Below are 51,654 nucleotides of genomic sequence, written 5' to 3'. Positions count from 1 at the left end.
AAAGCCGCATGCAGTTCGGCGTCGATCCGGACGTCGAGCAGGTCGCCGCAGTACGACATGGCGGCCGGACGCGGCCGGTCGACCGGCAGGTGCAGCTGATCGGGCAGCCCGGCCAGCGCCTCGGTCCAGTGGGCGACCTGGCGCGCGAACACACTGTCCGTGTCGTGCTCGTCGCCGAGGATCTCGTGCTGCCACAGGGTGTAGTCGCCGTACGTCACCGGCAGCGCAGGCCATTCGGGCGCCCCACCGTCCCGCCGGGCGGCGTAGGCCGCGGCAAGGTCGCGGGCCAGCGGGCCCATGGACCAGCCGTCACCCGCGATGTGGTGCATCACCACCAGCAGGACGTGTTCCTTCGGTGCGACCGCGAACAGCTCGGCCCGCAGCGGCAGTTCCGACGTCAGGTCGAATGCCCGCACCGCCGCCTCGCGCAGCAGGGCCGGAACCTCCGCCTCGGCGACCGCGCGCACGGCCAGCGGGACGGCGGCCTCGGCGGCGTCCAGCACCCGCTGGTGCGGAACGCCGGCAGTGTGCGGGAAGACCGTGCGCAGGGTCTCGTGCCGGGCCACCACGTCGGCGAACGCAGCGTTCAGCGCGGCCCGGTCGAGATCGCCGGACAGCCGCAGGGCGAGCGGCATGTGATAGGTGGCGCTCGGCGCCCCGAACTGCTGGAGGAACCAGAGCCGGCGCTGCGCGAACGACAGCGGCATGGGCTCGCGGCGAGCCTGGGGAACCAGGGCCTGCCGCGCGGTGCCGGCGTCGGGCAGCCCGGCCGCGAGCCCGGCGGGCGTCGGCGTCCGGAACAGACTGCGCAGCTCCAGCTCGACACCGAGGGTCGCCCGGACCCGCGAGACCAGCCGGGTGGCGAGCAGGGAGTGCCCGCCCAGGTCGAAGAAGTCGTCGTCGACCCCGACCCGCGACGCGCCCAGCACCTCGGCGAACAACTCGCACAAGATCTGCTCCTGCGGCGTGCGCGGCGCGCGGCTGCTCCCAACCGTCCCCGGTTCGGGCGCAGGCAGCGCTGCACGGTCCAGCTTCCCGTTCACCGTCAGCGGCAGCACATCCAGCAACACGAACGCCGACGGCACCAGGTAGTCCGGCACGCGGTCGCGCAGATACGTCGCCAGCGCCGCAGCCGTCGCCCCGGTCTCGGCCGTGGGCACCACGTACGCGACGATCCGGGTCTCGCCCGGCCGGTCCGCCCGGGTGAGCACCGCAACCTGGGAGACACCTGGGTGCGCGGCCAGCTCGGCCTCGATCTCACCCGGCTCGACCCGGAACCCGCGGACCTTCACCTGGTGGTCCACCCGGCCCGCGAACTCCAGCTCGCCGTCGGTGCGCCAGCGGACCAGGTCACCGGTGCGGTACATCAGCGCGCCGGCCGGACCGTACGGGTTGGCGACGAATCGCGTGGCGGTGAGTCCGGGCCGGTTCAGGTAGCCGCGGGCGAGTCCTGCCCCGGCGAGATACAGCTCGCCCGTCACACCGGGGGCGACCGGACGCAAGGCCGAATCCAGCACGTACACCCGGCAGTTGGCGATCGGTCGGCCGATCGGCACCGGCAGCGGGCAGTCGGCGGGGTCGGCCGGCAGCGAGTAGGCGGTGATCACGTGGGTTTCGGCGGGGCCGTAGTGGTTGTGCAGCGCCCGGCCAGGCCACCGGGTCTGGAAGCGGCGTACGGCACCGCCCAGCCGCATCGCCTCGCCGGCCTGCGCGATCAGCCGCAGGTTCGGCAGTACCAGCCCGGCCTCCTCGGCAGCTTCCGCCAGCGCCTCGACCACCAGATTGGGCGCGAACAGCTCCTCTACCCTGTGCCGGTCCAGCCAGTGGGCGAACAACTCGGCACTGCGGCGCTGCTCCTCGGTCGGCACCACGAGGGTCTTGCCGTACAGCAGCGCGGAGAGCGTCTCCTGCACCGAGACGTCGAAGCTGATCGCGGTGAACTGCGCGGTACGCGTGCCAGGTTCACCACCGATGGCCCCGTGGTGCCACGCCAGCAGGTTCAGCAGCCCGGCGGCGGGCATCACCACGGCCTTGGGCCTGCCGGTGGAGCCCGAGGTGTAGATGACGTAGGCCGGGTGCCGCGGGTCCACGGCGACGGCCGGATCGTGCCCCGGCTGCTCCTCGGCCGGTGTGACGGCCGCGAGGTCGTCGAGCACCACAGCCGGTCGCGCGTCCTCCAGCATGTACGCGATGCGGGCGGCCGGGTAGTCCGGATCGATCGGCAGGTACGCCGCGCCCGTCTTGAGGACCGCGAGGACGGCGACCACCAGCTCGGGGGAGCGCGGCAGTCGCAGGGCGACGACCTGCTCCGGTCCCGCCCCGCGCGCGATCAGCGAGTGCGCCAGACGGTTGGCTCTGCGGTTCAGTTCGTGGTAAGTCAGCGCGGTGTCCTCGAACACCACCGCCGGGGCCTGCGGGGTCGCCCGGACCCAGGCCTCGAACAGGGACGGCAGGCCGGCGACGGGAGTCGGGCACGCGGTGTCGTTTCGCACGACCAGCAGCTCGTACCGTTCCTCGGCGGCAAGGACATCGATCCGGCTCAGCGGCCGGTCCGGCTCGGCGACCACCGACGCCAGCAGACGCAGCCACCGGGCGACCAGCGCCTCCACCGTGGCGTGGTCGAACAGGTCGGTGCTGTACTCGACCCGACCGATGATGCCCTCGGCCGACCCGCCGGTGCCGCCGCGCTCCAGCAGGTGGATGGCGAGGTCGAACATCGCCGTGGGCGTCCGCACCAGTACGGTCTCGGCGCTCAGGCCGGGCAGGGCGAACTCGGTGCGGGGCACGTTCTGCAGCGCCAGCATGACCTGGAACAGGGGCTGGCGGGCGAGCGACCGGGCCGGGTTGAGGGCCTCGACGAGGTGCTCGAACGGCAGGTCCTGGTGCGCGTAGGCGGCCAGCGCGTTCTCCCGGACCCGGCCCAGCAGCTCGGCGAAGGTCGGGTCGCCCGAGGTGTCGGTCCGCAGAACCAGGGTGTTGACGAAGAACCCGACGAGGTCGTCCAGGGCCTGGTCGGTCCGGCCGGCGATCAGGCTGCCGACCGGGATGTCCGTTCCCGCGCCGAGCTTGTCCAGCAGCGCCGCCAGCGCGGCCTGCAACACCATGTAGGCGCTGGCCCCGTGCTCCCGGCCCAGGCGGACCAGCCCGGCGTGCAGCTCGGCGTCCAGCTCGAACGCGAGGTGGCCACCGCAATAGGAGGGAGCTGAGGGGCGGTGGCGGTCGGCGGGAAGCCGGATCTGCTCCGGCAGATCGGCCAACTGCCGCGTCCAGTAGGCCGCCTGGCGGGCAAACAGGCTTTCCTGGTCGGCCGCGTCACCGAGCAGTTGTTGCTGCCACAGGGTGTAGTCGGCGTACTGGACGGGCAGCGGCGCCCACTGCGGTTCCTCGCCCCGGCAGCGCGCCGCGTAAGCGGTCGCCAGGTCGGTCGACAAGGGGCCCAGCGACCAGCCATCACCGGCGATGTGATGCACCACCACCAGCAGCACATGTTCCTCCGGTGCCGCCGCGAACAGCTCGGCGCGCAGCGGTGGTTCGGTGGCGAGGTCGAATCCGCGCGCCGCGGCTGCCGCCAGCAGCTCCGGCAGGTCCGTCTCGCCGACCGGGGTGACCCGCAGCTTCGGCCGCACCGCCCCGGGGCCCAGCACCTGCTGGAACGGCACGCCGTCCGCCGCCGGGAAGATCGTGCGCAGGCTCTCGTGCCGGTCGACGACGTCGGCGAGCGCCTTCTCCAGAGCCGCCCGGTCCAGCGGTCCGGTGAGCCGCCATGCCAGCGGCATGTTGTAGATCGGTCCGGCGCCCTCCAGCTGGTGCAGGAACCAGAGCCGCCGCTGCGCGGACGACAGCGGTACCCGCTCGGGCCGCTCCGCCCGGTCCAGGGCGGGCCTGGCTCGGTCGGCGCCACCCAGAACGGCGGCCAGCCCGGCCACCGTCGGGGTTCGGAACAGGGTGTGCAGCGCCAGCTCGACGCCCAGGGCCGCCCGGACCCGGGCCACCAGTCGGGTGGCCAGCAAGGAGTGTCCCCCCAGGTCGAAGAAGTTGTCGTCGACGCCGACCTGCGCCAGGCCCAGGACCTCGGCGAACAGCTCGGCCAGCACCTGCTCCTGCGGAGTGTGCGGCGCCCTGTCGACCCGCGATCCGGTGAACTCCGGCTCGGGGAGGGCACGCCGGTCGAGCTTGCCGTTGGCGGTCAACGGCAGGGCGTCGAGGGCGACGAATGCGGCAGGCAGCATGTAGTCCGGCAGCCACTCGCGGAGGTGAGTGCGCAGTTCCCCCGGCCGAAGCTCAGCGCCGGTGGCGGGCACCAGGTAGGCGACCAGGCGGGTGTCCTCCGCCTGGTCCTTCCGGGCGATCACCGCAACCTGGCCGACCTGCGGGTGTTCAGCCAGCGCTGTCTCGATCTCGCCGAGTTCGATCCGGAAGCCGCGCACCTTCACCTGGTCGTCGGCGCGGCCGAGGTACTCCAACTGGCCGTCAGCGCGTCGGCGCACCAGGTCGCCGGTGCGGTACATGCGTTCACCTGCCGTGCCGAACGGGCAGGCAACGAACCGCCCCGCGGAGAGCCCGGGCCGGTTCAGGTAGCCGCGCGCGAGCCCCGGGCCGGCCACGTACAGCTCCCCGGTCACCTCCGGTGGCACCAGGCCCAGCCGCTGGTCCAGCACATACGCCCGGAACCCGGCGACGGCACGGCCGATCGGCGGCACGCCCGACCCCGGCGACAGCGGCTCGCTCATCGTCGCGATGACCGTCGTCTCGGTCGGACCGTACGCGTTGACCATCTGCCGCCCTGGCGCCCATCGCACGACCAGCTCCGGCGGGCACGCCTCACCTGCAACCGCCAACGTCGGCACTGCCACCGCGTCCGGCGACAGCGCCGCCAGCACGGACGGCGGCACCGTCGCATGGGTGAGAGCAAGGCTCGGGTCGGTCAGCGCGGAGACCGGCTCGGTCGCGGGTGCCGGCACAAGGGCGGCACCGGTGAGCAGGGCGCCGCACAGGTCCCACAGCGAGACGTCGAAGCTGGGCGACGAGAACTGGAGCACCCGGCTGGCCGCGTCGATGCCGAGCCGTTCGACCTGCTCGGCCACCATTCCCCGCAGGCCCGCGTGGCTCACCACCACGCCCTTGGGCCGTCCGGTCGAGCCGGACGTATAGATCACGTACGCCGAGTGCCGGGCGTCCACCACCACGGCAGGATCGGTATCAGGCCACTCGGACACGTCGGCCACCGTCGCCGGGTCGTCGACCACCACGGTCGGCCGTGCATCCTCCAGCATGAACGCGATCCGCGACTCCGGATACGCCGGATCCACCGGCAGATAGGCGGCTCCCGTCTTCAGGACGCCCAAGACGGCCACCACGAACTCCACCGACCGCGGCAATGCCACCGCCACGATCTGCTCCGCACCCACACCCCGCGCGATCAGCGCATGCGCGAACCGGTTCGCCCACGCATTCAGCTGACTGTACGTCAACTCCGTGCCAGTGGAGGCCAGAGCAACGCCCTCGGGCGTCGCCGCCACCTGCGCCGCGAACATCTCCGGCAGGCTCGCGGCGACCGCCTCGCCCTCCACGGCGGGCAGCAGCTCGCAGCGCTCCTCGACGGACAGCAGATCGACGCGGCTGAGCCGCTGCTGCGGGGCGGCGACGGCCGCCCTCAGCAGCCGCTTCCAGCGCGCGACCATCGTATCGACGGTGGTCGGATCGTACAGATCGCTCGCGAACTGGACGAACGCGTCGATCCCGTCCGGGGAGCCGTCTCCGGCGTGTCGCTCGGACAGCGAGAAGACCAGGTCGAACTTGGACGTGGTCGTGGTCAGCTCCACCTCGTCGACGCGCAGCCCGGGCGGGGCGAAGTCGGCCCGGGGCGCGTTCTGCAGCACCAGCATGACCTGGAACAGCGGGTGATGCGCCAGCGACCGCACCGGATTGAGGGCCTCTACGAGGTACTCGAACGGCAGGTCCTGGTTGGCGTACCCGGCCAGCGCGGTGTCCCGCACCCGGCCCAGCAGCTCGGCGAACGTCGGATCGCCCGAGGTGTCCGTACGGAACACCAGGGTGTCGACGAAGTAGCCGACCAGCTCGTCGAGTGCCTGGTCGGTCCGGCCGGCGACCGGGCTGCCGACCGGGATGTCGTCGCCCGCGCCGAGCTTGCTCAGCAGCGCCGCCAGCCCGGCTTGAAGCACCATGAACAAACTGGTCCCGTGCACACGGGCGAGCTCGCGCAGGCCACGGTGCAGTTCCGCGTCCAGCCCGGCGTGCACGAGGCCGCCCCGGTGCGAGGCGACCGCCGGGCGGGGCCGGTCGCCGGGCAGCCGGAGCTGCTCCGGCAGGTCGGCCAACTGCCTGGTCCAGTAGGCCGTCTGGCGGGCGAACAGGCTTTCCCGGTCGGCTGCGTCGCCGAGCAGCTCGTGCTGCCACAGGGTGTAGTCGGCGTACTGGACCGGCAGCTCCGCCCACTGTGGCTCCTCGCCGCGGCAGCGCGCCGCGTAGGCGGCGGTCAGGTCCTGTGCGAACGGGCCCAGCGACCAGCCGTCACCCGCGATGTGGTGGAGCACCACCTGGAGCACGTGCTCGTCCGGCGCGAGCTCGAACAGACCGACGCGCAGCGGCAGATCGACCGCCAGGTCGAACGGTCGGGCGTTCGCGGTCGCCAGCACGTCCGGCAGCCCGGCCTCGGTGGTCCGGCTCACATCCAGCCGCGGGCAGCCCGCCGCGACGTCCAGCACCTGCTGGTACGGCACGCCGTCCACCGCCGGGAAGACGGTGCGCAGGCTCTCGTGCCGGGCCGCCACGTCCGCCAGGGCGGCTGTCAGGGCCCGCCGGTCCAGATTCCCGGACAGCCGCCATGCCAGGGAGATGTGGTAGTTCGCGTCGGCACCCTCCAGCTGGTGCAGGAACCAGAGCCGCCGCTGCGCGAACGACAGCGGGATCCGTTCGGGACGCGGGTGGGGCACCAGGGCCGGCTGCGCCTGGCGGGCACCCGCCAGCGCGGAGGCCACGCCGGCCGGGGTCGGGGTCTCGAACAGGGTGCGCAGCTCCAACTCCACTCCCAGGGTCGCGCGGACCCGGGCGGTCAGGCGGGTCGCCAGCAGCGAGTGCCCACCCAGATCGAAGAAGCTGTCCTCGACACCGGCCTCGGCCACCCCGAGGACCTCGGCGAACAGCTCGCACAGGATCTGCTCCTGCGGCGTACGCGGCGCGCGGCCGGTGTTCGTCGGAGCGAGGTCGGGCGCGGGCAGCGCACGTCGGTCCAGCTTGCCATTGGCGGTCAGCGGCAGGCTTTCCAGGGTGACGAACGCGGCCGGCACCATGTACTCCGGCAGCCGCTCCCACAGGTGCTCGCGCAGTTCGGCCGAGCGCGGGGCGGCACCCGGGGCGGCCACCAGGTACGCGACCAGCCGGGTGTCGTCGGCCCGGTCCTGCCGCGCCAGGACGGTGGCCTGGGTGACTCCGGAGTGCGCGGCGAGCGCCGCCTCGATCTCGCCGAGTTCGATCCGGAAGCCGCGGACCTTCACCTGGTCGTCGGCCCGGCCCACGAACCGCAGGCTGCCGTCCGCACACCGGCGCACGACGTCGCCGCTGCGGTACATGCGCCCACCGGCCGGCCCGAACGGGTCGGCCACGAAGCGCCCGGCGGTCAGACCGGGCCGGTTCAGGTATCCCCGGGCCAGCCCGGCGCCCGCGACGTACAGCTCGCCGGGCACGCCCGGGGGCACCGGCCGCAGGTGGGCGTCCAACACGTACGTACGCAGGTCCGGAATGGCCGCGCCGACCTGGCCGGTGACGCCGGACCGGTCGAGCGCGGCGTAGGTCACGTGCACGGTGGTCTCGGTGATGCCGTACATGTTGACCAGCAGCGGCGCGTCGTCCGGGTGTCGCTCGTACCAGCTCGTCAGCCGGGTGTGCTCCAGCGCCTCGCCACCGAACACCACGGTGCGCAGGGCGAGCGAACGGCCGGTCTCCGGTGCCTCCTCGTCCGCTTGCATCAGCTGGTAGAAGGCGGACGGCGTCTGGTTGAGCACCGTCACCCGCTCACGTGCGAGGAGCTCCAGGAACCGGTGGGGCGAGCGGCTGGTCTCGTGGTCCACGACCACCAGACGGCCGCCGTACAGCAGCGGGCCCCACAGCTCCCACACCGAGAAGTCGAAGGCGTAGGAGTGGAAGAGGGTCCAGACGTCCTTGGCGGAGAAGTCGAACAGCTCCTGGGTGGTGCCGAACAGCCGCACCACGTTCCGGTGCGGGACCACGACGCCCTTGGGGTTGCCGGTGGACCCGGAGGTGTAGATGACGTAGGCGGGGTGGCCTGGATCGAGCGGGATCTCCGGGTCGGTGTCCGGCAGTCCGTCCAGGTCGGCGGCGTCCAGCAGGAGCCGTTCCACCGGTTCTGCGCCCGGCAGTTCACCGATCCCACCCGTCGTCACGAGCAACGACGGCCGGGCGTCCTGAAGCAGGTAGGCGATCCGGGCGGCCGGGTACTGCGGGTCCACCGGAACGTAGGCGGCTCCCGCCTTGAGGACCGCAAGGACCGCCACTACCAGCTCGGCCGAGCGCGGCAGGGCCAGCGCCACCAGCTGCTCCGGTCCCACGCCCCGGGCGATCAAGGCGTGTGCAAGCCGGTTGGCTCGGGCGTTCAACTCGCCATATGTCAGGGTGACTTCGCCGCTCACCACTGCGACCGCCGCCGGGTTCGCCCGTACCTGCTGCTCGAAGAGCGTGGTGATGCCGCTCTCCGGCAACTCTCCGCTCGGGTCGACGACGGCCGGCAGCAGCGCGCGGAGCTCGTCGGCGGACAGCACGTCCACTTGGCCGATCGGCCGACCGGGGGCGGCCACCACGGCGCGGAGCAGCCGCAGCCACCGATCGACGATCCCCTCCACGGTGGCTGCGTCGAACAGGTCGGTGCTGTACTCCACCAGGCCCGACAGCCCGTCCTCGTCGGGCTTTTCGGCCAGCATGAAGGTCAGGTCGCACTTGGCCGTCCCGGTGTGCACCAGGTCTGCTTCCACCCGCAGCCGCGGCAGGTCGAATGTGCCGAGCGGAGCGTTCTGCAACGCGAGCATGGTCTGGAACAGGGGGTGGTGTGCCAGCGACCGGGTCGGGTTCAAGGCCTCTACGAGGTGCTCGAACGGCACGTCCTGGTGCGCGTACGCGGCCAGCGCGTCGGCGCGCACCCGGCCCAGCAGTTCGGTGAACGACGGGTCGCCTGAGAGGTCGGTACGCAGCACCAGAGTGTTGACGAAGAAGCCGACCAGGTCGTCCACGGCCTCGTCGGTGCGTCCGGCGATCGGCGTGCCGATCGGGACGTCGGTGCCCGCGCCGAGCTTGCCCAGCAGGGCGGCCAGCCCGGCCTGGAGCACCATGAAGAGGCTGGCCCCGCCGTCACGGGCGAGCGCGCGCAGGCCCTGGTGCAGTTCGGCGTCGATCCGCACCAGCAGATGGGCGCCCCGGTGGGACATCGCCGTCGGCCTGGGCCGGTCGAAAGGCAGCTCGACCTGCTCGGGCATGTCCGCCAATTGCTTCCGCCAGTAGACCAGTTGACTGCTCACCAGGCTGTCCGGGTCAGCGCCTTCCCCGAGCAGCTCCCGCTGCCAGAGGGCGTAGTCGGCGTACTGGACCGGCAGCGGAGACCACTCCGGCTTCGCCCCCTCGGACCGGGCTGCGTAGGCGGTCGCCAGGTCCCGTGAGAGTGGTCCCATCGACCAGCCGTCACCCGCGATGTGATGCACCACCAGCAGCAGCACGTGCTCGTCGGTTCCCAGTTGGAACAGTTCGGCGTGCAGCGGCGGCCCCTCGGAGAGCTCGAAGCCGTGCCGGGCCGCCGCCACCAGCCGATCCGGCAGGTCGCCCTCGCCGACCTCGGTCACCCTCAGTCGCGGCCGTGCCGCCTCGAGGTCCATCACGCACTGGCACGGCACCCCGTCGACCACGGGGAAGGCGGTGCGCAGGCTCTCGTGCCGCTCGACCACGTCCGCCAGAGCGGCTTCCAGGGCCCGCTGGTCCAGGTCACCGGACAGCCGCAGCGCCAGCGGGATGTTGTATGTGGCGCTCGGGCCCTCCATGCGGTGCAGGAACCACAACCGGCGTTGCGCGAAGGACAGCGGGATCGCCTCGGGCCGCTCGCGCCGCCCCGGCGCCGGCCGCGCCCGGCCCGCGCCGTCCACCGCCGCCGCCAGTTCCGCCACCGTCGGTGCGTCGAACAGGTCACTCAACCTCAGCTCCACGCCCAGCACCGACCGCGCCCTGGCGACCAGCCGGGTGGCCAGCAGCGAATGCCCGCCGAGGTCGAAGAAGCTGTCGTCCGGCCCGGCCACGGCCACCCCGAGCACCTCGGCGAACAGCCCGGCCAGTAGATGTTCGGTCGCGGTGCGTGGTGCGCGGCCCGGGGCGGCCGAGGCTTGCTCGGGGGCCGGAAGGGCCCGTCGGTCGAGCTTCCGGTTCGGCGTCAGCGGCAGTGCGTCCAGCATCATGAACGCGGTGGGCACCATGTACTCCGGCAGCTGCTCGCGCAGGTGCTCGCGCAGCGCGGGCACGGCCACCGTGGTGCCGGGTGCCGGAACGAAGTAGGCGACCAGCCGGGTGTCCTCTTCGGCACGCACCACAACGGCAGCCTGGGCGACCTGCGGGTGCTCGACAAGCACGGCCTCGATCTCGCCGAGTTCGATCCGGAATCCCCGGACCTTGACCTGGTCGTCGGTACGGCCGAGGAACTCCAGGTTCCCGTCCGAGCCCCACCGCACCAGGTCGCCGGTGCGGTACATCCGCGAGCCGGCCGGCCCGAACGGGTCGGCCACGAAACGCTCGGCGGTCAGACCCGGCCGGTTCAGGTAGCCCCGTGCCAGGCCTGCGCCGGCGATGTACAGCTCACCCGCCTCGCCCGTGGGCATCGGCCGCAGCGCGCCGTCCAGCACATGGAGCCGGGTGTTGCCGACCGGCCGGCCGATCACCGGGCGCCGGCTCGACTCCAGCAGCGCGACGACCGAGTTCACCGTGCACTCGGACGGCCCGTAGAGGTTCACGCAGGACACCCCGTCGGCCGCGCGCAGCCGCTCCCACAGCTGATCCGGGACGGCCTCCCCGCCTGCTGCGACCATCACGGGACGCTGCGGATCGTCCAACATCCCCTGTGCGACCAGAACTTGGAGGTACGACGGGGTGGCCTCGACGAAGTCGAGGCGGCAGCGCCCGACGTAGTCGACGAAGGCGTCCGGGTCGGTCCAGGTCGCCTGATCCAGGACGTGCAGCTCGTGGCCCGCGAACAGGCTGAGCAACTGGTTCCAGGACGCGTCGAACGAAACCGATGTGGTGAGGGCCACGCGGAGCCGGCGCCGTTCCACGAGCAGGGGTGGGTACAGTGCCCGCTGCTGGTCGGCGAACAGGTTGAGCAGGCCGCCGTACGTCGGCACCACGCCCTTGGGCCGCCCGGTGGAACCGGAGGTGTAGATGATGTAGGCCGGATGCTCCGGTTCCACGGCCACCTCAGGATCCGCTGCCGGGCAACCCGCCACCATGGCCGCGGTCTCCGGGGCGTCGACCACCAGCCGCTCCGCGGAACCGGCCTCGGGCAACCGGTCGCGGGTGCGGGAGTCGGTCACCACCAGGACCGGCCGAGCGTCGTCGAGCATGTACCCGATCCGGGCGGCGGGGTACTCCGGATCGACCGGAACACAGGCGGCTCCGGCCTTGAGCACCGCAAGGATGGCCACCACCAGTTCCGCCGAGCGCGGCAGCGCCACCGCGACCAGCCGCTCCGGCCCAGCCCCGCAGGCGATCAGGGCATGCGCCAGCCGGTTCGCCCGCGCGTCCAGCTCCGCATACGTAAGCGACGCGTCCGGCCCCACCACCGCGACCGCCTCCGGCGTCGCCCGCACCTGCGCCCGGAACACCTCCGGCAGACTCTCGGCGCGGACCTGGACCGCCGGACCGGTACCCAGCGCCAGCAGCTCACGCTCCTCGCCCGCGGCGAGCAGGCCGATCCGGCCGACCGGCTCCTGCGGGTCGCAGTGCGCGACGGTGTCGAGCAGCGCGATCAGACGCTGTTGGTGGACGGTGAGTTCGTCATCGCCCCAGCTCTGGGGCGCGCCCTTGAGTTCGACCTGGAGTTCGTTGTCTCCCCGTCGGCCCGTGATCCAGAGGGCCAGCCCGGTGGTCGGTTCCGGGAGCAGGTAGCGCAGCGTGGCGGGGTGCCCGGCGAAGCTCGGCGCGGAGTCGAAGACCAAGATGTTGACGACGAGTGGGAACGCCGCCCCGGGGGCGCCGGGAACGCCGAGGTCCCGGAACAGGTCCTCGCTGCGGTAGCGCTGGTGCGCGAGGGCCGCGTCGGCCTCCCGTGCCACCTCGGCAACGAGGTCGTGCCACCGCGTGTCCGGCCGCATCGGCAGGCGCAGGGGCACCACGTTCGCCATCGTGCCGGGCGCGGACAGCAGGGCGCGTTCGGCCCCCTCGCGCCCGGTGACGGGAAGGCCGATCAGAACGTCCCGGTCCCCGGTGAGCCGGTGCGCGTAGAGAGCCGCCGCCGCGATCAGCGGGCGGGACCAGTGAACCTCGGTCTGCGCTCCCCCCGCTCGCAGCGCGTCCACGCGGAGCACCGCCGGTTCCACCGCGGAACGCAGGCCGCTCCCGCTACGCGAAGCCCGTCCGGTGAGCCGAGTGGGTTCTGGCAGGCCGGCGAGCCGCTCCGTCCAGTACGACCGATCGGAGGCGCACTGCTCCGAGGCATGGTAGTCGGCCTCACTGCGGAGCAGGTCGTCCAGCGAACGGAGCGGCGACGGCGGAACCGGGCCGCCCGAGGCCAGCGCCGTGTACATCCGCGTGACCCGCCGCCGGACGAGGGAGAGGCCGAACCCGTCCATCACCAGGTGGTGGTGGTTCTGGTACAGGAGGTGGTGCACCGGCGAGAGGCTGATCAGTGCGAAGCTGAAGAGCGGATCGCGGGTGAGATCCAGCGGACGCATCCGGTCCCGGGCCATCCATGCCAGGGCCGCCGCCCGGGGTTCGCGCTCCGAGCTCAGGTCGAGCCGGGTCGGTTCCCAGTCCCATGCCGCACGGACGACCTGGCGTGGCTCCTGCCCGTCGTGGACGAAGGTCACGTGCAGCGCATCGATCTCGTCGACGACCCGACGCAGCGCGGTCTCGACGAGCTCGGCGTCAACCGGGCCGTGGACCTCCAAGTATTCGCCGATGCGGTAGGCGTCGGGCGCTGTCCGCGCGCGCTGCTCGGCGAGCCAGATCTCACGCTGGGCCGCCGTCAGGGGAAAGGAGTCGCCATCGCGACGGGACATGGGGGTACCTCCAGGAGTGTGGGCAGGCGTGTGCGCAGGGCGCGCCGAGACGCGCCGACCGCGGTGACGTCACGCGGTCGGCGGTCGGATGGCGCGGCAGTTGCGGTCAGGCGGCGAGTTCGCCGGCCTGGAGCTGCCAGAGGGATGCGTAGAGTCCGTGCTGGGCGAGGAGTTCGTCGTGGGTGCCCTGCTCGGCCACGACTCCGCCCTTGTCCATGACGTAGATCCGGTTGGCGTGGCGGACCGTGGAGAGCCGATGGGCGATGATCACCATGGTCCGGTCGGCCGCGAAGACGCGGAGCGTGCGCTGGATGGCGGCCTCGGTCTCGTTGTCGACGGCTGAAGTGGCTTCGTCGAGGACAACGACCGGCGCGTCCTTGAGGATCGCGCGCGCCAGCGCGATCCGCTGCCGCTGCCCGCCCGAGAGGGCGGCTCCGCGTTCGCCGATCACCGTGTCGTAGCCGTCCGGCAGCGTCGCGATGAAGGTGTGTGACTCGGCCATCATGGCCGCCTCGACCACGGCCTCGTCGGAGGCGCCGAAGCTGCCGTAGCGGATGTTGTCGGCGATGGTGCCGTCGAAGAGGAAGGGGTCCTGGGCGACGAACCCGATCGCGTGGCGCAGATCGTGCCGCGGCAAGTCGCGCACGTCCCGCCCGTCGAGCAGCACGCTGCCGAACTCCGCGTCCTGGAATCGCATCAGCAGCTTGGCGATCGTCGTCTTGCCCGAGCCGGTGGCCCCGACAAGGGCGGTGACCTGCCCGGCGGGGATGGTCAGCGAGAGGTCCTCCAGCGCCGGCGGCCGACCGGGGTAGGCGAAGGTCACGTTGTCGAGGACGATCTCTCCGTGCACCTTCTCGACGTCGAGCGGTTCGCCGGTGCCGTCGGTCTCGGCGGGCAGGGCCCGCAGCCGCTGGACCCGGTCGTAGGCGGTGATCGTGCGCTGGTACTGGTCGACGATGCCACCGAGCCGGTTCATCCGCAGCAGCACCATCTGGGGCAGCCCGATCAGTGGACTGAACACCTCGAACGACAGGCTGCCGTTGAGCACCGACCGGCCGCCGATCAGCAGGGTGCCGGCCATCGAGCTGGTCGTGCAGACCCGGACGATCTCGGCGTGGCGGATCGTGCTCCGGTCGGTCTGCTGGTTGCTCTCCTGAGCCTCCCCGCTCAGCCGGTCGATGCGCTCGGCCTCGTAGTCCTCGGTGCAGAAGCTCTTGACGGTGGCGCCGGCCTCCAGCGTGTTCACCAACTGGCTGTGCAGCCTGGCGCGGTGCTCGCCGGAGACGGCGTAGTCGGCCGCGACTTTGTCCTGGTAGCGGACCGACAGCCAGGCGATGACCGGGATGGGCAGGAACGCGATCCAGGCGATCTGCGGTGCCAGCAGCAGGAACAGCGGCACCAGGAGGACCAGGCTGGTGGCCAGTTGCAGCAGGTCGTTGGCCGAGGTGGCGAAGAAGGTGCCCAGCTGGCGGACGTCGTCCGTGAGCGCGCCGGCGATCCGGGTGGTCCGTTCGCCCTCCAGGTGCCGCAGTTCGAGGTGCTGCACATGGGCGTACGTCCGGTTGCGCCAGTCGTGCTCGATGTCCTGGCCGAGCTGGCGCCACTGGAGGTTCGAGGAGTACGAGAGGGCTGCCACGGCGGCACAGGCTGCTGCCACCAGCCCTGCCAAACCCCATAGTTGCGCGGACGCGGTCGTCAGGCCGAAGCGGACGAGCGGCGCGGCCTCGCCCTTGATGAGGACCAGAGCGGTCCAGCCGAGGAAGGTACCGAGCGCCATCTCCGAGACCTGACAGGCGACCGACAGTGCGGAGGCGCGGTAGAGATGCCGGCGGTGCGGCTCGACAATCTCCAGCAGGGGGTGTCGTTCAGCTCCTGTTCCGGGCAGGTCCCGGGTCACGTCGACCGTTCTGCGCCAGGCCGTCCGGACAACGGCCGCGGTCGCCGCCGCCACTCCGCCCAGCGCCACCAGCTGTTTGCTGAGCGCCGACCCGCGGATCAGGGCGATGCCGGCCGCCACCCCACCCCGACGGCGAGCACGGGGCGCACAACGCCGCGATCCGCGCGCGGGGCGGGCTCGGCGGCGGGCCGTGCTGGGGCCGGACGCCCCGCTCCGGCCGAGCCCTCCACGACCAGGGTGACGGCTCTGCGGACGAGCCGGCCAACGTCCGCGGCTTTCACCCGCGCGTCGTGCCGGACCAGGACCCCGCCGGTGATTGGACTGGCCTGCGCCTCGGTGATGCCGGGAAGGCGTCGCAGGGTCGCGGCGAGGACTTCTGCCGCCTGAGGCCGTCCGAGAACCGGCTTGACGTCCCAGCGCTGACGGCCCGGAATGACCGAACGCGGCCGCACGTCCAAATCCACGGAGCGATATCCGGCTGCGGCACCCAGCAGAGATGGCATGTGTACGATCACCTGTTTGTGAAGGTCGCAAAAATCGTCACCAGCACGACGGATCAATGCGAAAGAGCGGAATATCTGGGGAAATCGATGCGGCCGACAGATCCTCGGCGGACCGTCACTCGGGCATATTTCTCCGAGCCCGGGTGGCGGCCGGGCCGCCGGACAAACCGTCAGCGGGGCTTGCCGGCGCCGACGCTCGCGCGGATCTTCGGAGCCCTCGCCTCGCCCTCAGCCTTGGCGGCGGCCTCGTCCTTCGCACCCTCCGGGGCGCTGCTCTCGGATGCCTGCTGACCGTCCCCCGAACGGGCTTCGACGTCACCGGCCGCGATCTGCGCCGCCACCATCTCGGCGGCCACCTCGGCCGCAAGGTCGTGGATGTTCTCTCCGGCCTCAAGGGTCGCCTTCTTCACCTCAACGGCGAGACCGACGGATGCCTTGACGACGCCGCGCATCAGCGGCTTGAGGAGACGCCTGGCCAGTGGAGCGGCGATGAGGCCGAACAGGAAGGGCGGTACTACGGGCGGCATGATGCTCCATCTTCGCTACGCATACGTATGACAGGGACCTCGGGCACTGCGCACCCGAAACAGTGCACAGATGCGCGGGCGGAAGCACCCATTTCCAGAATTCGCTTTCCCTGCTGGATCGAATTCCTCGTCGATGGGGTCCAGTACCCGCTCTTCCGCCACCGTAGTGGAGCCATGTGCATCGAGGCCAAATCGTTTCGACCGGTTTCACTCATGTGAGTGCTCTTGATCTTCCCGAGCAACATTGATTGTTGTGCGCACACTCACCGAACGTTCTATTGGACCGATTTTCCTACGTACCGATCACTGCCGAGTTCGCATTCACCCGCCGCCGCAGGGCGGGAAACGGCAGCCCGCCCCCAAGTACGGCTTCGTGGAGCCAGACATGGCGCTTCCCGGGGAGTAGATGCAGGCCGCGGACGCGCGCATGAGTCCGTTGTCCCGTCAGATGCCGAAGAGCCCCGCCGGAGCAATCCGGCAGGGCTTCGTCGTCTTGCGCGCTCTCACGCAGGTCTCACCAACTGTGCGGACTCCCCCGGACCGGGAGGCCTTGAACTGGCATGACGCGCTTGCCCTGGATCGACTGGACGTCCCTGAGCGGTCGTTACGACCTGTGCCAGGTGGGACCTCGAAGCTCAAGGACAGTGGTCACCATCCCGTGCGGCCTGTCTCGCTATCCGTGACCGGATACAGATGCCGTCGGAAGCATGGGCCCCTCCAGGGCGGCATGGGTGTCCATGCCGACGGGCTGGGCGTCAGCGTTCCCCACGCCGGTACAGAAGTCCGGCCTGGGCGTAACAACGCACCACAAGCCCTCACGCTGCGGCCCGCCAACTCGGTACATTCTTCAGGCGTGCCACGACATGGTCGCGTCCGGCTTCGACCGCTTTATGGCGCCGGGCGGCAGCCAACCAGGAGTGGCGTTCATCGAAGTCGACCACCAAGCAGCGCAGGGGCGAAGGTCCATTCAAGCAAGGACCCGGCCCGGGGAACAGCATCGATCGTGATCCGGACCATTCTCTCGCATTGGCTCTCAGCGGGTGACGGTGGCGAGCGCTTTGGCGTACTGCTCGTCGGTCACCGGTTCCAGCCAGGTGGTGCCGTCGCCGTCGGCATCGCCGACGACCATGGCGATGTGCGTCATGAGGGTGGTGTCGGTGCCGCCGTGCCAGTGCTCCTCACCGGGCGGGCACTTGACGGTCTGGCCGGCGCTGACGCGTACGACGTCACCGTCACGGGTACCGACGAGGCCGACACCGTCGGTGATGTAGAGGGTCTGGCCGTTGGCATGAGAGTGCCAGTTGGTGCGGGCACCGGGGGTGAAGCGGACCAAGGCGGTCGCCAACCGGGCCGGCTCAGCGGGGGTCTCGATCATGTTGAGGTACACATCGCCGATGAAGCGCTCGGCGGGGGCCTTGGCGGTCGGGGTCTGCGTGACGATTTCCACGGAAGGTGTTCCTTGCTGTGCGGCTACGGGGCAGTGGTGTGCGGGTGCCAGGCGTCGCGCTCTTCGGTGAGCTTCTTGAGATGGTTCATCGCAGTCATGGCGTTGGGCCAGCCGGCGTAGAAGGCCAGGTGGGTGATGGCCTCGGAGAGCTCTTCGACGCTCAGGCCGTTCTCCAGCGCCACGCCCAGGCCCGCCCGACAAGCTCACTCCCACCCGAGCCCGCCACGATTTCCGGCACCTCCGCCCGAAGGCGGCCTGTCCTGCCAGAGCACCGAAATTCTCCCGCCCCGGCCCAGGACGGCCATCCGGTCGCAAGAACACCTGGCCCACACCGCGCTACGACGTGCACGCCGTCGGCCAACCGGGCCCCGCACAACGACGGACGAAGAAGTCAACAACCCCGCGTCCGCGCCGCACAGGTTGAAGATCAAGTTAGCCGCAACCTGTTGCAAGGCGCAGGTGAATCACCGTATTGTCTCGCAGGCGATGATGATCGCGACGGGGATTCCGCCAGCGGGCACCGCGAGGTCCTCGGGCTGATGGTCGGCGACAGCGAGTCGAAGCCGTTTTGCACCGAGTTCCAGCGCCGTCTGCGGGCCCGCGGCCTGGACCGCGTCCAGCTGGTGATCTGCGACTCGCACAGCGGCCTGGTGGCCGCGACGATCCGCACGATCTTCGCCCAGGCCGTCCGCAATCAGCTGAACGTGGTGGTCGACATGCTCGCACGGCAGTTTTCCCCTCGGTCAAGGCCATGCTGCTGGAGGCAGCCGGAGACATCACAGCGTTCGCGTACTTCCCTCCCGCGCACTGGAAGAAGATCTGGTCGACGAATCCACTGGAGCGCCTGAACCGGGAGATCAGACGACGGACCAACGTCGTCCAGGTCTTCCCCAACCCCGCCGCCTCTGGACCGACTCGCCGCCGTCCTGATCGAAACAGCTGCCGTGACTACACCGCCCAGCGGGACGTGACCGTTGAGTCGGCAGGTCAAGCCCGTACCCGGGCTCAGCGCCGGCAGGACAGGGTACGTCGTGTCGAGAGCTGTTCCGGACGGGCGTGCTGGTCACTTCGCACACCGAACAAGGAGAGATCTTGCCCACCCATCCGCTCACGTCAGACGGCAGTGAACTCAGCTCGCTTCAGCATGATTTGCCATTCGACCCCACCTACGGCTACGACCTGCCGCGCCTCCTTGCGATGGGGGCTCCGCCAGGCCCGGACGGCTTCGCCGACTTCTGGCAGGAGCGCTACGCGAGCGCGCTACACGTCGACCCGGCGCCTCGGATCGAGGGACCTTGGGCCACGGTGGATGGCGTGCGGGTCGCCGATGTCTCGTACACATCCGCCGACGGCGTCCGTATCGGGGGGTGGCTGACCGTCCCTGCCGATGGCCGCGTTACGCAGGGCTGTGTGGCGACACACGGATACGGAGGCCGGGCGGCCCCGGCCCCCTGGCAACCCCCGCCCGGGACTGCGACCATCTGGCCCTGCCTGCGCGGGCTCGGAACGCGGAGCCTGCTGCCCGGCGTTCCCTCGGACTCGGCGGGGCACGTTCTGCACGGCATCGGCGCCCGGGAGTCGTACCTCATCGGCGGGTGCGTGGCGGATGTCTGGTGTGCGGCCACCGCACTGCTGCGGCTGGTGCCGGAGGCTGCCGGGCGGCTGACGTACCTGGGCACGAGTTTCGGCGGCGGCATCGGGGCGTTGGCGCTCCCCTGGGACGACCGTTTCCATGCCGCCGGCCTTACGGTGCCGACCTTCGGAAACCATCCGCTCCGGGTGACACTGCCGTGCACGGGCAGCGGAGAGTCGGTGCGTACGCGGCTCGCCGAGGATCCCTCGGTGCTGGACGTCCTGGCGTACTTCGACGCCGCGACAGCGGCCCGGCACCTTCACATCCCAGTGCATGTGGGTGCCGCCCTGTTCGATCCGGCGGTACCCCCACCGGGGCAGTTCGCGGTGCACAACGCACTGGCCGGGCCGCGCGAACTCTTCGTTCTGCGGGCGGGGCACTTCGACCACCCGGACGAGCGGGCCGAAACGGCGGCCCTGGAAGAGGTCCAGCGACGCTTTCTGTCGGGGGCGGACTGAGTGGTGGCATCGCGCCCTACCGCTTCACCGCCTCCCGCGCGGACGCGGTACGTCTCCGGCCGTCCGGTCGCCCGTGTCGCGAAGGACCTGGGCATCCACAAGGAGGCCCCGCGCGGCTGGGTTCACCAGGCCGAGGCGCTCAACGGTTCCTTCAAGGCTACGAAACTCGGGGCAGCTCAGACTGCCCGGTGAATACCGGCAGTCCGCGACGTCACCCGCGTCCGGCCCGAGTGACATCGCGGAACTGCCACTGTCGCTGATTTCAGGTACGGGCGTCGATCATGCGCGATATGCTGATGCAGATTGTGCAAGCGATTTGCAAAACGAGGAGGGTCATGGCTACGCGGGCGACTGATGTCGGGACGAACCAGAGCGTCGAACGAGCGGTCTCGGTGCTGCGCGCACTCGACTCCGGTCGGGCCGAACTCCGTGTCTCCGATGTCGCCGAGCTCACCGGACTGGGCTCGTCGACCACCTCTCGCCTGCTGTCCACCCTGGAACGCCTCGACATGGTCGAACGCGATCCGGTCAGCAACCTCTACCGGCTCAGCCTCGGCCTCCTCCCCCTCGCCGCCACCGCCACCAACCGCCACCCCGTGCACCGGGCCGCCCGCATGGTGCTCCAGGACCTCGCCACCCGCACCGGGCTCGGGGCCAACGTGGCCGTACGCCGCGGTACCGAGCTGATGTTCCTGTGCAATTTCGAGGGCCCGCGCGCCCCCAAGTCCTATACGCAGGCCGGACACACCGCCCCGCTGCATGCCACGAGCATCGGCAAGTGTCTGCTCACCGGACTCGCCCCCAAAGAGCGTCGCAAACTGCTGGCAGAGCCACTCGACGCGCACACCGAGTACACGACCACCAGTCACGACCTCCTCGACACCGAGATCGACACCGTCCGGCGTACCGGTTACGCCGTCGAAGCCGAGGAGCGCGCCCTGGGCCGCGCGTCCCTGGCCGCGCCGGTCCGTGACGCTTCGGGGGACGTCGTCGCCGCCATCTCCCTGTGGGGCCCGACCTCGCTGCTCGGGGACCGCTCCGATACCGAGGGGCAGCGCCTCGCCCTCGTACGCGAGGTCATCGAGGCCGCCGACGCCATCAGTCAGGCACTTGGCGCGCTCTGACGTACATGGCGAAGGGGTCCGATGAAGGCTGATCAGCCTCCACCGGACCCCTTCGTCATGTGGCTATGCGCCGTACGCCTTGAAGGCGATCACGTGCGCGTGCCGTGCCCCGTGCGTCGCGTCGACCACGAGCCGTAGTGCGTCGGTGCGTACGGGGCTGCCGTCCGCGGCCTTCAGTTCGTGTACACGGTGGCGGCGTCGGTTGTCCGTCACCGTCAGGAGTGTGTGCCAGGTACCGGCAGCGTCGCGGCTCTGGATGCGATAGTCGCGTACGAGTTCCGGCATGACCTCGTACGGGGTGCGGTGACGGTGCAGGTTGTTGAGGTATTCGTCGACGTCGTCGTCGAACACCAGGCGCGTTTCGGCGAGTTCTTGCTCGTTGGGCCAGTCGAGACGGAGCCACTCAGCGGCGTCCTCCGGTGCGGAGGACCACATGTGCGGGCCGCCGTAGGGACGTTGGTATCCGCCTACGGCCCGTTCGGGGCGGAATGCCGTGGTGTCGGGGGCCGCCCGAAAGGCGAAGGTCTGGCGGCGCAGGCCGCGGGCCTGCCATTCCAGGACCAGTTGTCCGTCTTCTTCCGGGATGTCGTGGTCGACGGCCGCGTCTCCCTCGGCCTTCCTGCGCAGGGCGAGGACACCGTCGGTGCGTTCGGGGAGGAGGACCAGGGCCGTGTCCGCGCAGGATCGGACGATGAGGATCGCGTTCTGAGGGGTGTCGGGGTGGTGGTCGAGGCGGGCCGTGACCCAGTGGGGGCCGTCGGACGGGACGGTGACAGTGGTCGTGAGGAGGTGGCCGGCGGGGACCGCGTTTTCGGGGTGGCCCGTGCTCCACAGTTCCACGGTGAGTTCGCGGGACTGGCCGTTCGGGGCGCCGTGGACGAGGAGGTCCACCGTGTCGAGTGCGGGGTCGACCGGAAGCAGGAGGGCCAGGTCGCGGGTGAGGGGGTACGGGGTGCCGGGCGCGGTCGGTGTGGGTTCGGCAGCCAGACGGGTCAGGCGGGAGGAGGCGGTGACGCGGGCAGTGCGCGCCAGGTTGTCGGGGTCGTCGTCGGCGAGGCCGATCACGGAGGCGTCCTGGCGCAGCAGGGTGTGGCGTACCAGTTCCGGTCGTTTGGTGGCGAGTTCGCGCGGCGTGAGGCCCTCGGCGACGCACAGGGCCGCGGCGGTGCCCGCGGCCTCGCCGAGTGTCGCGCACGTGGCCATGACGCGGGTGGCCCCGAAGGCGATGTGGGTGGCGGAGATGTTGCGCCCGGCGAAGTGCAGGTTCGTGACGTTCGCCGAGTACAGGGAGCGCAGCGGGATGTGGAAGATGCCGTCCGCGTATCGCTGGCGGGCGCCGGGCTCGTCGGCGTACATGCCCTGTACGGGGTGGAGGTCGACGGACCAGCCGCCGAAGGCGATCCGGTCGGCGAACTGGCGCTGCTGAAGGATGTCCTGCTGAGTGAGGACGTAGTCGCCGAGGAAGCGGCGGTACTCGCGCTTGCCGGGGAGACTGCCGACCCATTCCAGGGTGAGGTTCGCCGCGTCGGGGAACCGGCCGGAGTTCTTGATGTGGTCCCAGACGCCCATGATCACGGCCTGGAGCTCGTCGCGGATGCGCTCGTTGTCGTGGACGGTGTCGAGTTCGCCGCCCCACTCGATCCACCAGTAGTCGCAGCCGTTGTCCCCGGTGCGCAGGATGCGGTTGCGCAGGATGGGCGTGGTCGACAGGTCCTTGGCGTAGGCGGGCGGTACGAACTTCGCCGGCCGGCCTGTGTCCCTGGTGTGGAAGAGGATCGTCGAGCCGAGCAGCGCCTGGTCCGCCTCGGCCGGCGCCCAGGGCTCGTCGAACTCGGTCTGTGCCTCGCGGCCTATGCGGTAGCGGGCGCCGGCGAGGTGGCCGAGCAGGCCGTCACCGGTGCAGTCGAGGAACTGGCGCGCGTGGAAGGTGATGCGGCGCTCCGAGCCCATCATCCAGCCGGTGCAGGAGTGCACCTCGCGGCTGTCGTCGGGGCCGCTCGCGTCGACCTCGCGTACGTCGGTGTTGAGGTAGAGGTCGATGTTCGGTTCGGCACGGACGGCGTCGAGGACAACCTGGTCCCAGTAGTAGGGGTTGCCCTCGGGGTTGCGGTACTGGTTCTCGGTGTACAGCTCGCCCATGATTCCGGTCTCGCGGGCCCAGCGGTGCACGCCGTGTGCGGTGGCGCCGCAGACCCAGACGCGGATCTCGCTGCTGGCGTTGCCGCCCAGGACGGGCCGGTTGTTGACCAGGGCGACGCGTCGGCCGAGCCGGGCCGCGGCGATGGCCGCGCAGGTCCCCGCCAATCCGCCGCCGATCACGGCGATGTCGTAATGGACCTCTTCTTCCCGCACGGTGCGGCCTCCTTGGTGTGAAGCTCGGATACTCCCCGGCAGCGGAGCGACCTTGAACGTACATCACATCCATATTGTGCAACCACTGTTCAGTCCGTGGGATTCATTGTAAGTTCCGGATACGGCCACCGACCTGGCTGTCGCAAGCCGAAGTTCAAGTTCAGAGCAGGTGGGGCGAGTTCGCCGGTCCTGCACAGAACCGGCGATTCGCCGACCAAAAGGGTTGACGCCATCGCACGATATGGAGAACGATCCCGCATGCTGCAACTTGCATTCAATGGAGCATGGATGGCGTTCACACAGGGCCCCGGCGCTCCCGCCCCGTTTGAGAGGACACACCCATGAGTACGGCCGCACCTCCCCAGAAGGCGCCCCCGCCCCGTCAGCGGACCGGCGGACGGCTCTCCAACGGTGCGTTCGCCCTGCTGCTGACCGCACCGGGACTCGCCCTGTTCGCGGCGATCATCTTCTACCCGCTGCTGTCGGCGCTGTTCACCGGCTTCTTCAAGCAGGATCTGCGGCTGCCGGGCCGGGAGTTCGTCGGCCTGGACAACTTCACATACTGGCTGGACGGCGACTTCCTCACGATCCTCGAGCAGACGCTGATCTTCACCGTCGGCGCGACGCTCGTCCCCTTCGCGCTCGGCTTCGCGCTCGCGCTCGCGCTGAACACCGGCCTCAAGGGCAGCGGCGTCCTGCGCGGCCTGTTCCTGTTCCCCTGGGTGATCCCGGGCGTGGTGGTCTCCTTCCTCTGGATGTGGATCTTCAACGCAAACTACGGGGTTCTCAACGGCGTCCTCATGAAGACCGGAATCATCGACGAGTCCGTCGCCTGGCTCGGCCGGCCCGGCACCGCGATGCTCGCCGTCATCGTCACCAAGACCTGGGCCAGCTTCCCCTGGATGATGGTGATGCTCCTGGCCGGTCTGCAGACCGTGCCCAGGGAGCTGCACGAGGCGGCCTCGATGGACGGGGCGGGCTCGATCCGGCGCTTCTTCGCCGTCACCTGGCCGCAGGTCCGCGGTGTCGCCTCGATCGTGCTCCTGCTGGAGTTCATCTGGAACTTCCAGCACTTCGACACCATCTACGTCCTCACCGGCGGCGGACCGGCCGGCACCACCGAGACGTTCGCGACCGCCGTGTACCAGACCGCCTTCAAGGGCTTCGACATCGGCCGGGCCACCGCGCTGGGCGGACTGTGGATGCTGCTCCTGCTCCTCCTCGTCGCCGTCTACCTCAGGATCACCGAGCGGAAGGGCGACGCCTGATGACCTCCACCACCTCCACCGCGCTGTCCGCCGTCGACCGGCCGCGGCCGTCCGCCACGCGAGCCGGGCGCGGCGCTCGGCGCCGTATACGCAAGGACCTGCTGCGCTCGCGGATCGCCGCCTGGAGTGCGGTCGTCGTCATCGGCGCCTTCGGTCTGCTGCCGGTCTACTGGCTGCTCGCCACCGCGCTGAGCACCCCCGAGTCGACCTTCCAGTTCCCGCCGAAGCTGATACCCACCGATCTCACCCTCAGCAACTTCACGGCCCTCGCCGAGAACGACCAGCTGATCAAGTACATGATCAACTCGCTCATCGTGGCCTCGATCACCGCCGTGCTGAGCGTGGTCGTCGCCACGTACATGGGCTACTCGTTCTCCAAGTTCCGCTACCGCGGGCGCCGGTCGCTGATGCACCTGGTGCTGGCCTCCCAGATGTTCCCCCAGGCGCTCCTGCTGGTGACGCTGTACACCGTCTTCTCCAGCTTCGGCATGCTCAACACGTACACCGCCCTGGTGCTCTCCTTCACCACGTTCACCATGCCGCTGTGCGTCTGGATGCTGAAGGGCATCTTCGACACCATCCCGGACGCCCTGCTGGAGGCGGCGTCCATCGACGGCGCGTCCCGGTGGCGGACGCTGCACTCCATCGTGGCGCCGCTGGCCGCGCCGGGGATGATCGCCGCCGGGCTCTTCGCCTTCGTACGCGGCTGGAACGACTTCATCTTCGCGCTGACCCTGGCCGACAAGGAGAAGCAGACCCTGCCTCCCGGCCTCGTCTCCACCTACATCGGCGAATTCCAGACCGCATGGCCCCAGTTGATGGCGGCCTCGCTCATCGTGTCCATCCCTGTGGTCGTCGCTTTCATGTTCCTGCAGCGCTACCTCGTCGGCGGCATGACCGCCGGTTCGGTCAAGAGCTGAACCCGCGGGATCAGCCCGCGCCCTCACGTACCTACCCTCCCCCTTACTCCCCCATGGAGAGATCATGACCACCTCTGGCATCAGTCGGCGCGGCGCGCTGCGCATGTTCGGCATCGCCGCGCTCGGTGTGGCCGGCGCCGGTGTGCTCGGCGCCTGTGCACCGTCCGGCGCCGGCAGCACCTCCAACGGCGGCGACCCGAAGTCCAAGAACTTCGACTTCACCTCCTGGTCGCTCAACGAGGAGGCCGCCAAGCCCTCGATCGAGAAGATCATCGCGGCATGGGAGAAGGCCGAGAAGTCCACGATCCGCGCGGTCTCGTACCCGTACAACGAGTACCTGAGCCAGCTCACCCTCAAGCTGGGCGGCGGGGAGACGACGGGTGCGGTGCACCTCGACATCGCCTGGCTCGCCGCGATGGCGCAGATGGGCAAGCTGGCCGACCTCGGATCGGTGGCCGGCAAGGGCGGCTACACCGACGTGGCGCTGAACAGCGGCAAGTACGACGGCAAACAGTACGGGCTGCCGTGGAACACCGGATCGATCGGTGTGATCGCCAACTCCCAGCTCCTGGAGAAGGCCGGGATCAAGAAGCACCCCACCACCGTTGAGGAGTTCGAGGCCGCACTACGGGAGCTGAAGGGGCTCGGCGGCGGTGTCGTGCCGTATGCCGCTGCCACCAAGGTCGCGCAGCTCAAGGATATCTTCCCGTGGATGCAGACCTTCGGCTGCAAGCTGCTCGACGGTGGGAAGGTCACGATAGGCGACGACGCCTCGATCGACGCGGTCACCTGGTACAAGAAGCTGCACGACGAGAAGCTGATCGCCGCCGACGTGGACCGCTTCGACGCGCGCGCCCTGTTCGGGCAGGGCAAGGCCGCCTTCTACGACGACGCGATCATCGGCAAGGGCGTGACCTCCGCCCAGTCCAAGGACAAGACGCTGGCCGACGCCATGCAGCCGATGGAGCGTCCGGTGCTCAAGGCCGGGGACACGCCGCAGGCGCTGCTGTGGGGCGGCGTGATCGCGATCGTGAAGGGCAAGGGGCAGGACGCGGCGACCGAGTTCGCGCTGCACACCACCACCGACCAGGCCACCACCTCCGAGTACTTCGCCGCGCGCGCACTGCCGCCGTCCACCACCGCGGGTCTGGCCGCCCCGGAGGTCGCCAAGGACACCTTCACCACGGAGTGGACCGAGAAGATCACCAAGACGGCTACCGGCAGCCCGTTCTGGCAGTTCGCGCAGAATGCCCAGATCGAGGAGGCCGTCGCCAAGCAGGTGCAGGCCGTTCTCGTCGGCAAGTCGAAGCCGAAGGACGCGATGAAGCAGGCCGGCGAGGAGGCCGCCGCGCTCATCAAGCGCTGAGGCCCACCGCCGTAGTCCGGGCCCTGCGAACGTCGCACGAACCTCGCCGGGCCCTGCTCCGTACCCCGCACGACGACCGCGCCGGCCGGCCCTCGGGCCGCTGCCGTCCGCGTCACCTCCACGCCCGCGCACGCACCCGCGAAGGAGCTCATCTTGCGACGTCCCACGGTACGCACGTACACCGCCTCGGCCACGGCCCTGGCCGCCCTGCTCCTGCCCGTCCCGGCCGCCCGGGCCGACACCGTGCCGAGCAAGGCAGCCGCGGCGGCGGTGATCGAGAAGGTCCCGTACGCGATGGACTCGTCGAATCAGGCCGCTTGGTGGACGCCGGTCGCCACGTACAAGGGCCGCGGCCAGTACACGTACTTCGCCTTCAACGAGCCGGGCTCGACGGCTGCCACGCACCGGCCCGCCATCGCCCGGCGCGACCCGGACGGGGTCTGGAGCCTGCTGCCGCTACTCGACCGGAGCGGGGCGCAGGCGGAGTTCCCTGACGACAACGGCCACAACCAGCCGTCCGTCGCGCGGGACGGCAACGGACGTCTGCATGTGTTCGCCTCCATGCACGCCGACGCCTGGCGCTACTTCCGTACCGAGGCCCCCGGCGGGGACGTCACCGACCATGCGGCCGAACTGCCCGACCAGGGCCAGGGCATCACCTATCCGATCGTCGCCACGGCGCCCAACGGCGATCTGTACCTGGCCGCCCGTGTCGGCGCCGGCGCCGATCAGCGCCCCGGCAAGCTCTACCGCTGGGACAACGCAGCGGCGCGCTGGAGCGTGGTTGCCACGTTCGCCGGCGCGCTGAACCGCTCCGTGTACCCCGACGACCTGACGGTCGACAGCGAGGGGCGTGTGCACCTGCTGTACGAGTGGGCCAAGGCGCCGGCGACCGGGTTCCGCCACCAGCTCTCCTACCTGCGCTTCGACCCGGCGACTGGCGACTTCGCCGACAGTACGGGTGCGGCGCTCACCGTCCCGGTGACGCCCGACACCTCCGACGTGATCCAGCAGCTGACCACCGGCGAGGAGTGGAGCATCGACAACGCGTACGCCGGTCCTGCGGTGCAGAGCGCCAAGCTCACCCTCGACGGCTCCACCCCGAAGGTCGCCTACCGCTACCGCTCGGCCGACAGCGGCGGCAACTTCCGCGTGTACTACGCCTATCCGAGCGGCAACGACTGGGTCAGCAAGATTGTGTACGCCGGCGGACAGACCGCAGCCGCCCTCGGCATCACCTGGGACGAGACGGACACCAAGCGGATCTACTACGTGACCACCTCGGGCACCGACCGGGTCTTTGCCGCGACGCAGTCGGCGGACGGGGCCTGGACCGCGCAGTCCGCCGCGCCGGGCGTGAGCGCGGACCGGCTCGCGGTGCGGCGGGACTCGGACGGTCACGATGTGCTCTATCTTCCGGACACTGTGCACAACTCCCTCTATTACGGCTTCCATTGAGGCCGGTGCGCCGCCCGCGCCATCTGTACGGGGACGAAGCCGTCCCCGTACAGAACCCGCAAGCGGTCAGGTCGCGGGCTTGCTCGCCAGGTACTCGTCCAGCCCTTCGCCGGTGAGCGGGTAGTAGTCGGAGAGCAGGCCACCCTCGTCGAGGCGGCGGCGTGCGAACGCCTCACGGTCCTGGTGCAGGAGCGAGTCCTCGGCCAGCGGGACCGCGCGGTCCTGCGGTACGACCACGGCGCCGTCCTCGTCGGCCACGATCAGGTCCCCCGGCGTGACCAGTGTGCCGCCGACACCCACCGGCACATTGAACGCGGAGGGGAAGAGCTCCGTCTGCGAGGCGTAGTGCGGGGTGACTCCGGTACACCAGATCGGCACGCCGAGGGCCCGGATCCGGGCCGCGTCCCGCACCCGCCCGTCCACGACGATCCCGGCGCCACCGCGCAGCTTGAAGTAGCGCACCAACATGTCGCCAAGACATCCGGTGAAGTGGCTCGCCTGCGCCGAGATCACCAGCACGTCGCCGGGTGTGATCGACTCCAGCACCCCCCACAGCGGGGTCTTGCGCTCGATGTCCTCCTGTGCGGCGCCGTTGAAGACGTCCTCGCGCTGCGGCAGGAACTGCAGGGTCACCGCACCTCCGGTGATCTTGATGTCCGGTTCCCGGTGCAGCGGCACAGGCCCGTCGATGAAGGTCCGGGTGATGCCCATCTGGTGCAGCTTCGCGCAGGCGGTCGCCGCGCTCACGTCCTCAAGTGCCTCCACCATCCGCCGTGTCGGCCGCCGGAAGGACGAGGTGTGGACCGGCGACCGCATCGACTCGTAGGTCAGGGTCTCCCCCGCCGTCGACGTTCCTTGATCCCTGCTCGGGTTCATTCACGTGCCTCTCCGCGCGCTCCCCGCACGCAACGCCAGTGACATCATCGCCTATCGATGGTAGATAACCTCCTATCGATTAGTGCTGTCAATCCGTCAGGAGTCTTCCGTGCCCACTGCATCCGGCGGGTGGTTCGAGACCGCGCGCTTCGGACTGTTCGTCCACTTCGGCCTGTACAGCCTTGCCGCACGGCACGAATGGGTACGCAGCCGGGAGGCCATGTCCCAGGCGGCATACGACCGTTACCTGGAGCGGTTCGACCCCGACCTCTTCGATGCGCGGGAACTCGCCCGGGCGGCAAGGGGAGCAGGGATGCGCTATGCCGTGCTCACCGCCAAGCACCACGACGGATTCTGCCTCTTCGACTCGTCGCTGACCGATTACACCTCGGTGCGCGCGGCCGGCCGGGACCTGGTGGCCGAGTTCGCGGAGGCGATGCGCGCCGAGGGCCTGCGGGTCGGCCTCTACTACTCACTCCTCGACTGGCACCACCCCGGCTTCCCGGTCGACGAGCACCATCCGCTGCGCGGCTCGGAGGGCAGGCGGGAGGCGGAGGACTTGGCGCGCTACCGGTCGTACATGCAGGGCCAGATACGTGAGTTGCTCACCGGCTACGGACAGGTCGACCTGCTCTTCTTCGACTTCACGTATCCAGGTATGGGGCCGGAGCAGTGGGGGGCGATAGAGCTCATCGAAACGGTCCGTGAGCTGCGGCCAGACATCCTCGTGAACGACCGGCTGGGCGTACCCGGTGACTATGTGACGCCCGAGCAGTACCAGCCCGACCGGCCGCTGGAGCGCGACGGCGTGCCGGTGCTGTGGGAGGCGTGCCATACGCTCAACGGGTCCTGGGGCTACGACCGCGACAACCACGACTACAAGGACCCGTCCCAGTTGGTCCGCATGCTGATCCAGTCCGTTTCCTGCGGCGGAAATCTGATCCTCAACGTCGGCCCCACCGGAAGGGGTTCACTCGATCAGCGGGCGCGCGACACCCTGCGGGCCATCGGAGAGTGGAGCGCCCTGCACGCCCGCGCCGTACACGGTGCGGGACCTTCTCCCTTCCGGCCGCCGGCGAGCGTCCTGTACACGCAGCGCGGCCGCCGCCTGTATCTGCACCTGCTCGCCTGGCCGTTCAATCACCTTCATCTTCCTGGCCTGGCCGGGCGGGTGCGCTATGCCCAACTGCTGCACGACGGCTCGGAGATCGCCTTCCACGAGGTCGACGGCGCCCGCCACGAACACAACAACCTGGCACCGCCGAGCCAGCCGCCGGGCACCCTGACCCTGACCCTGCCCACCTCGCGGCCCGACGTACTGCTGCCGGTGGTCGAACTCTTTCTGGACAACGAGGAGTTGCATCCATGACAGGGCCGCTGAGTGAACGCCTGGCCCCCGTGAGGGAATCGCCTACTGGCGGGTAGGGGCCTGCCACGTCCTGGCGATCCTGGACCTCCTCGCGCAGACCGGCGGCGACGCGCTCGACGCGCGTGACCAGCCGCTGGGGTGCCCGGCTCGGGCAGCGGGAGAACGGGAGCAAGCGGTTTCGGCAGCACCCTTGAACATGCGGGATGCCGCCCATAGCATCAGTAATCGATAGGCGATTAATGTGAGCGCCTACCGGGACCCGACCGCACCGTTCGGACGCGGCACCCCTTCCCCTTCTTGCCGAACTCGAACGAACGCCTGCACTTGCACGTCAGCTATCGATTATTCACGACTATGCAATGGAGCGTGTCCGATGAGAACCATGTGGCACCGAGCCTCCGCACTCGCCGTGGCTCCGCTCGTGATGGCATCCGCCGTCGCCTGCGGGGGAAGCGGGTCCGACGGGGCCGCGGAGGGCACGACTCTCCGCATCATCGTCAACATCTCGCCGAACCTGACGGAGCAGTACTGGAAAGGCCTCTTCGCGAATTACGAGAAGAGCCATCCCGGCGTGAAGGTGAAGCTGGAGCTGACGGGGACGATCTCGGCCAATGCCAAGCTCACTCAGGACCTCGCCGCCGGCGACCCGCCCGACATCGCCCAGCAGATCATCCCGGCCCCCGACACGACCAAGCTCTTCGCCGACCTGTCCGACCAGGCCTGGACGAAGGACACACCGCTGGTCGACCAGTACGCCGTCGGCGGCAAGACGTACATGGTCGGCGTGGGCGAGCAGATCCAGTCGCTGGTCTTCTACAACAAGGCGGCCTTCGCGAAGGCCGGCGTGGACGCGTCGAAGATCCAGACGCTGGATCAGTTCACCTCCGCCATGGGCAGTCTGAAGTCCGCGGGCTACAAGCCGCTGCAGACCGCGGGCCAGTGGGTGACGGGCGGACAGTTCTCGATGATGGCCGACGCCGGTGTGCTCACCGAGAACCCCCAGTGGATCAAGCAGCGCAACGACGGCAAGGTCTCCTTCGCCGACAGCGGCTATGTGCCGTACCTGAAGCGCTACGGGCAGTGGATCGACAAGGGGTACCTCGAGAAGAGCGCGCTGGGGCTGACGTACGCCGACGGGCAGACGGCCTTCCTCAACGGCAAGTCGGCGATGTACATGATGGGTTCCTTCTTCGTGCCCGCGGCGGACGCGGCGAAGAAGAGCGACGAGATCGGTGTCTTCACGATACCGACCGACGGCGCCTACCCGTCCGGCCAGTTCGGCAACATCTCGAACCCCTACGCCGTGGTCAACCAGTCGCACCACAAGGCCGAGGCGATCGAGTTCGTGAAGTGGCTGGTCACCGACGAGGAAGCGATCAAGAGCCAGCTCGCCGCTGACGGCAATCTGCGCACGGGCTTCAGCTACCCGATGTCCAGCCTCGGCACCGCGGTGCAGAAGATCCTCGACAAGGCGCCGTCGGTGCTCGTGAAGTCCGGTGAGAACCAGCCGATCGCCGGGTTCAGCGACGAGCTCAACAAGCAGATCCAGTCCCTGTACACGGGCACCTCCGCGAAGGATGCCGCGGGCGGATTGGACAAGTGGTGGAACTCGCAGAACTGACGCAGCCGGGGCGGCGCTCCGTCGCCGCCCCGGCGGTCCCCGGCTCCGGCCGCAGGCGGGCCCGCTTCCGTGAGGCGGTCGTCACGTTCGGCATGATGGGCCCGGCCGTGCTCCTGTACACGGTGCTGACGATCGTGCCCGTGGGCGTGGCGATCTACCTCAGCTTCACGGACTGGGACGGCTTCTCCACCGCGAAGCTCATCGGGTGGGAGAACTACAAGCACCTCTTCGACGACCCGAGTTCGACGGACGCCTGGTACGTGACCGCGCTGATCACCTTGGTCGGCACCGCCCTGATGGTCGGCGCGGGCCTGGTGTACGCACTGGTCCTCAAGGGCCGCTCGCGTACGAACTCGTTCTTCCGCGCAGTCGCCTACTTCCCGCACGTGATCAGCGCGTTGATCCTCGGCTATCTGTGGGCGGCGATCCTCGGCACGAACGGGGCGGTCAACAACACCCTCGCCAAGTTCGGCATGGAGCCGATCGGCTTTCTCTTCGACGAAAAGTTCGCGCTGTACACGCTGATCGGTGTCATCGTGTGGGCCGGATTCGGCTTCAACGTCGTCCTGTTCGTGGCCGCCCTGCAGACCGTCCCGGCCGAGCTCCTGGAGGCCGCGGCGATCGACGGCGCCAGCAGGCGGCAGATCAATCTGCGCATCGTGATCCCGATGATCGCGCCCGTGGTCACCGTGGCGACCGTACTGAACCTGGTCGGCCTGCTGAGGGCGTACGACATCGTGGTCAGCCTCACCGGCGGCGGTCCGGCCGGCTCGACGCAGACCTTCACCTATCTCATTCTCGCCCGGTCCTTCGAGGGCACCAGGGTCGGCTTCGCAACGGCCCAGGCGGTCTTCCTGATGGTCGTCTCCGCCGTGCTCGCCCTCGTCGTGACCGCGCTGCGCAACCGCCAAGACCAAGCTGCGACCGGTTAGGAGCCGATGGTGGTCGTCACTGAACCAACGGTCCACGACAGACCGCGGATCGCACCGGTTCCCGCCCCGGAGGTCTCTCTGATGGAACAGCGGGAGTCCCGCTCGCCCCTGCGCTGGGTGCTCCTCGGCCCGCTGTTCGTCGTCATGATCGTGCCGGTGTACCTGCTCGTCGTGAACGCTTTCAAGTCACAGCAGGACATCCTCGACAGCCCGTTCTCGATCCCCCTGAGCGGTCTGACCTTCGAGCACATGTCCGCCGCCATCAGCAATCCGCAGTACAACGTCATCGGCGGCTACGGCTTCACGCTGTTCCTCGTCGTCACCGTGGACGTGCTGTGCATCGCGCTGGCGGGACCGGCGGCGTACGCGATCGCGCGCAGCCTCAAGAAGCGGACGCAGCTGGTGCTGCTGTACTTCCTGGCCGGCACGTTCATCCCCGGCGCAGCCGTGATCATCCCGGTGATCTACGTACTGCGCGAGGTCGGCCTCGCCAACACCGTGACCGGTCTGGTCGCGCACGACGTGGCCTCGACGCTGCCGGTCAGCATCTTCCTGTTCGTGGGCTTCATCCGCACGATCCCGGTGGACATCGACCATGCGGCGACGATCGACGGCGCGGGCCGCTACCGGACGTTCTGGACCATCATCTTCCCGCTGATGCGTCCGGCGGTCGTCACCGTCCTGATCCTCAACTCCATCGGGATCTGGAACGACTTCATCTCGCCCCAGATCCTGCTCAGCCCGTCGTCCGGTCACTACACGGTGACGACGGCGATCTACGCAGGCATCAGCCAGTACTCCACCGATCTGACGAAGGTGTTCCCCAACCTTCTGCTCGCCGTCGCGCCCGTGATCGTCTTCTTCATCTACATGCAGCGCCACATCATCAGCGGTCTGACGGTGGGCGCGGTGAAGGGATGAGCGAGCGGATCGTTCCCCTCCAGAGAAGAAAGGACCATCCAGTGTCGAGGAGATGGTGGCCACGCCCCGGTAAGGGGTCGTGGTCCGCAGCCGCCCTGCTCGCTTCGCTGTCCGTGGTGGCGGCCGCCGTTCCGGCCACCGCGCACCCGCACAAGCCCCGGGCGGGCGCGGTCTATTACGTCGCTCCGTCGGGCCGCGACTCCAACAAAGGCACCACCACGGGTCAGGCATTCCAGCACATCCAGCGGTGTGCCGACGTCATGGAGCCCGGAGACACCTGTCTGATCCAGTCCGGTACGTACGCCGAGACCGTCGCGCCGGCCCGGTCGGGCACCGCCTGGCTGCCGATCACCTACCGGGCGGCGCCAGGGGCGAAGGTGACGCTGAGCGGGACCGCGCCGGTGCGCGGCTTCTCACCCGTCACCGGCGCGGACGTCATGGAGATCGCCAAGAGTGATCCGTACGCCCAGAACTCGGCGTTCAGCGACGCCGTGGCGGCAGGACACGTCTACAGCACCTCCGTCGACCTGGGCTCCGACGTGACGACCGTGCAGGTCTTCACCGACAAGAAGGCAGGCGTCGAGGCGCAATGGCCCTACCCGGGACTCGACCTGCTCGAGCCCACGCTGCAGTACGCGGGTGCGGGGAGCGCGGAGGCGACGATCGCGGACGAGGCCCTGACTCGGCCCGCCGGGTACTGGGACGGCGCGCGGGCCCTGACCGGCTACTGGTACGTCTCGGCGACCGGCATGGTGAAGAGCTCCGCCGTCGGCTCGGTGACGCTCGACGTGGCGCCCCCGTGCGTGCACAAGATCGTACCGAAGGAGACGCGGTACGCCCTCGCCGGAAAGATCGGTGAACTCTCCCGCCCCGGCGAGTGGTTCTACGACCCGGCCGCCAAGCGTCTGTACCTCTACAGCGAGGACAGCCCCGCCGCGCACACCATCGAGGCGAAGACCCGGGCGCTGGCCTTCGACCTGACGGCCGCGAGCCACACCACGGTGACGGGCGTCGGACTGTTCGCCGCCACCATCAAGACGGGCCCGACCAGCACGGGCGTGACGCTGGACGGGATCAACGGTACGTATCTGTCGCACTACACCGACATCACGCGCGGCGCGACGGACTGCGGCAGCACGGTGACGCGCGGCGTGGGTGACACGGGCATCGTCCTCGACGGAACGTACAACAAAATCGTGAACAGTAATCTGTCGCTGAGCGCGGGCAACGGCATCGCGCTGCGCGGACAGAACAACACCGCCACGGACAACGTGATCCACGATGTCGACTACATGGGGACGTACGCGGCGGGCGTCGCCGTACAGGGCAACAGTCAGACGGTCACGCACAACACGATCAGCCGGGTCGGCCGAAGCGGCATCAACCTCCAGTGGAACACCGTGGAGGGCCTCACTCCGGGCAAGGACCTGATCGCGTACAACGACATCTCGGGGTACGCCCGCCTCAGCCTCGACGTCGCCGCGATCTATACCTGCTGCAGCGCCTTCATGATGGGGACGTCCATCGATCACAATGTGCTGCACGATCCGGAGCCGGCCACGACGCTCACCACGTTCGGGATCTCGGGTGTCTACGCCGACAACGGGCAGAGCGACCTGGTGATCGCGAACAACGTGGGCTGGGGCAACCGGGAGGGCACGGTGATGCTCAACGGTCTGGGCACCGGCTCGCACAACAACGGTGTGTACAACAACACCGGCGGAATGACGCTGTTCTACGTCAAGGAGCCGGGACAGTCGACCGGCACGAAGATCTACAACAACATCGGCACCATTCGCGGTCTGACCGGTGCCACCGACGGCGGGCTCGTGCTCTCGAACAATCTGCCCGCCGAAACCGATCCGCTCTTCGTCGACGCGGCCCGGCACGACTACCGGCTGACCGCCGACTCTCCTGCGCGCAACCAGGCGATCGCGCTGCCGGGCATCAATGACGGCTCGACGGATGCGACGCCGAGCCTCGGCGCCCACCAGTACGGAGCACCGAAGTGGGCAGCGGGCGCACGCCGTTAGCCACGACCTCTTCCCCGCAAGAAGGCCCGAGCCGGATGCCCGGCTCGGGCCTGTGGCTCTGCGGTGGTGCTCACTTCTTGGCTGCGGCCTTGCGCGGCTTCCTCTTCACCTCGCGCGCGTCCGGGACCGGTCCGCGGCCGGCCGCGTGGTCGGCGAACGCCGCGGCCGCCAGCTCGGCGTCCCCGGACCGCAACAGTCCGACGAGCCGGCCGTGCTCCTCGGCCATGGCGCTCCAGTCCCCCGCGAAGAGGGGGTCGGAGATGGCCCGCAGGGTCCGCAGGCTCGGCTCGATGACCTCCCACATCCGGGCCAGGAACGGATTGCCCGCGATCTGGCTGACCACAGTGTGGAACTCGATGTCGGCGTCGCGGAACAGGCTCACATCATGCGCGGCGACGGCGTCCCGCATCCGCTCGACCAGCGCGTCGAGCTCGCGGAGGTGGTCGTCGGTGAGGTGTTCGGTGGCGAGCTGCGCGGCGAGTCGCTCCAGCGGTTCGCGTACCTGTCGGGCGTACTCGGCGTCCTGCGCGGAGATCTCGACGACGAAGTGGCCGCGGCGCGGGACGTGCATGAGCAGGCCCTCACGGGCCAGACGCTTGACCGCCTCCCGCACCGGGGCCTGGCTCACCCCCAGGCGTCGGGCGATCTCCGACTCGACCACGCGCTCGTTCGGTGCGAGATCGCCGTCGACGACGGCCTGGCGGAGCAGCTCGTAGACCTGGTCGGAGATCAGGGTCTTGCGGAACCGGTCCTTGTTGGTGGCCAGCGTGGAGACGAATCCAGCCGACGCATTCGATGCCATGAATTCCCAATCCTGCGATGGGCGAGCCAGTTATGTCATGGTACGCGCTCATCGTCTATCGATGGAATCTCGGTGGGGGCGCAGGAGGAAAGGATCCCGAAAGGTATCAGGCCACGCTGTTCAGCTGCTTGGCCAGCCATTCCGATTTCACGACCTCGTGCGTGGGGCCGCCGCCTTCGTGATCACTGAACGGATAGGTTCGTATGCGCTTGTCGGCCTGGTCCACCTCGCCTTCGGCGCCGTAGTGGTTGAACGCCGCGTACCCCATCGAGGGCGGACGGATGCGGTCCATGAGTCCGACCGAGAACAGGGTCGCGTCGCGGTTGGAGCGAAGTCCCCCTGTTCACTGAGGGTTTCGCGCCAGAACGCGTCGAAGTCGTCGGGCTCGTCCAGAGCCGGGCGATATCGCTCCAGCTCTTCCAGGGGCAGGTCGAACAACGCCATGTCGCATCTCCGCGGAGGCCGGTTGGGTCCGGGTAGTTTTCATCGCCTATCGATCACCGAAGGAATCGAATCAGGGTGCTTCGACGACTGTCAACCACGCAGTCCGTACACCCGGACGGCGTTGGTGTGCAGGGCCCGCTCGCGCTCGTCGTCCGAGAGCCGGTCGAGACCGCGGCAGGACAGCTCCAGGGAGTCGGCGCGGCTGCCGCGGGGCAGGCAGATCGGCCAGTCGGAGCCGATGAGGCATCGGTCGGGGCCGAGCGTGCCCACCACGTGCCTGACCAACTCCGCGGTCCGTTCGGGCGGTGCGCCGTGCTGCTGGGTGAGCAGGCCGGAGATCTTGACGACCACGTTCGGCACCGAGGCGGCCCGCTCCAGGTCCCGGTACCACTCCCCCGGGTTCGTACGGAGGTTCGGCGGGTTGCCGAGATGGTCGACGACCACGGTGAGCCCAGGGTGCCGGGTGGCCGCCTCGGCCGCTGCCCCCAGCGCCCCGGAGCCCAGATTGAGCTCCAACACCAGTCCGGCCGCAGCGAGTTCGGGCACCAGCACGTGGGCGTCTTCCGGGGTGTCCGCCCAGCTCGCACCGCCCAGGCGCATGCCGTTCGGGCGGCTGTCGCCCAGATCGCGCAGCAGGGCGCGGAAGCGCCGGGGGCCGCCGTCGCCGTGGACGTGCAGGTTTCCCACGTACCCCGCGACGAGGTCGGGGCGGCTCATCCGCCATGCGCGCAGGGCAAGCGTCTCGCCGGCGTCGCCGCGGGACGCCTCGACCAGGATCGCCCCGGTCACGGCCGCATCCGGCCTCGAGGCACCCAGGTCGTCGATGCGAAACGCCCTGTGATGGACGCTTCCCGGGCGGATCCATGGGAATCCCGACGCCGGGTCCCACAGGTGCACATGGCAGTCGATCACGGTCGGGATCCTCCTGAGGTGCCGTTCCCGAGTATTGACAGGCTGGCTCGCGCCGGTGAGTCTAACCATCGGCTATCGATGGGCGATTGCGAGGGGCGGATGTTCTTGATGTCCAGGGACCAACGGACCAGCGGCTCGAACATGGGTGAAGGGGTGGGTCGATGACGGCCGTCACCGTGCCCGGTCCCCGGCTCCGGGCGACCCGCAGCATCGCCGATATGCCCCGCTGGGCCACGCTCCAGCGGGAGTTGCTCGCCTACCAGGACAAAGCCTGGCGGCTCTTCGCTGACCGCTACACCGAGGGCGACGGCCGCCTCGTCTTCCGGGACACGCTCGGCGTGGGCCCGGACGGCCGCGACGGCGTGGACGACTTCTACGAGCCGTTCTTCAACTGGCCCACGCTGTACGTCCTCGGTGGCAGCGCGGATCTCCTGGCGGCCGCACGGCGGCACTGGAGCGGCGTGACCGCGCAGCTCACCGAGATGGGCATGCTCCAGGACGGGTTGGAGCGCGGCTACGACTGGTTCCACCAGGGCGAGGGCCTGCTGCTCTTCTACGGCCTGTGCCTGGCCGACCCCGGCGACCCCCAACTGCGCGCACTGGCCCGCCGTTTCGCCGACTTCTATCTGCCCGGCGGACCGAACTACGACCCCGAACACCGGGTCGTGCGCGCACCGCACAACGGATCGGCGGGGCCGCGCCCGGGATTCAGCGACGAAGAGCCGTACTTCCCGTGGAGCCTCGCCCTGCACCCGTACGGGCTGCCACTCGACGCTATGGATGACGTCACGTCCTTCGACCAGCTCGCGGCCGACCCCGAGCGCGCCCGCTCCTACGGCCGTGCGATGTGGGACCGGATGGGCCGTGGTGACACGATCGTCAATCTGGCCGCGACGGGACTGGCCACGAATGCCTTTCTCCTCAGCGGCGAGCAGCGCTACGCGGACTGGGTGGCCGAGTACGTCGGCGCTTGGCGCGAACGGCTCGACGGACACGACGTCGTCCCCGACAATGCGGGCCTGAGCGGTACAGTCGGCGAATACCTGGGCGGCCGGTGGTACGGCGCACATTACGGCTGGTCCTGGCCGCACGGCCTCTCCCCCGTAGGCAGCGCCACCCTCGTCGGAGCCTCGAACGCGGCCCTGCTGACCGGCGACGCGGCCTACCTCGACCTGGCCCGCAACCCTCTCGATGCCGTACTGCGCCAGGGCGAGCAGCGCGGCGCCGACGGCCGGGGCACCCTGGGCGAGCGCTGGGATCCGCATCTGCGCGCGATGGACGCCGACCGGACGCTGATGGTCCCGCAGCGGCACAACGACTCCGGCTGGTTCGACTTCACCGTGATGCCGGGCCAACAGCCGCTGTCCCTATGGCACTTCAGCCGCGAGGCCCAGGATCAGGAGCGAATCGAGCGACTGCGGGCGGGCGCGAACTGGGACTGGACGACGGTGCACACCCAGCGCATCAAGGACGAGGCCGGGCACGAGGAGCCGTGGTACGAGTTCCTGCAGGGCCGAAACCCGGGCTTCCCCGAGCGCATGCTGCGCAGCGCCCTCGACTCCTGTGCCGAACGCGTCGAGGCCATCGAGAACGACCCGGTGAACCCGGCCATCGGCCCCGGCATTCTCGACATCCACCACTGGCAGGACCTCAACCCCGTCGTCACGGAGGCGCTGTTGCAGCTGACCACCGGTTCCCCTCAGGTCCTCTACAACGGGGGCCTCGCCCATATGCATCTGCGCTACTACGACGCCGCCGGGCAGCGGCCGGGACTTCCCGCGGACGTCGCGGCGCTCGTCTCCGACATCCGTCCCGACCGCACCGTCGTGGAACTGATCAACCTCGGCGGCACCGCGCGCTCGCTGGTGGTGCAGGCGGGCTCGTTCGCCGAACACGTCGTGCACACCGCGCAGGTCGACGACGGTCCCGTACAGGACGTGGGCGGCCCGTACTGCCGCGTGGAACTGTCCGGAGGCACACAGATACGGCTGACCTTGACGATGACTCTGCGCGGCGGGCGGCCCACCTGCGACGCCCCGGTCTGGGAGGTGTCGCGATGACCGGCCGACTGCCCTTCGAAATGCCCCGCCTGGGCATCGGAACCGCACCGCTGGGCGGCCTGTTCGAGGAGGTGACCGAGGCAGACGCGGCGGCCACGCTGGAGGCCGCGGCCCGCGAGGGGATCACGTACTTCGACACGGCACCGCGCTACGGGCACGGTCAGGCCGAGGACAGGCTCGGCCGCCTTCTGGCGCCGGCGGGCGTCACGGCGCCGCTGATCTCCACGAAGACGGGCTGGCTGCTGCGGCCACGGCCCGACGGCTCGCCCGGCGAGGTCATCACGGACTGGACGGAGTCCGGTATCCGCACGTCCCTGGAGTCGAGCCTGGACCGCCTGGGCCGGTCGTCGGTCGACATTCTCTATCTGCACGACGCGGACGACTTCCCGGAGGAGATCCGGCGCACGGCCTACCCGACGCTGTGCCGACTGCGGGACGAAGGACTGGTACGGGCGATCGGGTTCGGCATGAACCACAGTGCGCCGCTCGCCGCGTACGTGGCGGAGTTCGAGGTGGACGTCGTCCTCATCGCGGGCCGGTTCTCACTTCTGGACCACGACGCGCTCGGGACGCTCTTGCCGCTGTGCGTGAAGACCGGCACCTCGGTCGTCGTCGGCGGGGTCCTCAACACCGGTCTCCTCGCCGACCCCTCCCCCGGCGCAATGTTCAACTACCGCCCCGTTCCCGAGCAGACCCTGGCCCGCGCGCGGCGATGCCGGGAACTGTGTGCGGAGTACGGAGTGCCGCTCGCCGCGGCAGCGATCCAGTTCCCGTCCCTGCATCCGGCCGTCGGGTCGGTGGTCGTCGGCTGCCGGTCGGCCGCCGAGGTCACGGCGAACGCGGCGGCGTCGCGTTTCCCCGTCCCGGACGCACTGTGGCGACGGCTGGCCCAAGCGGGTTTCGTACCACCGGAGTTGGTGCCCGCCCAGAAGACTGTACCCGTCGGCGAACGGGCGGCCGAGTATGCCGCCGCAGATCCTTGCCGCCGCGATCACGCTGCAGGCCCTGCACGGGCTGTCGGACTTCGAGACGGTCCAGGAACTGCGGTGTGACCTGCGGTGGAAGGCCGCGTGCGGGCCAGGCCTCAACGACATGGCGTTCGATCCGTCGCTGCTGGCCTACTTCCGCCGCCGGCTGGCCCGCTCCACCCGGCCGAACCGGGTGTTCGAGGCCGTGCGGGAGATCGTCAAGGCCATCGGGGTATTCAAGGGCAAGCACCGGCGGGCGCTGGACTCCACCGTGCTGGACGACGCGGTCGCCCTCAGGACACCGTCACCCAGCTCATCGCCGCCGTCCGCGCGGTCATCCGGGAGGTTCCGGGAGCTGACCAGGTGGCAGCCGTGCAGTGCACCGCGCACGACTACAGCGACCCGGGCAAACCAAGGATCGTCTGGAATGAGGAGCAGGCCCGCGCCGCACTCGTTGATGCCCTGGTCGGTGACGCGCTCAGTCTCCTTGGGTATCTGCCCGAGCAGAAGATGGGTGAGAAGGCCGCGAACGCTGTCGGCATCCTGACCCTGGTCGCCGGGCAGGACGCCGAACCCGCCGAGGACTCCGACGGACGCGACGGGCGCTGGCGCATCACCCGGGGCACCGCCGGCGGCCCGCGCGGCACCGGGGCGACGCAGGAGGTAGGAGGTGGCGCCGTAGGTCTGCGGGGAGGCGTGCCCACAGAGGAAGACGACCCCGTTCCCGTCCAGGTCCTTCGGGTACGGGTACGGGTCCGAGTCCGCGGCCCACTCGTCGGCCGGCGGGTGGATGGAGCGGGTCGGGCAGGCGTGCGCCGCCAGGTACATCTTGTCGATGTCGGCCTCGGTCTCCGGCTGGCGGACGACGGTCCCCCGTACTCACCGCCTTCCTTGTACGCGATCATGCCGGGGGCGAGTTGACGGGCGATGTTGCAGTTGAGGCAGCGATCGTCGACGGACCAGCCCTCACTCTGCGCGTACTCCGGCTCGGTGCCGTTCTCCCCCTGGGTTCCCTGCTCTGCCTGAGTCGTGCTCATGACTTCTCTTTCTTCGGGTTGTCGTGCTTGTCGTTGTGCTTGAGACGGGTGTCGAAGAACGTGTCGATGCGCCGCCAGGCATCGGCGGCGGCTTCCGGATGCGGGCCCATACCGGTCACCCGGAACAGCGGGCGCAGGGGTCGCGGGCCGACTTCCGCATCGTTCAGGAAGGCGTGCCCGGCCTCCGGGTACTCCTTGACGTCGTGGACGACGCCGAGCTGTTCCAGGGCCGAATCGAGCCTGGCCGCAGCCCCCTTGAGCATCCGCTCCTGTCCGTCGTAGCCGGCGACCACGGGGGCGGGCTCCGGTCAGCGCCCGGTCCAACTCTTGCGAAATCCCCCCAAACAGAGAAGACGCCAGAGCACTGGTGCAATATCAGCGCCCCTTGCGGCACACGGAGGTGATCCTTTCTCCTTCGTCGAGGGTGAGTGGGCCCGCTGATTCCGGGCCCGCGACGGCCAGTTCGATGGCCAGCGTGCGTGCGTGCACATCCACGGCGGCCTCGGACAGGGTGGACAGATCCGAGATGGCGCTGCGGGCGCGGGCCCAGCCGGTGAGCATGATCGCGGCGCCGATCAGTGCGGCCGGCCACCAGAACACGGCGAGCACGGCGTACGGCCATGCCCAGGTTCCGGTGGCGGTCGCGGCGACGAACGCAGCGTGTGCCGTGGTGATTTCGGTACGCGTGATCTCGGGGAGCACGAGCCACAACCGGGGCCAGGTGAACGGCAGGTCCAGACCATAGCGGTCCAGGGCGACCCGTTCGACGGCGTTGATCCGGTCGCCCATCCATGTCGGCCGGTCCGGTTCCGCCAGCGAGAGCCGGTTGATCCGTTGCGCCGCCTGGTTGATGGCCCGTTGTTCCTCTTGCGTGCGGGATGCCCGCGGGCGGGCCTGCTCCAATGCACGTCTGTGTTGGACAAGACGATGCCAGCGCTCACGTCGTCGGGACGATTGCCGCAGCCGCAGCCGCAGCGGCCACGGCCACTGGCCCAGCCAGATCGCCCTGGTACCCCCGGCGAGCGCCTGGGCCACCAGACCGACGCCTGTGGCAACGAGCAGGACCGCGCAGGCCAGAATCACCTGGGTTCCGACGCCTTGGCGGGCGATCGCGGCGGTGAGGTTCGATACCATCTCCATGAGCATGTCTCGGTCCAGGGCGTGTTGGTGCCCGACTTGTGATCCGAACACGGCGGAGGCGGTGAACAGCAGCCCTGGCAGAACCAGGTAGGTGGCCCAGCGCTCAGCCAACTTTGTCGCGAGGGCGTCGAAGAACTTGCCCATCGACTACAAGCGGCACATCGGTCGGCCGGTCACGGAGCACCGCGGGACAGGCCCGGCTGGCGGCGGCTGGCGGACCAGAGCACACGCGTGGTCCGGACAGCCGTACCGCTCTTCGTCGGCCCAGCCCTGGCCACTGCCGGGCAGCCCCGAACCGAGTGCACGCACCGCACTGTCCAGACTGGTGCCCAGCAATTCCTCCAGCAGAGCCGCAATGGGGCGCCGGGCACGAGCCTCGGCCACGATGTGCCCCAATTGCTGCTCGAGCCCCGCATCCTGGGCACATTCCTCACGCAGCCTCGACAAGTCTTCACAAAAGAGGGCCAGCGCACGCTGTTCCAGAGTGCTTGTTTCGGGTCGCAATTCCACTGTCTCCCTCGTGAAACCCCAGCGGTGATGAGAGGATCCGATTCACCGTAGAGGTCCTGGGAGCTCACTGTGGCAGGTTTGTCCAACCGTAGTGATGGCGGAGCTCAGTTGCACGAGCTGGCAGCAGGCCATGCTCAGCGCTGGCTCGCGGATTCGGATGTGGCCGCTCTGCGCGCGGCGATCGACCTGCTGGAACGGGCCGTCGCAGCAACCCCGGTCGGCCACGAGCGCTTGGTCCACAGGCTCTTGTCCCTGTTCCTCCTGCTCCGAGACCATTTCGAGTTCAGCTCCGCGGCAGCCGACCTGGACCGAACGATCGAAGCCGGAGAACAGCTCGTCGCAGCGATGCCCACGTATCACGCATCCTGGGACAGGTGTCTCAACGACGTCGCCTCTGTCCTTGTCTGGCGATACGACCGAGCCCTTGATCCTTGTGACCTCGACCATGCGATCGAGTTGCGTGAGCGTGTGATCGCACAGGCTGCTCCGTCTTCTTTCCTTGCTCACGTGAATACTCGCACGGCTGCCCGCAGCGAATATCTCGGCCTCGTGAACGTATACGCGCGGCGGTACAACCGAACCGGCCAGCTGGCAGATCTCGAGCGGATCATCGAAATCCGGAAGCTGCCGATCGCCGGCACCGCACTGACCGATCCGGACGGCCCCACCTGGATGAGCGACCTCGGTACTGCCTACCGAAGTCGATATCACCACACCGGCGTTCTGGCAGACCTTGAACTGGGCCTGCGCCTCGGTGCGCGCGCCGCCGACGCCCTTGCGGATGGTGACCCGCGCAAGACCGAAATATGCCATGGTCTCGGCGACGGCTACGCGACCCTGTTCAAGCACGACCGGAGTCTGGTCACTCTCGGCCGAGCGATCGAGTTTCTGGAGCTCGCTGTGTCCATGCTCCCTGACGACCACGCGGACTGGTCATCGGCCGCTTCCTATCTGGCCGGGCTCTACGGGATGCGATTTGATCGCAGCGAGAAGCTGGCCGACGCGAAGCGCGCCGCCGACCTCGGTGAGCAAGCCCTCGCAGCGATTGCGGCGGAGCATCCGGATCTCGCGGTCACCTTGTCCCGTGTCGGAGTCGCTCACCTCAATCTGTTCAGCAAGACCAGGGAGCCGTCCTATGTGAAGAGAGCGGTCGAGCTTTTGGAGCAGGCAGCCCGCGCAACGCCGGCGGACGACCCACGATGGGCCGGCCGTATCGCCAATGTAGGCATGGCCTATCGCGGGCGCTTCGAGGTGGGCGGGATTCCGACCTCCCCGGAGCAACTACGCACTCTGGCCGGGCACATCACCGAGGCAACCAACGCTTTCCCCAGCGAGCAGGTCCGGGCCCGCTACGAGGTGGGCTCCTTGGCCCACGCACTGAACGAACACGGGCTGGCGGTGGAGCTGCTGGACAGCGCGGTGGCCCTCCTGCCGCCAGCCGTCCCGTGGGAGGCCGGTTGGCAGGACCAGGAAGGACAGATCGGCAGGTACCCGCACCTGGTGGGCGTGGGCGTCGCCGCGCACTGCGCACACGGCGATCCCGTCGGCGCGGTGGAGACCGCCGAATTCGGGCGCGGGCTCATGCTGGCCGACCAGCAGAACCTGCGCGCCGACTTGACCGAGCTCCAAGCTCTCCGCCCCGAACGTGCAAACCGGCTCCGGGAACTGCGCGCGCGACTCACCCCCGGCACGTCACCCGTCATGCCAGGCCCTGACTCCAGCGAACGCAGGGGCTTGCTGTCGGACTATCATGCTGAGGTCCAGGACATTCGCCGCCTGCGAGGGTTCAGCCGGTTCCTGTTGCCGCCCCAGCTGTCGGAGCTGCGATCCGTGGCGGACCGCGGACCAATCGTCTTGGTCAACTCCGGGCTGTGGCGCAGCGATGCCGTCCTCATCACGGCCGAAAACGATCCGATACTCATCCCGCTCACGGGACTCACGGATGAGGATCTGCGTGACAAGGTACGCGAGTTGCTGGACGCCACCGGGGACTCGAGCCCGCTGACTGGCACTCTGAAGAAGCGGCGTGTGCTGCATGGAATCCTGGCCTGGCTGAAGGATACGGTCGTCGCCCCGGTGCTCGCGGCCATGCACTCCGCAGGCGCCCTCTCGCAGCCCACTCCGCGGATGTGGTGGATGCCTGTCGGCCCGTTGAGCCTGCTCCCGCTGCACGCCGCCGCATTGGACACGGTGGTGTCCTCCTATGCGCCCACGCTACGGGCACTGAGCCAAGCACGGAACCGTCCGCCGGTCAGCGCACGACGACAGCTCACGGTCGCCCTCTCGCGAACCCCCGGCCTCAATGACCTTCCTGGCACGGCAGAAGAAGCGGCGAGCCTGCACGCGAACTGGCCCGGGACGACTGTTCTCGCCGACGAGCAAGCCACCGCGGAGCGAGTGCTAAACGCTTTGACCGAAGCCACATGGGCCCACTTCGCCTGCCACGCCGTCGCCGATCTCACCGCACCTTCACACGGCGGCCTGCAGCTGCACGACAGGCTCCTGCAGCTGCCCGCGATCAGCGCGCTGAACCTGCCGCAGGCGGAACTGATCTACCTGTCGGCCTGCTCGACGGCCAGCCGGGGAACCCGGCACGCCGACGAGTCGCTGCACCTGGCCTCTCTCTTTCAACTGGCCGGATTCCGGCACGTGATTGCCAGCCTGTGGCCACTCGACGACACCGTCGCAGTAGCGGCCTCCCGGGCCTTCTACGACCTCCTTCCCTCCACGCCGACCGCAGACGAGGCGGCCTTCGCCCTGCACCGGGTCACCCAGGACCTGCGTGCAGCACACCCCGACCGGCCCGACCTGTGGGCATCGCTCATCCACAGCGGCCCGTGATAGTAAGGAGCTACAAAGACATGGGAACCTCCAACATCAACGGACCCTCCAGCAAGGGCAATTACGCTCTCGTGACCACCCCCGCCGGGACAGTGACCGGCTTCTGGTTCCGAGAGCCGCGCGACGCCCAGAACATGGACTTGATCGCGGCGCTGCTCGCCAAGCACGACCAAACTCATCTTCTGAGCGTCAGCAGTCATGTCGTCGAGAACACAATCGACGACAAGGGCGGTGCCTTCGTGCTGTTCGACAACTAAGTGAGCGTTTGTTTCTTTGTTGTCCATTTCATTTGTGGTCAGGTGTCGCGCCAGTTGGGGGTGGTTTCGCCTGTGAGGCACCTGGTCATGAGGTTGATGGCGGCAATTTGGATCATGGCGGCTGATCGGTGCGGGAGGGTTTCGTAGTCGCGGGCCAGTCGGCGGTGGTGCATGAGCCAGCCAAGGGTGTGTTCGACGACCCAGCGTCGCTCGAAATGCCCAGAACATGAATTTTGCGCGGATCGACGGAACAGCAACACGGGAATTTCTGCTCTCAGCATCCGGAGCCGGTATCCAGCCGACAGTATGCGCACGGCCGGATTCGTCGGTGAGCTCGGCGAGGGCCTGCTCACCGATCTGGCCCTCAAGAAGTCGAGCCGGTCCGGGCGGGCTGGTCGGCCGGTGCCGCCGCCCAGTCATGCCTTCCACCCGTCAGCCGCCAGCGGTTGGGCTGGGCGGCGGTCCGCCTCTTCTTCCGGGAGGGGCGGACTCGCGCATCTGAGGCTATACACCCATCTGGTCGACGAGAGGTTTGAGCTGGGCTCTCCAGTCTGGTTGGCTGCTGCCGCCGCCCGGTCTACGCCTCGGCCGGCCAGCGAAGCTGCGGCCGGACGGCAATCTGCCCCCCTTCTCGGGGAAGGGGCGGAGAACGTCAAGCCCGGCGCTCGTCGGCGCTCCTGAACCACCACGCCCGCTCCTGCCCTTCGGGCAGGAGAGACGCGCAGGAAGACCTCGCACAGCGCGCCCCTCCGGCTTCTTCAGTTCTAGTGGTCCTCGCAACACCCCAGTTCAAGGGGCGCAATGGACTTCGAGATCCGGGAGAACCGGAGTAAGACCCACCGGCAAATGGGGGGTGGGAAAAGGAGCGGGGCTGGGTGCGTGCAGCTGCAAGGCGGAGGATTGAGACAGATGGGGTCTCCCCTGCTCGAGCGCAGCCGAGAGCTTGGGGAAGGAGCCATGGTGATTGACGACAACGCGGCAGATGCGCGTGCCCAGCCCCGCGACGCCGCCCCCCATTTGCCGGTCGGTCTAAGCCGAGTGGGAAGCGGCTGGTCCGTGAGCGGGACGCATACTTCCAGCTCATGGACCCGAGCTACAGCACACGGGAAGCCGCTCGGCTCGTCGGTATCAACCTGCGTACCGGCAAGCGGTGGCGCAACGGCTGGCACTCACCCCGCCGTAGACGCAGGCCGGTTCCTCCTACCCAGCGGGAGGAACCGGCCGCAACTGCATCCCGGTACCTGAGCGGGACCGAGCGCATCCACATCGCCGACCGGACCTGCAGGAGACGGGCGAGAAGGAGCAGGACCGGTGCCGCGATCCCGATGCACACGGCGGACGGGGCGCGAACACCAGTGTTCTGGCACCCATGGCGCCGATGGAGAGCGTCAGCGCGGCTTTGCGGCCCCTCCTGTCGCCATACACGCCGATCACCACGGCGCCGAGCGGGCACGTCACGAATCCGGTACCGAACACGACGAAGGCGCCAATCAATGCCGACTTGGGACCGTCGCTCGTGAAGAAGTTGCGGGTGATGGAGCCGGCGAAGAATTGCATCCGCGAAGCCCACACGAACGGCTGGCTCGGTGAGCGTTGCCGGGTCAGTGCCAGTCGCTGATCTTCACGTCGCGCGGCTCGGGGGTTCCTTCCCCGGTTTCAAGGAGCTGCTTGAGGCTCATCAGGAAGACGGCCCACTTGGTGCTGCAGTGGTGCATGAACTCGACCGGCTCACGCCAGCCCTCGTGCTTGAACAACACGATCGTGTAGTCGCCGTCCTGACGGAGGTCCCACTGCACGCTGGTGCCGATCCACTCCTGCGGTTCCACGACGTCCCAGCGGACGAGCCGGCCCGGATCGAGCTCGGCGACCTTCATGTCGACCCCGCCCGGCCCGAACCGGAACTCGATCACGCCGCCGACGTCGGTCTCCCCCGACGTCTTCTCGGTCCACCAGCCGGACAGGCCGTCCAGGGTGGTGAGCGCGTCGTACACCTGCTCCGGCGAGGACTGCTCGACTCCGATGCGTTGAAGGATGTCTGCCATCTGCGTGTTCCTCTCTACTGCTTCTTCTCGGTCTCGTTGTCCGTGTCCTTGCCGCGCTGGATCGTCTCGGCGATGCGCTTGATGCGCTGGAGACGGGAGCTCCAGGCAGTTCCGACGTCGGCGAGTTGGGCGACGGCGCGGGCGAGCTGGGCCTGATCGACGCGGAACTGCTTCTCGCGGCCGGCGGTGGTGGCGTGCACCAGGCCGACGCGGTCGAGAACGACGAGGTGCTTCGCCACCGCCTGACGGGTCACCGGCAGGTGCTCGCTCAGGCTGGTCGCCGTCCCGCTGCCTTCGCTCAGTAACAGGTCGAGCATCCGGCGCCGCGTCGGGTCACCGACCGCCGACCAGAGGTCGTCGTCCACCATCACGCTTATGCACCGGCTCCGACCTTCGCGGCGTAGGCCGGCAGCCGCGGCAGGTAGAAGTCCCAACCGGTTACGTGCTCGGCGTACTTGGCGGCGGCCTTCGCCTCGTCCCAGCCACGCTCCCGGAAGCCGCTCTCGGTCATCCGCAGGAGCGTCCCTGTCCCGGCGGGCTCGAGTTCGAAGACGACCAGGTTCGAGTTGCCCGGGGCGGCCGACTCCCCCTCGTCGTGGGTCCGTCGATGACAGATGAGAACGGCGGCTATGCCGACGAAGGCGAGAAAGTGTTCGGCCTTGCTTTCGTAGCGGCGGTGCAGACGTCGGCAGCCCGCCAGCCAGGACGTTCACGGTCCGCTCGACCACCCAGCGGTGGCGTCCGAGTCGCTGTGAGGACTCGATGCCCTTGCGGGCGATGCGGTGTCGGATGCCGCGTTTGCGGAGCCATCGCCGCAGGTCGTCGTAGTCGTATCCCTTGTCCGCGTGGAGCTTGCCGGGCCTTCGGCGACGTGGGCCTCGCCGGATCGGATAGGAGGGATGCCTCGCACGAGCGGCTCAAGGCCGAGGCTGTCGTGCATGTTCGCGCCGGAGATACCCAGCGACAGCGGCAGTCCGTGCCGGTCAACAACCAGGTGGTTTTTCGATTCCGACTTGCCGCGATCGGTCGGATTCGATCAGGTCAGTGGCCCCCTTTTGCGGCCCGGCGGCTGACGAAGTCGATGGCGCACCGGGACCAGTCCAGCTCGCCGCGGGCGCCGAGTTCATCGAGGACGACGCGGTGGAGCCTCGCCCAGACCCGGTCCCGGCTCCACTGGGCGAAACGTCGGTACACCGTCTGCCAGACGGACCGAACACCGGAGGCAACTGCCTCCACGCGCAGCCAGACGTCGCCACGAACACGATCGCGGCCAGCGCCTCACGGTCACCAGCCCGACGCCGTCCCCCACCCTGCGGACGCTTCACCTCCGTCGGCGGCACCACCCGCCGAAACAGCACCCACAACTCGTCCGGCACCAGCCGCTCAACCAGATCCGTCATGCACAGTTCAACGAACCACAACGCGGCGCCAGGTGGTCGGGTCCCAGCGGCTTCCATACCGGCAGAGCGTCTATCAGCGTCCGGCATGCCCCGTCGGTGTTGCCCCACCGCGCCAGCTCCCGTGCCCGTTCGACCGCTTCCCCGAACGGTCCGGCCGCCGTGTACCGGTACGTGCCGTTGCGTACCTGCGCCAGCGTCGCGTAGGCCAGCGACACCACGTCGTCACCGGCTCCCCGCAGGTGGAACATCAGCGTGGAGTCGTCCCCGTCCGAGCGCGCCGGGTGCCCGGCGACCAGCGCCGGCAGCAGCTCGGGCGCGTACTGCGGGTCGGTCACCACGTCCTCGAAGTACACCATGTAGGTCCGTCCGAGCAGGCGGCGTATCTGGTCACCCAGTCCGGCGGCCCGCGGTCCGCCGTACTCCTTTGCCTCGTCCAGCGCGTGCCCGGCCCGTTCCCAGTCGCCGCGCAGCGCCTCCAGCCGGGCCTGCTCCACCAGGGCGTCCAGCTCCCGCGTCGTGTCGTTGGCGAACTCCGACTCCCCGCCGGCCGGGAGTGCCCGCAGGCTGTGGAACTCCCGGTACATGCCCCGCATGAACTCGAAGAAGTTGGCGTACCGTTCGGGTGGCGCGGCCCGCCAGGTCGCCCACGTGTGCACGGCCCACTCGCCATCCTCGTCCACGTCCTCGGGATCCAAGAGCACGTGGATGCTGTCGGAGTCGACGTCGAGCTGGAGCCTGCGCCGCCAGATGTCCGCCTCCCGCCGCTCCTCGGGCCCGGCGTCCTCGTCCAGGTACTCCTCGAACATGTCTGCCAGCCCGGACTCGTTGTTGTGCCAGCGCGCATCCGCGACGGCGGCGTCGCCGGTGCCGCTGACAGTGCTCTGTGATGCCTGGCGGCATTGGGCGGCTACTGACGCTTCTCGTGGCCAACCCGATGACGTTCTTGCGTCGAACGGCAGATGTCGGACGACGTCAGAGCGTCAGTGGGAGACGACGCCGGATGCCAGTGGTCGGCGCCATGAGGTGTGTCAGTGGGCAGTGACGGCTCGGAGAGCATCCGAAGGCTGTACGCGACGCGGTCGGGGAGGACGTCGCTCATGTCGCCGCGGGTGACCATGCCGGCGGCGACGAGGTCTTCGAGGGCCTGACGCTGGGCGGCGTCGCCGGTGTCGATGCCGCCGTCGCCCCAGACGCGCAGGAAGACCTCCGCTTCGACGGGCTGGATCGGGTCGCGTACGGAGAGACGTGCGGCTTCTTCC

General features: G+C 69.2%; 32 protein-coding genes and 8 pseudogenes. 19 read left to right on the top strand and 21 right to left on the bottom strand.

Annotated features, from left to right (window positions below; translation table 11 throughout):
- The 6 genes and pseudogenes from GA0115254_RS19370 to GA0115254_RS19350 all read right to left on the bottom strand — a co-directional run.
- On the bottom strand, nucleotides 1-13,277 hold a 13,277-nt coding region (locus GA0115254_RS19370; RefSeq protein ID WP_141720862.1), incomplete at its 3' end, for a non-ribosomal peptide synthetase.
- A 106-nt stretch (nucleotides 13,278-13,383) separates the two neighbouring features.
- On the bottom strand, nucleotides 13,384-15,294 hold the full coding sequence (locus tag GA0115254_RS19365; RefSeq protein WP_256102676.1) for an ABC transporter ATP-binding protein: 1,911 nt from the start codon (nucleotides 15,292-15,294) through the stop codon (nucleotides 13,384-13,386).
- Entirely contained in the window at nucleotides 15,273-15,677 is a 405-nt protein-coding gene (locus GA0115254_RS46230; protein WP_256102675.1) for a hypothetical protein, read from the bottom strand. The genes GA0115254_RS19365 and GA0115254_RS46230 overlap by 22 nt, the downstream gene beginning before the upstream one ends.
- A gap of 170 nt (nucleotides 15,678-15,847) precedes the next feature.
- Nucleotides 15,848-16,204 carry a DUF5132 domain-containing protein gene (locus GA0115254_RS19360; protein WP_093896548.1) on the bottom strand — a complete coding sequence of 119 codons (357 nt, stop codon included), beginning with the start codon at nucleotides 16,202-16,204 and terminating at the stop codon, nucleotides 15,848-15,850.
- A gap of 1,033 nt (nucleotides 16,205-17,237) precedes the next feature.
- Nucleotides 17,238-17,651 (bottom strand): (R)-mandelonitrile lyase, encoded by a 414-nt coding sequence (locus GA0115254_RS19355; RefSeq protein WP_093896547.1) that lies wholly within the window; start codon nucleotides 17,649-17,651, stop codon nucleotides 17,238-17,240.
- Between the two features lie 23 nt (nucleotides 17,652-17,674).
- Nucleotides 17,675-17,839, bottom strand: a pseudogene (locus tag GA0115254_RS19350) (carboxymuconolactone decarboxylase family protein); the annotation flags it as partial.
- Here GA0115254_RS19350 and GA0115254_RS47225 point away from each other — a divergent pair.
- From GA0115254_RS47225 to GA0115254_RS19330, 4 genes and pseudogenes are all read left to right on the top strand, one after another.
- Nucleotides 17,833-18,075, top strand: a pseudogene (locus GA0115254_RS47225) (transposase); the annotation flags it as partial. The pseudogenes GA0115254_RS19350 and GA0115254_RS47225 overlap by 7 nt on opposite strands.
- A gap of 8 nt (nucleotides 18,076-18,083) precedes the next feature.
- Nucleotides 18,084-18,555 (top strand): annotated as a pseudogene (locus GA0115254_RS19340) (transposase); the annotation flags it as partial.
- A gap of 188 nt (nucleotides 18,556-18,743) precedes the next feature.
- Nucleotides 18,744-19,742 carry an acetylxylan esterase gene (locus tag GA0115254_RS19335; protein ID WP_093896545.1) on the top strand — a complete coding sequence of 333 codons (999 nt, stop codon included), beginning with the start codon at nucleotides 18,744-18,746 and terminating at the stop codon, nucleotides 19,740-19,742.
- Nucleotides 19,743-20,077: 335 nt separating this feature from the next.
- Nucleotides 20,078-20,866, top strand: a complete 789-nt coding sequence (locus GA0115254_RS19330; protein ID WP_093896544.1) for an IclR family transcriptional regulator — start codon at nucleotides 20,078-20,080, stop codon at nucleotides 20,864-20,866.
- A 63-nt stretch (nucleotides 20,867-20,929) separates the two neighbouring features.
- On the opposite strand, the gene GA0115254_RS19325 is transcribed toward GA0115254_RS19330, so the two are convergent.
- Nucleotides 20,930-23,218, bottom strand: a complete 2,289-nt coding sequence (locus GA0115254_RS19325; RefSeq protein ID WP_093896543.1) for an FAD-dependent oxidoreductase — start codon at nucleotides 23,216-23,218, stop codon at nucleotides 20,930-20,932.
- Nucleotides 23,219-23,559: 341 nt separating this feature from the next.
- Here GA0115254_RS19325 and GA0115254_RS19320 point away from each other — a divergent pair, with 341 nt between their 5' ends.
- The 4 genes from GA0115254_RS19320 to GA0115254_RS19305 all read left to right on the top strand — a co-directional run bounded on the left by GA0115254_RS19320 (nucleotide 23,560) and on the right by GA0115254_RS19305 (nucleotide 28,230).
- Nucleotides 23,560-24,486, top strand: coding sequence for a carbohydrate ABC transporter permease (locus tag GA0115254_RS19320; RefSeq protein ID WP_093896542.1), 927 nt, complete (start codon nucleotides 23,560-23,562; stop codon nucleotides 24,484-24,486).
- Entirely contained in the window at nucleotides 24,486-25,406 is a 921-nt protein-coding gene (locus GA0115254_RS19315; RefSeq protein WP_093896541.1) for a carbohydrate ABC transporter permease, read from the top strand. Before GA0115254_RS19320 ends, GA0115254_RS19315 begins: the two co-directional genes overlap by 1 nt.
- 64 nt (nucleotides 25,407-25,470) lie before the next feature.
- Nucleotides 25,471-26,772, top strand: coding sequence for a sugar ABC transporter substrate-binding protein (locus GA0115254_RS19310; protein WP_093896540.1), 1,302 nt, complete (start codon nucleotides 25,471-25,473; stop codon nucleotides 26,770-26,772).
- Nucleotides 26,773-26,925: 153 nt separating this feature from the next.
- Nucleotides 26,926-28,230 carry a BNR-4 repeat-containing protein gene (locus GA0115254_RS19305; RefSeq protein ID WP_093896539.1) on the top strand — a complete coding sequence of 435 codons (1,305 nt, stop codon included), beginning with the start codon at nucleotides 26,926-26,928 and terminating at the stop codon, nucleotides 28,228-28,230.
- 66 nt (nucleotides 28,231-28,296) lie between these two features.
- On the opposite strand, the gene GA0115254_RS19300 is transcribed toward GA0115254_RS19305, so the two are convergent.
- On the bottom strand, nucleotides 28,297-29,106 hold the full coding sequence (locus GA0115254_RS19300; protein WP_256102674.1) for an RraA family protein: 810 nt from the start codon (nucleotides 29,104-29,106) through the stop codon (nucleotides 28,297-28,299).
- Nucleotides 29,107-29,215: 109 nt separating this feature from the next.
- On the opposite strand from GA0115254_RS19300, the gene GA0115254_RS19295 reads away from it, so the two are divergent.
- The 5 genes from GA0115254_RS19295 to GA0115254_RS19275 all read left to right on the top strand — a co-directional run bounded on the left by GA0115254_RS19295 (nucleotide 29,216) and on the right by GA0115254_RS19275 (nucleotide 35,982).
- The gene (locus GA0115254_RS19295) at nucleotides 29,216-30,475 is read left to right on the top strand and encodes an alpha-L-fucosidase (protein WP_093896538.1); all 1,260 of its coding nucleotides are present in this window, start codon (nucleotides 29,216-29,218) and stop codon (nucleotides 30,473-30,475) included.
- Nucleotides 30,476-30,848: 373 nt separating this feature from the next.
- Nucleotides 30,849-32,096, top strand: a complete 1,248-nt coding sequence (locus tag GA0115254_RS19290; RefSeq protein ID WP_093896537.1) for an ABC transporter substrate-binding protein — start codon at nucleotides 30,849-30,851, stop codon at nucleotides 32,094-32,096.
- Nucleotides 32,075-33,028 carry a carbohydrate ABC transporter permease gene (locus GA0115254_RS19285; RefSeq protein ID WP_256102673.1) on the top strand — a complete coding sequence of 318 codons (954 nt, stop codon included), beginning with the start codon at nucleotides 32,075-32,077 and terminating at the stop codon, nucleotides 33,026-33,028. Before GA0115254_RS19290 ends, GA0115254_RS19285 begins: the two co-directional genes overlap by 22 nt.
- Before the next feature lie 81 nt (nucleotides 33,029-33,109).
- Nucleotides 33,110-33,949: a carbohydrate ABC transporter permease gene (locus GA0115254_RS19280; RefSeq protein WP_093896551.1), complete on the top strand. Its 840-nt coding sequence runs from the start codon at nucleotides 33,110-33,112 to the stop codon at nucleotides 33,947-33,949.
- A 41-nt stretch (nucleotides 33,950-33,990) separates the two neighbouring features.
- The gene (locus tag GA0115254_RS19275; RefSeq protein WP_256102672.1) at nucleotides 33,991-35,982 is read left to right on the top strand and encodes a right-handed parallel beta-helix repeat-containing protein; all 1,992 of its coding nucleotides are present in this window, start codon (nucleotides 33,991-33,993) and stop codon (nucleotides 35,980-35,982) included.
- Nucleotides 35,983-36,052: 70 nt separating this feature from the next.
- Here the strand turns inward: GA0115254_RS19275 and GA0115254_RS19270 are convergent, their stop codons facing one another.
- The 4 genes and pseudogenes from GA0115254_RS19270 to GA0115254_RS19260 all read right to left on the bottom strand — a co-directional run bounded on the left by GA0115254_RS19270 (nucleotide 36,053) and on the right by GA0115254_RS19260 (nucleotide 38,209).
- The gene (locus GA0115254_RS19270; protein WP_093896535.1) at nucleotides 36,053-36,784 is read right to left on the bottom strand and encodes a GntR family transcriptional regulator; all 732 of its coding nucleotides are present in this window, start codon (nucleotides 36,782-36,784) and stop codon (nucleotides 36,053-36,055) included.
- 106 nt (nucleotides 36,785-36,890) lie between these two features.
- On the bottom strand, nucleotides 36,891-37,094 hold the full coding sequence (locus GA0115254_RS45270; RefSeq protein WP_370740900.1) for an acetylxylan esterase: 204 nt from the start codon (nucleotides 37,092-37,094) through the stop codon (nucleotides 36,891-36,893).
- Between the two features lie 68 nt (nucleotides 37,095-37,162).
- Nucleotides 37,163-37,228, bottom strand: a pseudogene (locus tag GA0115254_RS47665) (hypothetical protein); the annotation flags it as partial.
- A gap of 90 nt (nucleotides 37,229-37,318) precedes the next feature.
- Nucleotides 37,319-38,209, bottom strand: a complete 891-nt coding sequence (locus tag GA0115254_RS19260; RefSeq protein WP_093896533.1) for an amidohydrolase family protein — start codon at nucleotides 38,207-38,209, stop codon at nucleotides 37,319-37,321.
- Nucleotides 38,210-38,301: 92 nt separating this feature from the next.
- On the opposite strand from GA0115254_RS19260, the gene GA0115254_RS19255 reads away from it, so the two are divergent.
- The 3 genes and pseudogenes from GA0115254_RS19255 to GA0115254_RS19245 all read left to right on the top strand — a co-directional run.
- A complete protein-coding gene (locus tag GA0115254_RS19255) occupies nucleotides 38,302-40,200 on the top strand; it encodes a DUF8034 domain-containing protein (protein WP_093896532.1) in 1,899 nt (632 codons plus the stop codon).
- Nucleotides 40,197-41,252 carry an aldo/keto reductase gene (locus tag GA0115254_RS19250; protein ID WP_093896531.1) on the top strand — a complete coding sequence of 352 codons (1,056 nt, stop codon included), beginning with the start codon at nucleotides 40,197-40,199 and terminating at the stop codon, nucleotides 41,250-41,252. Before GA0115254_RS19255 ends, GA0115254_RS19250 begins: the two co-directional genes overlap by 4 nt.
- A pseudogene (locus GA0115254_RS19245) lies at nucleotides 41,134-41,798 on the top strand (transposase); the annotation flags it as partial. The gene GA0115254_RS19250 and the pseudogene GA0115254_RS19245, both read left to right, overlap by 119 nt.
- A gap of 403 nt (nucleotides 41,799-42,201) precedes the next feature.
- Here GA0115254_RS19245 and GA0115254_RS19235 read toward each other — a convergent pair.
- A complete protein-coding gene (locus GA0115254_RS19235; RefSeq protein ID WP_256102671.1) occupies nucleotides 42,202-42,498 on the bottom strand; it encodes a dienelactone hydrolase family protein in 297 nt (98 codons plus the stop codon).
- Nucleotides 42,499-42,580: 82 nt separating this feature from the next.
- Nucleotides 42,581-43,489 (bottom strand): hypothetical protein, encoded by a 909-nt coding sequence (locus GA0115254_RS19230; protein WP_093896530.1) that lies wholly within the window; start codon nucleotides 43,487-43,489, stop codon nucleotides 42,581-42,583.
- A gap of 474 nt (nucleotides 43,490-43,963) precedes the next feature.
- Between GA0115254_RS19230 and GA0115254_RS19220 the strand changes: the two genes are divergently transcribed.
- Nucleotides 43,964-46,696 carry a CHAT domain-containing tetratricopeptide repeat protein gene (locus GA0115254_RS19220; protein ID WP_093896529.1) on the top strand — a complete coding sequence of 911 codons (2,733 nt, stop codon included), beginning with the start codon at nucleotides 43,964-43,966 and terminating at the stop codon, nucleotides 46,694-46,696.
- Nucleotides 46,697-46,716: 20 nt separating this feature from the next.
- The gene (locus GA0115254_RS19215) at nucleotides 46,717-46,953 is read left to right on the top strand and encodes a hypothetical protein (RefSeq protein WP_093896528.1); all 237 of its coding nucleotides are present in this window, start codon (nucleotides 46,717-46,719) and stop codon (nucleotides 46,951-46,953) included.
- A 38-nt stretch (nucleotides 46,954-46,991) separates the two neighbouring features.
- On the opposite strand, the pseudogene GA0115254_RS19210 reads toward GA0115254_RS19215, so the two are convergent.
- A pseudogene (locus GA0115254_RS19210) lies at nucleotides 46,992-47,165 on the bottom strand (IS5/IS1182 family transposase); the annotation flags it as partial.
- Between the two features lie 1,157 nt (nucleotides 47,166-48,322).
- On the opposite strand from GA0115254_RS19210, the gene GA0115254_RS43890 reads away from it, so the two are divergent.
- A complete protein-coding gene (locus GA0115254_RS43890; protein ID WP_141720861.1) occupies nucleotides 48,323-48,571 on the top strand; it encodes a hypothetical protein in 249 nt (82 codons plus the stop codon).
- Here the strand turns inward: GA0115254_RS43890 and GA0115254_RS19205 are convergent.
- The 6 genes and pseudogenes from GA0115254_RS19205 to GA0115254_RS44565 all read right to left on the bottom strand — a co-directional run.
- A complete protein-coding gene (locus GA0115254_RS19205; RefSeq protein ID WP_093896527.1) occupies nucleotides 48,555-48,995 on the bottom strand; it encodes an SRPBCC family protein in 441 nt (146 codons plus the stop codon). The genes GA0115254_RS43890 and GA0115254_RS19205 overlap by 17 nt on opposite strands.
- Nucleotides 48,996-49,009: 14 nt before the next feature.
- Nucleotides 49,010-49,366 (bottom strand): ArsR/SmtB family transcription factor, encoded by a 357-nt coding sequence (locus GA0115254_RS19200; RefSeq protein ID WP_370740899.1) that lies wholly within the window; start codon nucleotides 49,364-49,366, stop codon nucleotides 49,010-49,012.
- Between the two features lie 2 nt (nucleotides 49,367-49,368).
- A complete protein-coding gene (locus GA0115254_RS44570; protein ID WP_256102677.1) occupies nucleotides 49,369-49,611 on the bottom strand; it encodes an SRPBCC domain-containing protein in 243 nt (80 codons plus the stop codon).
- Nucleotides 49,606-50,395, bottom strand: a pseudogene (locus GA0115254_RS19190) (IS5 family transposase); the annotation flags it as partial. The gene GA0115254_RS44570 and the pseudogene GA0115254_RS19190, both read right to left, overlap by 6 nt.
- A 23-nt stretch (nucleotides 50,396-50,418) precedes the next feature.
- Nucleotides 50,419-51,252: pseudogene (locus GA0115254_RS19185) on the bottom strand (SMI1/KNR4 family protein); the annotation flags it as partial.
- 50 nt (nucleotides 51,253-51,302) lie between these two features.
- Nucleotides 51,303-51,654 (bottom strand): hypothetical protein (locus GA0115254_RS44565; protein ID WP_176740190.1); only part of this gene is annotated, 352 nt, incomplete at its 5' end.

The sequence above is a fragment of the Streptomyces sp. Ncost-T10-10d genome (assembly GCF_900091955.1).
In the GTDB taxonomy this organism is placed as follows: Bacteria; Actinomycetota; Actinomycetes; order Streptomycetales; family Streptomycetaceae; genus Streptomyces.
Note: the sequence above shows the minus strand (reverse complement) of the source record. Positions and strands in the feature narration are given on the sequence as shown.

Bases quoted from the DNA above. Each gene is read 5' to 3' on its own strand.
- GA0115254_RS46230 (WP_256102675.1), bottom strand. From the start codon at position 15,677: ATGCCATCTCTGCTGGGTGCCGCAGCCGGATATCGCTCCGTGGATTTG.
- GA0115254_RS19360 (WP_093896548.1), bottom strand. From the start codon at position 16,204: ATGCCGCCCGTAGTACCGCCCTTCCTGTTCGGCCTCATCGCCGCTCCA.
- GA0115254_RS19330 (WP_093896544.1), top strand. From the start codon at position 20,078: ATGGCTACGCGGGCGACTGATGTCGGGACGAACCAGAGCGTCGAACGA.
- GA0115254_RS19320 (WP_093896542.1), top strand. From the start codon at position 23,560: ATGAGTACGGCCGCACCTCCCCAGAAGGCGCCCCCGCCCCGTCAGCGG.
- GA0115254_RS19315 (WP_093896541.1), top strand. From the start codon at position 24,486: ATGACCTCCACCACCTCCACCGCGCTGTCCGCCGTCGACCGGCCGCGG.
- GA0115254_RS19310 (WP_093896540.1), top strand. From the start codon at position 25,471: ATGACCACCTCTGGCATCAGTCGGCGCGGCGCGCTGCGCATGTTCGGC.
- GA0115254_RS19300 (WP_256102674.1), bottom strand. From the start codon at position 29,106: ATGAACCCGAGCAGGGATCAAGGAACGTCGACGGCGGGGGAGACCCTG.
- GA0115254_RS19290 (WP_093896537.1), top strand. From the start codon at position 30,849: ATGAGAACCATGTGGCACCGAGCCTCCGCACTCGCCGTGGCTCCGCTC.
- GA0115254_RS19280 (WP_093896551.1), top strand. From the start codon at position 33,110: ATGGAACAGCGGGAGTCCCGCTCGCCCCTGCGCTGGGTGCTCCTCGGC.
- GA0115254_RS19270 (WP_093896535.1), bottom strand. From the start codon at position 36,784: ATGGCATCGAATGCGTCGGCTGGATTCGTCTCCACGCTGGCCACCAAC.
- GA0115254_RS19260 (WP_093896533.1), bottom strand. From the start codon at position 38,209: ATGGTTAGACTCACCGGCGCGAGCCAGCCTGTCAATACTCGGGAACGG.
- GA0115254_RS19255 (WP_093896532.1), top strand. From the start codon at position 38,302: ATGACGGCCGTCACCGTGCCCGGTCCCCGGCTCCGGGCGACCCGCAGC.
- GA0115254_RS19250 (WP_093896531.1), top strand. From the start codon at position 40,197: ATGACCGGCCGACTGCCCTTCGAAATGCCCCGCCTGGGCATCGGAACC.
- GA0115254_RS19230 (WP_093896530.1), bottom strand. From the start codon at position 43,489: ATGGGCAAGTTCTTCGACGCCCTCGCGACAAAGTTGGCTGAGCGCTGG.
- GA0115254_RS19215 (WP_093896528.1), top strand. From the start codon at position 46,717: ATGGGAACCTCCAACATCAACGGACCCTCCAGCAAGGGCAATTACGCT.
- GA0115254_RS43890 (WP_141720861.1), top strand. From the start codon at position 48,323: ATGGCGCCGATGGAGAGCGTCAGCGCGGCTTTGCGGCCCCTCCTGTCG.
- GA0115254_RS19205 (WP_093896527.1), bottom strand. From the start codon at position 48,995: ATGGCAGACATCCTTCAACGCATCGGAGTCGAGCAGTCCTCGCCGGAG.